We start from the raw sequence: 56,592 nt of genomic DNA on the forward strand, positions 1-56,592 counted from the left end.
CCCCCCCCCCCCCCCCCCCCCCCCCCCCCCCCGACAATCTCAAGCCTTGACCACCGCCTGCAGATTCCCCCACAGCCGCTCCACATCCGCCCGTTCGGTCGGCAGCGCGCCGACCGACAACCGAACCATCCAGCGGCCTTGCAGGGTTGCCGGGGTCACGTAGGCGTCGCCGGAAGCATTGAGCCGATCTGCCCAGCCACGGGTGTGATCATCCAGCGCCTCACCCTCCAGCCCCTCGGGTTCATGCCGAATGCACAGGGTCTGCAACTGCACCGGCGCCAGCAGTTTCCAGCCCGGCGCAGCCTCGACCTGCTCGGCCAGCCAGCGGGCATTTTCCAGGTCTCGGCGCAGGCGCTGCTGCAAGGCCTCGACCCCTTCGCTGCGCAGCATGAACCACAGTTTCAGCGCACGGAACCGCCGCCCCAGCGGTATGCCCCAGTCGCGCAGGTTCTTCACCTCGCCATCCACCGACGACTGCAGGTAGCTGGGGTTGGTACTCATCACCCGGATCAGGTGCTGCGGGTCGCGCACGTAATAGATCGAACAGTCGAAGGCCACGCCCAGCCACTTGTGCGCATTGACTACCACCGAGTCAGCCAGCTCGATACCGTCCCACATCCAGCGACATTCCGGGAGGATCATCGCCGAGCCTGCCATCGCCGAATCGACATGCAGCCACAACCCCGCCGCCTGGGCGATCTCACCGACCGGGCGCAACGGGTCCAGCGCCGTGGTAGCGGTGGTGCCGGTAGTAGCGACCACCGCACAGGGCTGGTTGCCTGCCGCCAGGTCCTGCTCGATGGCCGCCTGCAGCGCTTCGGGAATCATGGCGAAGCGCTCGTCGGTGGGGATCTGGCGAATGTTGTCGCGACCAAACCCGGCCAGCAGCGCAGCTTTGTCCACCGAGCTGTGGGCATGGGCACTGACGTAGACGATCAGCGGCTTGTCCTGGGCCTGCAGGCCGCCGCGAGCCAGGGCATAGTCGGTGCTGCGCTCACGTGCGCTGATCAGCGCGACCAGGGTGCTGGTGGAGGCCGTGTCCTGGATCACCCCGCTCCACTGCGCCGACAGCCCCAGCAGTTGGCGCAGCCAGTCGAGGGTGGTTTCCTCCAGCTCGCTCAGGGCCGGGCTGGACTGCCAGGACAGGCCGAGCACGCCAAGCCCTGTGCTGAGGAAGTCGCCGAGCACCGACGACAGCGTGCCGTTGGAGGGGAAGTAGCCGTAGAAGTCCGGATGCTGCCAGTGCGACAGGCCGGGCATCACCAGGCTGGAGACATCATCGAGGATGGCGGCGAACGGCTCGCCCTGCTGCGGCGCAGCCTCGGGCAGCGCGGCCTTGAGGTAGCCGGGCTCGACCTGGGCCATCACCGGGCGCTCGCCGACGGTCTGGCGGTAGTCGGCGATCAGGTCGATGAGCTGGTGGCCGTACTGGCGGAATTGTTCGGGGGTCACTGGGCGGGCTCCTGGGCGAAGGGATGAGGTGTCAGCACCGACACCCCGCAATCAGCCCAGTCTAGGCAACCCGTCCCCGCGCAATAACCCCGTTTCGCGCATAGCTGCTATCGCAACCGCGCATCTGCGCCCTGCACGCCGAACGACGACTGGCGCCACAGCTCGAATACCCGGTTACGCAACCAGCGGTGCTCGGCCGAGGCCTGCAAGCGCTGATGCCAGACCACCCAGTAGCGCTGACTGTGCTCGATGAAACCCAGCGGCCGCCAGGCCAGGCCATGCAAACGGCAAAGCTGGCGGGCGATATGCTCCGGCACCGTGGCCAACGCCTGGCCATTGCCGATCACCCGCACCATGGCACTGAAGAACGGCACCTGGAGCTGCATGCGCCGCTGCAGCCCCTGGGCACGCAGGTGACGGTCGATGAAGCTGTCCTTGTCGCCGCCGCCGGAAACCCGCACATGGCGATAGGCAAGGTAGTCGTCCTGGCTGATCGTGGCACAGGCAGTCAGCGGATGCTCGCCCGCCATCAGGCACACGGCCCGGTCTTCACCGAGCAGCCGGCCATGCAGGTTCGGCGGGGACTCATCGAACAGCGTGGTAGCCAGATCGACCTCACCACTGGCCAGCGAGGCGTATTGGCCAGCCTGCCAGGTGCGGTACTCGAGGGACACTCCAGGCGCCTCATGCTCCAGTGCCGTCACCAGGTCCGGAAGGATGTGCTCGGCCACATAGTCGGAGGCGGCGATGCAGAAACGCCGCTCGCAACGTGCCGGGTCGAAGGCGGCAGGCTGGCGCAGGGCGCTGAGCTCATCGAGCACCTGGCGCAAGGGTTCGACCAAGGTTTCGGCATGTTCGCTGAGCACATAGCCGCGGCCCTGGCGGACCAGCAGCGGGTCGCCGAAGGCATCGCGCAGATGGGCAAGCTGACGGCTCAAGGCCGACTGGCTGCAACCCAGGCGCTCGGCGGCGTGGCTGAGGTTCTTCAATTGCAGGAGGCAATCGAGGGTGCGCAGGTGGGCCAGGCTCAGTGAGGCGAAAGTGGGGGTCATGGGGTGACCTGCGCGGGTGAGGTGGAGGGCCCCATGAAGGGGCCCATCGGGCCGCGAGGCAGCCCGGCAGGAAGTCAGTCCGTCAGACCGACATAGACGTTCTGCACGTCTTCGTTCTCGTCGATCGCCTCGAGGAAGGCTTCGACCTCGGCCAGGGCTTCAGCACTCAGGCTGGCGGCGCTCACTGGGTTTTTCGGGGTGTAGCCGATTTTCGCCGAGGTGACGGTGAAACCATGCTCGGGCAGGGCCTTCTGCACCGCGTCCAGGTCGGTGGTGTCGGTGATGAACAGGGTCGAGCCCTCTTCCTCGCCGTCTTCGAAATCCTGGGCGCCGGCTTCGATGGCGGCCATTTCCGGGTCGGCATCACCTTCCGGGGTGGCCTCGATCAGGCCGACATGGTTGAAGTCCCAGGCCACCGAGCCGCTTGCGCCAAGCTGGCCCTTGCGGAACAACACCCGGATCTGGGCGACGGTACGGTTCACGTTGTCGGTCAGGCATTCGACGATCAGCGGCACCTGGTGAGGCGCAAAGCCCTCGTAGCTGACGGCATGGTACTGCACAGCCTCGCCATCCAGGCCAGCGCCTTTCTTGATCGCACGCTCGAGGGTTTCGCGAGTCATCGACGCTTTCTTGGCCTGGACGATGGCCAAGCGCAGGCGCGGGTTCATGTCCGGGTCGGCGCCAGACTTGGCAGCGATCTGAATCTCCTTGGCCAACTTGCCCATGATCTTGCCCTTGGCGTTGGCGGCGGTTTCTCTATGCTTGGCTTTCCACTGTGCGCCCATTTCGACTCTCTTTGTCTCAGCGGCCGGTTCAGGAAGCGACCGGCCAAAAGTGGGGAGAGTTTATACGCCCTCGCGGGTGGGATCGACAAGAAATCGCGTGGCAGCCATTCGCCGGCAACCCGCAGCGGCGAACCGCCGCTCCTGCAAGCGGTGGCTACCTGTGGGCGCGGCGGTGCGGCGACCCGACTTGCCCGCGAAAAAGCCCACACCGACTCAACCCTTGTCCGCCTTCCCCGCCGCCGCCGCGAACTTCGCCAGCCGCACATCCAGCCGCCGCGGGCGCTGCCCTCGGTCTTCGGCGCGTTCCTTGCGCCGCACGGCATCGCGCACCATCAGCGACCCCAGGTAGCGGATCGGCTCCGGCGGAAACTGCCCCAGCGGCCCCTTGACCAGGGGCGAGCGCGTCCAGGCGTTGTCCATCCCCAGGGCCAGCGACGAAAGGATCTGCCCACCCATGTGACAAGGCCCTACGCCGCTGCCGGAATAACCGAAGCCATAGAACACGTTGCCCTGCCCGTCCAGGCGGCCGAAGAACGGCAAGCCGGTCACCGAGCGATCCGATGGCCCGTTCCAGCTCGCAGCCAGCGGCACCTCGGCCAACGCCGGGAAGAACTCGCCCAAGGTTCGTTGCAGCAGCGCTCGGTAAGGCGACGGCTGATCGAAGACCGGCAGCATGCGCCCGCCATAGGCAAAGGTGTTGCCGCCCTTGCCGAGCATCAGGCGCCCGTCGGGGGTGTTGTGGTAGTAGTGCACGAAGATGCGCGAATCAAGCACGCTGATGCCGGTCTCCAGGCCCGTCTGGCGCAACAACTCGGGGCACGGCTCGGTGATCACCATGTCGCTGGAGACGATCGCCACGCTGCGCTCGAACTGCGCAAACTGCCGCGCCATCCAGGCATTGAGGCCCAGCACCACCCGGTCGGCACGCACGGTGCCGTGGGCGGTGCGCACCTGCACCGGGGTGCCGTGCTCAAGACTGGTCATCGCCGTGCCTTCGTGGATGCGCACGCCGCGCTGCAAGGCCACCCGACGCAGGCCACGCACCAGCTTGCCCGGCTGCACCGTGGCGGCCGCTGGCGAGAACCAGCCTTCCCGGTGGCGGTCAGAGCCGGCCCGGCGCTGCACTTCATCCAGCGCCAGACGCTGGAACGAGTTGATGCCCTGGCGCTGCAGCGCCGCGATCACCGCATCGGTACTGCCGACCTGCGCGGCATTGGTGGCGGTGTACAAGGTGCCGTCCATGCGGTAGTCGCAGTCGATGTGATGTTCGGCGCAGAACGTGCCGATGGCCGCGATACTGCGCTCCGACTCACGGACCAGGCGCACCGCCTCGGCCACACCGAACAAGCGCTCCAGGGTGAAGTACTTGGCCGACCACGACAGCGCGCAGCCCCCATTGCGCCCGCTGGCACCGGCGCCGCAGATATCCGCCTCGATCAACAGCACATCCAGCGCCGGCACCGCCTCCTTGAGCAGCAGTGCGGTCCACAAGCCGGTGTAGCCGCCTCCGACGATACAGACATCACAGCGCACATCGCCTTGCAGCGGCGGGCACACGGCTTCGTTTTGCGGGTCCAGGGCCTGTTGCAGCCAGAACGGTCTCATCGTTTCACTTTCCTTCAGGTACGTACCGGCTTGATCGCCATGCCGGTATTGGGTGCCACGTCATGTACCGCGTCTGCACTGACCGGGCGGCTGTTCCAGTGCGGCAGCAGCACCAGGGCGGAGAACAGCGCAGTGCCGGCGAACACGATGAACACGGTGACGCTGTCGAAGTAGCCCGGCAGCAGCCCACCCAGCACCGCGCCTACCGAGCCGCAGCCATTGACGAACCCGGCTGCGGTAGCGCCGGCCTTGGCGGTGCCGAAGTCGATGGCGGCCGCGCCGCTGATCATCGAGTCCGGGCCGTACAGGGTCAGGCCCATGACGAACAGCAGCGCCACCACCAGCAGCACGCTGCCGCTGTGCATGGCCGCCATGAAGCCGGCCAGAGTGACGGTCAGCAGCAGCAGACTGATCACGCAGGCAGGCATGCGCCGTGCACCGAACAGCTTGTCCGAGGCCAGGCCGATCAGGATCGGCCCAAGCAACCCGGCCAGCTCGAAGGCCGTGGGAATGATCGCTGCGCCAACCTTGCCCACCGAAGGCATCTGCTCGAAAACGATCACCGGCCCCCAGAGCAGGATCGCGTAACGCGCCGGCTTGAGCATGAAGTAGGCCAGCCCGAGCGTTAGGACCGTGCGGTTGCGCAGGATTTCGCGCAGCGGCGCCCAGACGCTGCACAGGTTCGCGCCTGGCGCCATGCTCTGTGGCTCCGGCTCTACCGCTGGCAGGCCGACGTCTTCGGGCTTGTTGCGCTGAAAGAGGAAGAACAGCAGCGCCACCACCGCCACCACCACGGCACTGGAGAAAAACGCTGCGTGCCAACTGCCGACCAGGGTGTACGCCCACCACCCGGCAAAGGGCGAGGCCACCAGGCCGCCAAAGGCGTAGCACGAACTCCACAGGCCCAGTACCCGGCCACGCTGGGAGGCGGGGAAGAAACTGCCGATGTTCTTGCACAGCCCTGCCCAGCCGGTCGACTGCGCCAGGCCCTGGATCAGCATGCAGGTGGCAAAGATCGGGAAGGTCGCGTAACTGCCCATCACCATCGCTGCTGCGGCCGAGATCAGCAGCCCACCGAGTACCACCACGCGCGGGCCGAAGCGGTCGGCGAGCATGCCCCAGGTGAACTGGCCTACGGCGTAGGCCGCCAGGTAGATCGCATCGAGGTTGGCCATGGCGGCTTTGTCGAGCATGAAACCTGGGTCTTCAGCAATGCCAAGCTTGGCGACCGAGAAGGCTTTGCGGGTGAAGTAGAAGGCGGCGTAGGCCAGCCAGGTGATGGCGAAGATCTGCATGCGCCACCGCTTGATGGCACCGAAAGACTGGTTCATTTGACTCTGACCTCTTGCTGAGTGTGCCGGCAGAATGTGAAGAAACGCCTGTCTTGTTGTTGTGTTGCGCACTGCATGACGGAGGGACGTCATCTGGCTGGACCATGGCCCGGTGCAAGGGCGTGTGAAGCTGCCCCGGGTTGAGCGACATGGAAAGAGCTGGTGACTGATAAATAAAATCGATTTATCGTATTTCACACATAAGCCCAGCTTTTAAAAGAACCTGTTCCGAGGTGCTCCATGTCCGTCTCGCAAGCGCAGCTGAAGGCCTTTCACGCGGTGGCCGAACACGGCAGCTTCACCCGGGCCGCCGAGAAACTCTTCCTCACCCAGCCAGCGGTGTCCGACCAGGTGCGCAAGCTGGAGGAACGCTTCGGCGTGCTGCTGTTCCAGCGCAACAAGCGTTCGGTGCAGCTCACCGACCTGGGCGAGCGCCTGCTGGGCATCAGCCAACGCCTGTTCGCCTGTGAGGCCGAAGCACTGGAGCTGCTGCAGGATTCGCGTGCCCTGCACACCGGCAGCCTGGTGCTGGCAGTGGATGCCCCCGTGCACGTACTGCCGCAGGTTGCGCGCTTCTGTCAGCGCTATCCGGGGATTCAGATCAAGATCGAGACGGGCAACACCGATGAGTCGCTGGCGCGCCTGTTCAGCTACCAGGCTGACCTGGCCCTGCTCGGGCGCGACGTCGATGACGAGCGGCTGTTCTGCGTGCCGATGCGGCGTGACCCGATGGTGGCCTTCGTCTCCCAGGACCACCCCTGGGCCAGCCGCGCCTCGATCAGCCTGGCCGACCTGGACGACACGCCGCTGGTCTTGCGTGAGCCCGGCTCGGTGACACGCCAGACCCTGGAAGAAGAGATGCAGCGCGCGGGCCTGCGCATCCGCCCGGCCATCCAGGTCGAGGGACGCGAAGCGGCGCGTGAAGCGGTGGTGGTGGGGATCGGCGTGGGCGTGGTGTCGGCGGCGGAGTTCGGCGCCGACTCACGGGTGTGCGCACTCCCCATCGTCGATTGCCAACGCCACTTGACCGAGACGCTGGTGTGCCTGAGCGAACAACGCACGCGGCGCGTGGTGGCGACGTTTCTGCAGATGGTGCAAGAAGCGTTGTGAGTTCAGCGGTGCCACCCCGCGACCATGCCGGCCCCCCCGTGATCTGCCCTATGCTGATGACTCGCCCCACAGCGGACCCCGCCCATGCTCTACCGCCTCAGCGCCGACACTCTGGTTCTGCTGCACCTGGCCTTCATCCTGCTGGTGCTGTTCGGCGGCCTGCTGGTGCTGCGCTGGCGCCGCGCCCTGCTCCTGCATCTGCCGGCCCTGGCCTGGGGCCTGGCGGTGGAATGCCTGCACCTGCAGTGCCCTCTGACCGACTGGGAAAACCGCATGCGCCTGGCAGCCGGCCAGGCCGGCTACCAGGGTGGGTTCGTCGAGCACTATGTCTGGCCGCTGATCTACCCGGCCGGGCTGACGCCACAGGTCCAGGTGCTGCTCGGGTTGATCGTGTTGCTGGTCAACCTCGGCATCTACGGCTATGTGCTCTGGCGCGGGAGGCGTGCTAGCGGGTAGCGATCACGAACAACCGGGGGAACGGCAGCAGCACCTTGCCATCGGTGGCTTTCGGGTAATCCTGCTCCATGGCCTGCAGGTAGAGTTGCAGGAAGCTTTCGCGCTCGGCCTCGTCCAGCCGCGCCAGGTACGGCCGCAGGCCCGAGCCCTTGAACCACTCCACCACAGCGCTCGCGCCGCCCTCGAGGACATGGTGATAGGTGGTGCGCCACACATCCACGCGTGTGCACAGTGGGCTGAGCAGGTCGTAGTAGAACGCGCCGCTGTGTCGCGGTGGCAAGGAAAAATCGCTGAACTTGTCTTTCCACGGGCCTTGGCTGGCAATCTCGCGCATGCGCTTGTGGGCAGGCTCATCGAGGTTGTCGGGGGTCTGCACCGCCAGGCTGCCCCCCTCGGAAAGCTGGCGGATCAGATGCGGGTACAGCTCACGGTGGTTCGGCACCCATTGCAACGAGGCGTTGGCGAGGATCAGGTCCTGGGGTTCGGCAGCCTCCCAAGTGGCGATATCGGCTACCTCGCAACGCACCCGCGGCACCTTCAGGCGTGGTCGCTCGCGCGCCTTGTCGATCATGTCCTGGTCGCTGTCCAAGGCCAGCACCTGGGCGTCGCCATGCTGTTGCAGCAGGACCTCGGTGGAGTTGCCAGGGCCGCAGCCAAGGTCCGTGGCGTGGCGTACCGGTCGCGCTGGCACAGCCGCGAGCAGATCGCGCACGGCACGGGTGCGTTCGTTTTCGAAGAGCGAATACTGGGTGGCGGACCAGGCCATGGGCGACTCCTTCGGCAGTTGGAAGCGCTAGCATATGCCTTTTGCCGAACGTTCGGGGTATCGGTCTGACCGATCCGCTTCGCCTGAACGAAAACAGGAACTGACAGCCTATGCTGGAGGTCATCCGCATAACCTCCATACGTCGCTCGCCATGAATGCCTTCCCCTACCCGCGTCTCGCCCTGCCCCTGGCCATCCTTGCGTTGATCGGCGCCTCCATCCTGCTCGCCTCGCCCTGGATGGGTCAGGGCTTCGAGCTGTCCGACCTGTCCACCGACAGCCAGAACCGCCTGACCCGGCAACTGGAGGACGGTAGCCTGCTGACCCTGGACAGCGGGTCGGCCGTGGACCTGGCGTTCGACAGGACTCAGCGACGGATCGACCTGCTCAAGGGCCAGTTGCTGCTGGAAGTGGCCCGGGGCGATACCCGCCCGCTGTTCATCGTCACCCCACAGGGCAGCCTGCGTCCGCTGGACGCGAAACTGATCGTCGAGCGGCTGCAGGACAGCAGCGAAGTCACCGTGCTGGAGGGGCGGGTCGAACTGTCTGTCAACGGTCGCCAACTGTCGCTCAACCGCGGCCAGCAGTTGCGCTTCGATGGCATCACGCCCGCAACCCTGACCCAGGTCGATACCGGCGATACCCAGGCAGCCTGGTACCTGGAGCGCCTGCCAGGCGACGGTCAACCGCTGAACGAAACGCTCGAGCGTCTGGCCCGACACCACCGCGGCCTGCTGTTGTTCGATACCCCGTCGCTGGCCGACCTGAAGGTCGCCGACGACCTGGCCCTGGACGACACCGACCAGGCCCTCGATGACCTGCAGGCCAGCTTGCCGATCAAGATTGCCCACTACACCGACTGGCTGACCGTGGTGCGCCGCAAATGAAAACGCGGCCGGTCCCCTGGGGAACCGGCCGCGTTTTCCGTACAGCCCGGCAGCGGTCAGTGACGCTTGGCGCTGCGGATCTGGTGTACCACACCCATGGCCACCACGATGGCCGCGGCGATACCGGTGGAGATCACCAGAATCTGGTAGTCAGGCATGAAGGCCATGGTCACCAGTGCGGCAACGATGAAGGCGATCACCAGGTAGGTCAGCCAGGGGAACAGCCACATTTTCAGGCGCACCTCGCGGCCCTCGGCGATCAGCTTGCGGCGCATGCGCAGTTGCGAGAAGGCAATCACCAGGTACACCAGCAGGGCGATCATGCCAGTGGTGTTCATCAGGGTTTCCAGCACGTCCTTCGGGCGCAGGGTCTCGCTGAAGTTGATCAGCGCGCAGACCACCGCCACGGCGCACGAGCCGAGGATTGCGTACACCGGGACACCGGTGCCGGCGCGGGTGATCTTGAAGAACGACGGCGCATCGCCCCGCTGGGACAGCGAGAACAGCATGCGCGAAGCGGTGTAGTGGCCGGAGATCAGGCAACTGCTCACCGAGGTCAACACCACGAAGTTCATCAGCAGCTCGGCATACGGCACACCCAGCAGTTCCAGGGTGCGGCGGTAGGCGCCATAACCGGAAACGCCCAGGTGCGGATCGTTCCACGGCACCAGGCAGACGATCAGGAAGATCGAGCCGACGTAGAACAGGCACACACGCCACACCACCGAGTTGGTGGCCTTGACGATCTGGGTAGCCGGGTCCTTCGCTTCCGAAGCCGCGATGGTCACGATTTCGGCACCGAGGAAGGCGAACATCACCCCGAGCAAGGCGCCGATCACCGTGGTGATGCCGTTGGGCATGAAGCCTTCGGCGGTCAGGTGGGTGATGCCGCGCACCTCACCGAACTGCCAGACGTTCATCACGGCGGCGGTACACACCACCAGGAAGCAGACGATCGCCACCACCTTGATCAAGGCGAACCAGAACTCGAACTCGCCGTAGTGCTTGACGTTGAAGAAGTTCACGGTGATCAGCAGCAAGGTGGTCGCCAGCACGAACACGTTGACGCTGACGTCGGGGAAGAAGCCATGCAGGATCTTGCCCGCCACGTAGGCTTCCCAGGCCATGAGGATGACCCAGTACCACCAGTACAGCCAACCGATGGTGAAACCCGCCCAGCGCCCGATGGCGCGGTCGGCGTAGGTGGAGAACGAGCCGGTGTCCGGCGAGGAGGTCGCCATCTCGCCGAGCATGCGCATGATCAGCACCACCAGGATGCCGCCGGCGAGGTACGCCAGGACAGCCGCTGGGCCGGCGCTGTGGATCACGCTGCCAGAGCCGACGAACAAGGCGCCGCCAATGACCCCGGCGATCGACATCATCGTCAGGTGGCGCGACTTGAGCGAGGCACTGAGCTTGCTCTCGTGCCCGCCTTCCGCGGAGGTGGTGGATGTGGATGTTGCGTCCATCAGTTGTGTACCCCGTGCTTCTTTTTATCCAAGGAAAAACTGTGAAACCCCGATGGTTATCGGCCTCACCTGTACATCAGCGCTATTGCGGGCAGGAGGTGTGAGGAACACACGCAGACCTTCCATGGCGGCCTGCTGACGCGCCCGAGGGTTGCCGCTCGGGCGAACTGAACGTGTTGCATCTGGCGATATCTGACACCTAATGTAAAAATGTCCGCCACATAGAGCCATGCACAGTGGCATGAAACTCGCACTGCACTGTACAGGCCGCCAATGCAATACACCCGCGACACCCTGCAGGCGCTTGGCGTTACGCACACCTGAAGGCACCCCATGCTGCGACTACATCCGGACTCCCCTACCCCGCTGGTCAACCAGATCATTGACGGGTTGCGCGAGCTCATCGACAACCAGACCCTCAAGCCCGGCGCCAAGGTGCCGTCTATCCGCGCGTTCGCCTCGACCTACTCGGTGAGTACCTTCACCGTGGTCGAAGCCTACGACCGCCTGGTGGCCCAGGGGCTGCTGGTCAGTCGCGGCAATGCGGGTTTCTTCGTCAGCCGCTCGGCGGGCGAGTTGCTCGACACGCACACCCCGCAAGCTGACACAACCCGACCATCGTTCAACTCCGAGTGGTACCTGCAACAGATCTTCGAGACCCGCCAACTGCCATTCAAACCCGGCTGCGGCTGGCTGCCCAACGACTGGATGTACGAAGACGGCTTGCGTCGCGGCATGCGCCAGGTGGCCGGCAGCCCGCTGGAGCTGTCTGGCTATGGTGACCCGATGGGCCTGCCCGAACTGCGCGCGCTGACCGCGCAGAACCTGCAGCAGGAGCTGTCGATCGTCGCCAGCCCTGCGCAACTGATGCTCACCCATGGCGCCAGCCAGGCGCTGGACCTGGCGGTGCGCACCCTGGTGCGACCGGGTGACGTGGTGCTGGTGGACGACCCAGGCTATCCCAACCTGATGAGCATCCTGCGCTTTCAGGGCGCGACCCTGGTCGGCGTGCCGCGCACACCGGTGGGCTACGACCTCGACCAGTTGGAGCGCTTGCTCGCCCACCATCGCCCGACAGTGTTCTTCACCCAGCCACACCTGCACAGCCCGACCTGTTCGCGCACGCCGCTGGCGCAGTTGCACCGCCTGCTGCAACTGGCGTCGCAGCATGGCTTGCGCCTGGTGGAGAACAACCTCTACGCCGACATGATCGCCGAGCCGCAGCCGTGCCTTGCCAGCCTCGACCATCTGCAGCAGGTGGTATACGTGGGCAGCTACTCCAAGAGCATCTCGCCCAACGTGCGGGTGGGCTACCTGGTGGCTGAAGCCGAGGTGATGCAGCAGCTGTTGCAGTTGAAGATGCGTTCAGGGCTGACCACCTCGCAGGTGATGGAGCGCGTGGTGTACGCCGCAGTGATCGACGGTCGCTGGCGCAAGCACCTCAAGCGCCTGCGCCAGCGCCTGGCCGAAGCGCATCAGGAAGTGGGTCGACACCTGCATCGGCTGGGCTTCGAGCTGTTCATCGAATCGGATGAAGGCATGTACATCTGGACCCGCCACCCGGCCATCCCCGACAGTGCGGCATTGCTGGACGATGCGCTGGAACAGGGGATCATGCTTGGGCCTGGGCAGTTGTTCATGGTCGATGCGCAGGCCACGGGGTGGATGCGGTTCAATGTGGCGTTCAGCACGGATCCCGGGATGTGGGAGTTGCTGGAGAAGGTGTTGGTGCGGCATGTCAGGCGAGGGTGAGGAAGGCTAATGAAAATCCCGACTCCTCACATCCAGCCCCCGCAATAACCCACTGACATCCTCCAACCGCCGCGCGATCAAGTGTCTGACACCATTTTCCTGCTCCAGCCGACCACTGACCTTGAGCAGTTGCGAGCCCACCAGGGCTCGCCGCTGTCGCTCGGCCAGATCCCGCCACACCACCACATTGAGCATGCCGAACTCGTCCTCCAGGGTGACGAAGGTCACGCCGCTGGCCGTCTGGGGGCGCTGGCGACCTACGACGATGCCGGCCACGGCGACACTGTCGCCATGGCTCAAGCCATCCAGCTCACGGGAGCTGCGGCAACCCAGCGCGCGCAGGCGTGAACGCAGCAGCGTCAAGGGATGCGGGCCAAGTGTGGTGCCAAGGGTCGCGTAGTCGGCGAACAGGTCTTCGGCCACACTCGGCGCCGGCAAGCTCACTTCGCTCTCAGGCGCAGACTCGACCCCAGCGAACAACGGCAGTTGCGCCTGCACGGCAGCGACCTGCCAGCGCGCCTGATGGCGATCGCGAGCCAGGGCACGCAAGGCACCGGCATCGGCCAGGCGCGCGCGGGCGCGGCTGTCGAGGGACGCACGCAGGCACAGATCCTCGACATCCCGCCATGGCTGCTGCGCCCGCGCCTGCTCCAGGCGCCGGGCGTCGTCTTCGCCGAAACCGCGGACCTGCCGCAGCCCCAGGCGAATCGCCAGGGCGCCATCGCCCTGCGGTTCCAGAGTACAGTCCCAGACGCTGTGAACGACATCCACCGGTCGCACTTCGATGCCCTGCCGACGCGCCTGCTGCAAAAGCTGGTCAGGGCTGTAGAAGCCCATGGGCCAGCTGTTGATCAACGCGCAGGTGAAGATCGCCGGCTCGTGGCACTTGAGCCAACTGCTGGCATAGCACAGCAAGGCGAAGCTGGCGGCGTGGGACTCGGGAAAACCATAGCTGCCGAAGCCCTTGATCTGCTCGAAGATGCGCTCGGCAAAGGCCAGCTCGTAACCGTTGCGCAACATGCCCTCGAGCAAACGCACGCGATGCGGCTCCAGCCCGCCATGACGCTTCCACGCCGCCATGCTGCGGCGCAACTGGTCGGCTTCGCCCGGGGTGTAGTCGGCTGCAACCATGGCCAGCTCCATCACCTGCTCCTGGAACAAGGGCACGCCGAGGGTGCGCTCGAAAACCGCCTTGAGCTTTTCCGAAGGATAGGTGACCGGCTCTTGCTTCAGACGCCGCCGCAGATACGGATGCACCATGTCCCCCTGGATCGGCCCGGGTCGCACGATCGCCACTTCGATGACCAGGTCGTAGAAGGTGCGCGGCTGAAGACGCGGCAGCATGGCCATCTGTGCCCGCGACTCGATCTGGAACACACCCATGGTCTCGGCGCGGCTGATCATCGCGTAGGTGGCCGGGTCTTCCTGGGGGATGCTGGCCAGGGTCAGCTCGCGGCCACGGTGCAGCCGGAGCAGATCGAAGCAACGGCGCAGGGCGCTGAGCATGCCCAGGGCGAGCACATCGACCTTGAGCAGGCCGACCATGTCCAGGTCGTCCTTGTCCCATTGGATCACCGTGCGCTCGGGCATGGCGGCGTTCTCCACCGGCACCAGCTGGTCCAATGGCTGTTCGGAAATCACGAAGCCGCCAGGGTGCTGCGACAGGTGCCGAGGGAAACCGATCAGCTCCCCGGCCAGCACCAGGATGCGTCGCAACGACGGGCTCTGCGCCTCGAAGCCGGCCTCGGCCAGGCGCTGCGCATCGGGAATGCGATCGCTCCAGCGCCCGCAGCATTTGGCCAGGGCATCCACCTGGTCGCTCGGCAGGCCCAGCACCCGAGCCACGTCACGCACGGCGCCGGCGGCGTGATAAGTGCTGACCACCGCCGTAAGTGCCGCGCGGTGCCGGCCATAGCGCCTGAACACGTACTGAATCACCTCTTCGCGGCGGTCGTGTTCGAAATCCACGTCGATGTCAGGCGGCTCGTTGCGTTCGCGTGAGAGGAAACGCTCGAACAGCAGGCGGTGGGTCATCGGGTCGAGCTCGGTGATCCCCAGCACGAAACACACCACCGAATTGGCGGCAGATCCCCGCCCCTGGCAGAGAATGTTTTGCCGACGGGCGAAATCGACGATGTCATGGACGGTGAGGAAGTAACTCTCGTACCCCAACTCTTCGATCAGCGCCAGCTCGCCTTCGAGGGTCTGGTACACCTCGGCGCTCGCGCCTTGCGGCCAGCGTATCGCCAGGCGCTGCTCGCACAACCGACGCAACCAGCTCGCCGGGCTGTGGCCTTCGGGGACCAGCTCACGGGGGTACTGGTACTTCAGCTCGCTCAGCTCGAAGCGGCAGCGCTCGGCGATGACCAGGGTTTCGGCCAGCAGGTCGCCGGGGTGCAGTTCGGCCAGTTGTTCGCGGCTGCGCAGGTGACGTTCGCCATTGGGGTAGAGGTAGCCACCGGCTTCGGCCACCGTGCAGTGCTGGCGGATCGCGGTCATGCAATCCTGCAAGGCGCGACGGCCACGCACATGCATGTGCACGTCACCACAGGCCACGGCGCGAATCGCCAGTTGCCCGGCCAGGACACGCAAACGCTGCAAGCGCGATGCGTCGTCGCTGCCACGGTGCAGGTGCACCGCCAGCCACAGGCGGTCGGGGAACAGTGTCTGCAACCAGCGACCGGGTTCGGGGTCGCCAGGGTCGTCAGCGATCCACAGCGCCAGCAAGCCTGCGCAATGTGCCTGCAGGTCTTCGGCCAGTAATCGATACTCGCCCTTCTCTGCCCGGCGCCGCGCGCGGGTGATGAGCGCGCAGAGGCTCTGGTAGCCGGTCAGGTTCTCCACCAGCAGCACCAGGCGCGGCCCGTCCTGCACCTGCACTTCGCTGCCGACGATCAACCTTACGCCATGCTCACGGGCTGCCTGCCAGGCACGGACAATACCGGCCAGGGTGCATTCGTCGGTGATTGCCAGGGCCTGATAGCCCTGCTCATGGGCTCGACGAAACAGCTCGTCGGCGCTGGAGGCGCCGCGCTGGAAACTGAAATTCGACAGGCAATGCAGCTCGGCATACTCAGGCAGGCTCATGCGAACCAGCCCTGCAGCCATAGGGGGCCGGGTTGGGCGAGGTCGCGGTAGGCCCAACCGCGCAGCCCTTCGCGGGTTTCGATGCGGTAGTAGTCACGGCGCACATCGCCGCCATCCCACCAGCCCGACTCGATGCGCTCGGCCTGGCCAAGCCATTGCAGGCCGCCCTCGGGCAAGGCCAGGGCCTGGGCCAGCAACCAGCCAGGACGGCTACCGGGCGCGACCGCCAGGCTGCCCGCCGCGCCCTGCTCGCTGGCCTGCCAGGCGTGCTCGGGACGGTGATCGGCTTCGGCGCGCAGGCCCTTGACCGCCTCGTCCCCCAACCGCGCCCGCAGGCGCTCGCGCAACTGTTCCCAGGGCTGGGCCTGCTGCGCGCGCGGGTCGAACAACGCACGATGCTGAGGCACGAAGGGGGGCAGGTCGTCGGCCAGCAGGCGCAGGTTGCGCACCGGTGCCGGAATGCGCAGCGGTTCCAGCCGGCCACGGGCCAGTTCGAAGAGCATCGCCGCTTCGCGCTCGGCCGCCAGCAAGCCGACCTTGAGCACGGTATCCGGCCCTTCGGCGTGCTCCAGATGCAGGTCGAAGCGCTGCACGCCGCAGTCACGCCCGGCAAGAAAGGCGGCCAGATCGTTGATCAACCGGCGCAGGGGAAACAACAACGCCTGGTGCGATTCCACATCGAAATTCAGCTCCAGCCTGGACTCGAAGCGGTCTGGCGGCTGATAGAAATCCAGCCCCAGCGCACGCTGGCCGAAGAGTTGGTCCAGATGCAACTGCACAGGCGCAGCAAAACGCTTGGCCAGGGCAGCGCGCGGCAAGGCCATGACCTCCCCCAGCCGACGCAAGCCCATGCGCGAGAAGGCTTGGGCGGCATCGGCAGGCAAGCCCACCCGGTCCAGAGGCATGTTCGCCAATGCCGCGCGCGTCTGCTCGGCGCAGGTCAGCGCCAAGCCATCGTGCCCGTTGGCCAGCATGCGTGCCGCCACCGGGTTGCTCGCCAGCACAATACGATGGCGCAGGCCGAGCCCCTGCAGCTCTGTACGCAGGCGCGCCTCGAAACTCGACCACGGACCGAACAGTTGCAGGCTCGACCCCACCTCCAGCAACAACGCACGTGGATAGTGCAGGCTGACCTGGGCGCTGAACCGATAGGCCCAGGCCGCCAACAGTTGCTGTACCTCATCGATACGCGCCGGATCGGCCTCGACACAGGTGAAGCCGTCAGCCAGGGCCCGGGCGGCAGCCAACGTCTGCCCGGCGCGCAGGCCCAGGTCGGCGGCCGCCGCATTGACCGCCTGCAACACGCGCCGTTGAGTTGGGCCGCCCAGCAGTACCAGTGGTGAATCGGCGTCGTCCCGTCCGCGCTGGACAGTGTCCAGCGCCAGTTGCGGCAGCAGGATGCAGGCCCAGAGCATGGCGCATCAGCCTCGTCCGGGAGCAGCGATGGGCGTGGCCGGCACCAGGCCGCCACGGCACTTGAGCACGCGCCACTGTGCCGGACGCGTATCGATGGCGATACGCAAAGCCGCAGGCGACGGGTTGTGTGCCGCCTGCTGGGATCGACAGGCGAAGGCCAGCGCATCGCCGGTTTCAGCGGCCACCTGCAGGCGGCGCAACGCTCGGTCGTCGGCGCGTTCCGGCCAGCACAGCACCGCGGCACAACTGCCAGAGCGCAGGCACTGCTCGGCAGCCCACAGGGCATCGTCCGGCTCAGCCGCGACCTGCGCCAGCCAGCGCAGATCGACGCCTGCCGCCTGCCAGGCCGGTGCGTAGGGAATGAATGGCGGCGCCACCAGCACCACCCGCCCACCCTCGCCACTCAGCCGGGCGAGTGTCGGCCAGAGCAACTGCAGCTCACCGCAACCGGGGCTGGCCAGCAGCAACTCGCTGAGCGCCGCCGACGGCCAGCCCCCCTCAGGCAGACGCTCGTCCAGCACGGCATGACCGGTGGGCTGCAGGCCGAGCGGGCGCGCCTGAACCTGCCGCCCACGCCAGATTCGGCGCTGGTCGAGCAGCCCCTCGAGATCGACCACCGCGCCCATCAGTCACGCCTCAGCAGGCCGCAGAACACGCCTTCGATGCAGAAGTCGTGCTCGGGGCCCACGTCGATGGGGGCATAGGCCGGGTTGCGCGGCAACAGCCGATAGCCGCCAACCACCCGTTGCAGGCGCTTGATGGTGACCTCGCCATCGAGCCGCGCGACGACGATCTGCCCGTCACGGGCATCGGCCTGCTGGAGAATGCCAACCAGATCGCCGTCGAGGATGCCGTCGCCGATCATCGAATCGCCCCGCACCTTGAGCAGGTAGTCGGGCGTGCGGCGGAACAGGCTGGGGTCGATCAGCAGTTGTTCGTGGATGCCCAGGTCCGGGCCGATCGGTGCACCGGCGGCGACCCGGCCAAGCACCGGAATCTCGAGGATCTCCGGGCGGCGCAGCGGTTCGGCCAGGCGAATGCCTCGCGCCTGGTTAGGCGTGACCTCGATGTAGCCGCCCTCATGCAGGGCGGTGATGTGCTTGCGCGCCACGCTGCGCGAGGCAAAACCGAAGCGCTCGGCGATATCGGCCAGGCTCGGCGGCTGGCCGTGGTCGGCGATGCGCTCGCGGATGAATTCGAGAATGGCGCGGCGTTTGGGGGATAATTTGTCCATGGAGCACATTTGTACTCTTTTCCAGGAACACTGAACAGCCCCCTTCGTCGCCGCACCTCGGGTCTTTGCCCAGACCGACGCCCTCGAACAGCGCCCCTGTGGCGCGCAACCGACATCGAACGCACCACTTCAGATTCCATTCAGATTCGATACCGATAATCCACCCCGTCAAGCCCAATTGGGGGGAGTTTCATGACCGAATCTCAATGGAGCAGCCTGCTCCCACTCGCTATCGGCAATCACCCGGATCATCGCGCGCACCTGTCGCTTCATCGAGCGGATGACCCCACGCGCAAGGACTTGGAGCACTTTATCCACCAATGTTTTGCCACCGTGCACCAGGCCGATGTGCAGCATTACCTGCCAGAGCTGCTGGCATTGCAGGACAGTCACGGCCAACTGATCGCAGCTGCAGGCGTGCGCCCCGCCTGCGAGGGTCCGCTTTTCCTCGAAAAGTATCTGGACATGCCCTTGGAGGCCGCCGTTTCCCAGCTCACAGGCACTTCGCCAAGCCGCGCCTGCATGGTCGAGGTAGGCAACCTGGCTTCGCTCAGCGCCGGCAGCGCCCGCATCATTATCATTGCCATCACCTGGCTGCTTGCCATCCGTGGCCTTGAGTGGGTCGCATTCACCGGCGCCGCGACCTTGATCAACAGCTTTCGGCGGCTAGGACTGACACCCACCGTGCTGGCGTCGGCCGACCCAAACCGCTTACCAGGCCAGGTAGACCAATGGGGGACCTATTATGACCAACGCCCCCAGGTGTTCGTCGGGCGCATCGGCGATGGCTTCGACGCGTTGACCCGATCCGGCGTATTCCAACGACTGGGCTTTCCCGCGATTGCCAGGGAGGCCGGTCATGCTGCGTGAACTGGAGCGTTTCCGCGAGCAACTGATGTCGTTCGCACGTGATCATGCAGGTGCCGTGGCGGTCAAGGGTGCGACTGACCGTTACACCTATCGGCAATTGCTCGCAGAGGTGGAGCTGCGCGCTCAGGTGCTGCATCGACAACCTGCGGGTACATTGGTACTGGCCCTGGATAACGGCCCTGAGCTGTTGTTCTGGGATCTGGCGGCCTTGTTCGCAGAGCGCCCCTGCGTGATCGTGCCGTCGTTCTTCAGTGCGGCGCAGTTCGATCACTGCATTGTCCAAAGCGGTGCATCAGCCGTGTTGTGCACGACGCAGTGGACGCCGCATCTGCTAGACAAGGGATTTGTCCAGAATGGTGAGTTCTGGGTACGCGAAAACGCGACCTGCGCGCAATTGCCTGATGGCACAACCAAGATCACCTACACCTCTGGCAGCACCGGCAACCCCAAAGGTGTCTGCCTCAGCGCCGAAGCCATACTGCGTGTAGCGCGCGAGCTGGAAGCTGCCAGCCGACCAGCCGAAACACTGCACTATCTGGCAGTGCTGCCAGTGGGTGTGCTGCTGGAGAATATTGGTGTCTACGCCGCACTGATGGCGGGCGCCTGCGTACAGCTATATCCGCAGCAGCAGTTGGGCATGAACGGGGCGAGCCAAGTCGACTTCAAGCGGCTGCTGGGCGTCATTGCGCTCAGCGGTGCGCAGAGCCTGATACTCGTACCGCAATTGCTGATGGGGCTGGTCATGGCCATCGAGCGCGGACTGATGCGCGTTGGCCCACTGCGTTTAGTCGCGGTGGGCGGTGCACGGGTATCGCCAAGCCTGCTGGCACGGGCCGAAGCGGTCGGGCTACCGGTGTTCGAAGGGTATGGTCTGTCGGAATGCGCGTCTGTGGTTGCGCTGAACCGTCCGGGGGCCATTCGCCCTGGCAGCGTCGGCAAGCCATTGCCCCACGTGCAGGTGCGCATTGCCGAGGACGGCGAGGTGCTGGTGGCCGGCTCGACCTTGCTTGGCTACCTGGAGGACGCCCCGGTTACCCAGTCATGGTGGGCGACCGGCGATCTCGGCCATCTCGACGACGAGGGCTACCTGTACCTGAACGGGCGCAAGAAACACCAGTTCATCACCAGCTTCGGGCGCAACGTCAACCCAGAGTGGGTTGAAGCCGAGCTGACCCAGAGCGGCGTCATCGCCCAGGCATTCGTACATGGCGAAGCCTTGCCGCACAACCTGGCACTGCTGTGGCCACTGGACCCCACCGCCAGCGATGAAGCCATCGAGCAGGCCGTGCAGCACTGCAACGCGCAACTTCCCGATTACGCCCGAGTGTCTGCATGGCGCCGTTTGCCGAGCCCACTGAGCATCCATGACGAGACCCTGACTGCCAATGGCCGTCCTCGGCGCGAGGCGATCCTGAAGCGTTACCACACGTTGTTATCCGACATTACTTTGTGAGGTCTACCATGTCCTTTTTCGACACCCTGCAAACACAGACAGCCCAACAACGCCAGGCATTGTTCGCTGTGCCGGTGATCCGTGAAGCCTTGGCCGGCCAGGTCAGCCTGGACAGCTATGTCGCCTTCCTGACCCAGGCCTACCACCATGTTCGTCACACCGTTCCACTGATGATGGCCTGTGGCGCACGCTTGCCGTCGCGGCTGGAGTGGCTGCGCGGCGCGGTGTGCGAATACATCGAGGAGGAGTACGGCCACGAGCAGTGGATTCTCAACGACATCAAGGCGTGCGGCGGTGACTGGGAAGCGGTACGTGATGGTCGACCGGCACTGTCGATAGAGCTGATGGTCGCCTACCTCTACGACCTGATTGCTCGCGGCAACCCGGTCGGCCTGTTCGGCATGGTCAACGTGCTCGAAGGCACCAGCATCGCCCTGGCCACCCAGGCGGCGGGCACCATCCAAAGCACCCTGGGCCTGCCCAACCAAGCGTTCAGCTACCTCAGCTCCCATGGTGCGCTCGACCAGGGCCACATGCAGACCTACAAACAGTTGATGGACCGTCTCGACGATGCTGCGGATCAACAGGCCGTCATCCACGCAGCGAAAGTCGTCTATCGCCTGTACACCGAGATGTTCCAAGGCTTGCCACGCGCTGGGCAGCATGAGGTGAATCATGCGTTTGCCTGAATCTGTCGTGATCCTTACCGGCGCCAGTGGCGGCATTGGCCTGGAGCTGGCCGAGCAGTTGTGCGCTGCCGGTGCCCAGGTGCTGGCCGTCAGCCGACATATGGGCAAGCTGGCCAGCCTGATGAACCGATACCCGGACCGTCTGTACTGGCAAGCCGCCGACCTGCGCACACGAGAGGGGCGAGAACAGGTGGTCGCCCGCGCCCGCGAGAGGGGCCACGTCAACGTGCTGATCAACGCCGCTGGCGTGAACAGCTTCGCCCTGCTCGATCAGCTGGACGAGCAGGCGCTCGACGAACTGCTGGACATCAATCTGACGGCGCCGCTGCAACTGACACGTGCCTGCCTGCCACTGCTGCGTGCTCAGCCCAAGGCGCTGGTGGTCAACGTCGGCTCAACCTATGGATCGATCGGCTATCCGGGCTACGCCACCTACTGCGCCAGCAAGTTCGCCTTGCGCGGGTTCTCGGAGGCGTTACGCCGTGAGCTGGCCGACACCACGGTCAACGTCCTGTACGCCGCCCCACGGGCAACTCATACCGCCATGAACAGCAGCGCCGCGACCGCGCTCAACCAGGCGCTGAAGGTCGGCATGGACGACCCGGCAGATGTCGCGCGCGCTGTGCTCGAGGCCGTGGAGTCCGAGCGCAGCGAGGTATACCTGGGCTGGCCGGAAAAACTCTTCGTGCGAATCAACAGCATGCTGCCAGGCATCGTCGATCGCGCGCTACGCAAGCAACTGCCCGTCATTCGCCGCTATATCGGTAACCACTCCAAGGAGTCAATCAAATGAAGCGCCTGTTCGTCGCCAGCTTGCTGGCATTCACACCTTTGACCTGGGCATTGGACCAAGCCGGCTCCGAACACCTGAGCAGCCTGCAGCAGCGCTGGGCGCAGATCCAGTATCAACTGCCCAAGGAAAAACGCGCCGACGCGCTTGAAAAGCTGGCTGGCGATGCCGCCACGTTCGTGCATCAGTACCCCGGCACCCCTGAACCCTTGATCTGGCAAGGCATCATCAACAGCAGCTGGGCCGGGGCTACAGGTGGCCTTGGCGCATTGAGCAAGGTCAAGGCGGCGAAGGCCAGCCTGGAACAAGCCATGAAACTGGACCCCAACGCCTTGCAGGGTTCGGCCTACACCAGTCTCGGCACGCTATACGACCAAGTGCCTGGCTGGCCGATCGGGTTCGGCGATTCCGACAAGGCAGACGCCTTGCTGCGCCAAGCCCTGCAGATCAACCCCAACGGGATCGACAGCAACTACTTCTGGGCCGATCACCTCTACCGGCAGAAGCGTTATCCTGAAGCCACTCAAGCCCTGCACAAAGCCTTGCAAGCCCCACCGCGACCAGGACGTGAGTTGGCTGACCAAGGTCGGCGCGGCGATATCGATGCTTTAATGAAAATGATCAAGGACAAACAGGACTGAGCATGCGGCTGCTGCTGGTTGAAGACGAAATTGCACTGGGTGAAGGGATCTGTGACGGTTTGCGCCAGGAGGGCTACACCCTGGACTGGCTTCGTGACGGTGTCAGTGGCTTGCATGCGCTGCAACATGAGAGCTTCGACCTGGTGATTCTGGATCTTGGTCTGCCTCGCATGGATGGCCTGGAACTGTTGCGACGGGTACGCGCCGGTGGCGAAAGCCTGCCGGTGCTAATCCTCACGGCACGGGATGCACTGGACGACCGTATCTCCGGCCTCGATGCCGGCGCTGACGATTACCTGGTCAAGCCTTTCGACCTCAACGAGCTCAAGGCGCGCTTGCGCGCCTTGCTGCGGCGCAGCGCCGGGCGCGCCAAGCTGTTGATCGAGCATGCAGGCGTCAGCCTTGATCCGGCCACCCAGCAAGTGCACTACAAAGGTAACGAGGTGGTGCTGACCCCCAAGGAATACCTGCTGCTGCACGAACTGTTGGCGCAACCGGGCAGGGTCTTCACCCGTGAACGCCTGACCCAGCTACTGTATGGCTGGGACGAAGAGCCCGAGAGCAATACCCTGGAGGTCAATATCTACCACCTGCGCAAGAAGCTGTTCAACGGTCTGATTCGGACGGTGCGCGGGATCGGCTACCTGGTCGAGGCGAAGGCATGACTTCGCTACGCCAACGCACACTCTGGCGGGTGATGCTATTGCTGCTACTGGGCACCGGCCTGCTGGCGCTCTACAACTATCACGACAGCCGCCGCGAGATTAACGAAGTCTATGACGCCCACCTCGCCCAGAATGCTCGCCTGCTACAGGGCGTCATGAACATGCCGGTGCAGGAAGGCTCACGGGAAGTGCTGTATCAGGCCTTCAACGAGGCTCTGAGCAAGGCAGGACGGCATCAGGTCGGGCACCCGTATGAAAGCAAACTGGCTTTCCAGGTGTGGCAGGAGGGGGCAGGCCTGCTGGTGCATACCCCCAGCGCACCGACCATGCCTCCTCCAACTGCGGCGGGCTTCTACGATTTCACCTCCGCTGGCGAACAGTGGCGTGGTTTCGTGTTACCGGTGCCGGAGAAACACTGGGTGATCTGGGTAGGCGAGCGTGACGACGTACGTTACGACCTGATCGACCGCATCGTGCGTCACACGCTGCTGCCTTTTTTACTCGGCAGCCTGGCATTGGCATTGCTGGTCTGGGCCGCCATTGGCTGGGGGCTTGGACCGCTCCAGAACATGGCCAATGTCATACGCGGGCGTCACGCCGACTCGCTGGAGCCCCTGCAACTGGTGCCCCTGCCCTCGGAGCTTGAGCCCATGCAGGCCGCCATCAACCGCTTGCTGGCCCAGATCAAGGACCTGCTACGGCGCGAGCATCGGTTCATCGCCGATGCCGCCCACGAAATGCGCACGCCGTTGGCGGTCCTGCGCCTGCATGCACAGAATGCCTTGGCTGCCAGTAACGATAGCGAGCGGCAAAAAGCGCTGGGCTTTCTCATGGGCGGTGTCGATCGGTTGACGCGAGTGGTCAATCAGCTGCTGACACTGGCCCGCGTCGAACCCCGGCTGGGTCAGCGTGCGACTACCCGCGTAGACCTGGCCGAAGTGGTCGCCGACACACTGGCCGATCTGACCCCATGGATACTGGACCGGGGGCTGGAGCCCTCCCTGGAGATCGACGAAGGCGACCATCACTTGGTGATCGATGCTGGCGCGCTGGGCATCGCCCTGCAGAACCTGGTGTCCAACGCGGTAGAGCATTCACCGCCGGCAGGCCGCATCATCGTGTCACTCAAGCGCCTGGACAACGCCTTCGAATTAGTGGTCGAGGATGAAGGCCCGGGTATCGATGAAGCGAGTCTTTCCCGTGTATTCGAACGGTTCTACAGTCGTAACACCACGAACGGTGCAGGTCTGGGTCTTTCGATAGTGGCGACTATCATCGATCGCCTTGGGGGCCAGGTGCGACTGAAAAATCGACCGCACAAAGGGCTGGCAGCCACCTTGCGACTGCCCATGGCGTGATGTCGAGGCCCTTGACCGGTCATCGATCAATACAGGTATGATGGCTGCTGCTGAATTGTTTCTTCACTGCCAGGATGCCCGATGCTGACCGCCCTGCTGTTCGACCTCGATGGGACCCTCACCGACACCGACACCCTCCACCTGCAGGCATTTCGCAAGCTGCTGCACGAGTACGACGGCCGCGAACTGACCCAGGAGCAATTCAACGCCCAGGTCAGCGGGCGTTCCAACGGTTTGCTGTTCAAGGAGCTGTTCCCCCAGGCCGATGCAGCTGAGTGCAAGGCTCTGGCCGACCGCAAGGAGGCGTTGTTCCGCGACATGTCGCCCACGCTCGAGCCGATGCCGGGCCTGCTGCGCCTGCTGGACCACGCCGAGCGCCACGGCATCGGCATGTGCGTGGTGACCAATGCCCCACGGCTGAATGCCGAGCACATGCTAGGGGCCATGGGCCTGGGCAAGCGCTTCGAGCATGTGCTGGTGGCCGACGAGCTGGCCCGGCCCAAGCCCGACCCCTTGCCCTACCTCACCGGCCTCCAGCGCCTGGAAGCCAAGGCCGAGCAGGCACTGGCCTTCGAGGACTCACTGCCCGGCGTGAAAGCGGCGGTCGACGCCGGGATCTTCACCGTGGCCCTGGCCACCACCCAACCAGCCGAGCGCCTGCTGCAGGCCGGCGCGCAACTGGTGATCGAGGATTACAACGACCCACGGCTGTGGGCGTTGATCAAAGAGATGCAGGCGTAACCTGCTCCTCGACAGGAGGGGCGGTTCGCCGCTGCGACTTGGCCCGCGCCTACCGAAGGGTGGTTCAAGCCCGTCGCGCAACCATCAGGAAGATCACCAGCGCCAGCCCCGGCAATACCGCGCCCACCAGCGCCACGCCATTCCAGCCATAACCCGCATACAAGGCACTGGCCACCGCCGACCCCAGCGCACCGCCGATGAAGATACTGGTCATGTACACGGCATTGAGCCGCCCACGGCTGGCCGGGTCCAGCGCGTACACCTCACGCTGGCCGATCACCATGTTCATCTGCACGGCGAAGTCCAGCAACACCCCGGTCAACCCCAGGCCGATCACGCTGTAGCCCGGCGCACTCAATCCGAACAGCAGCGACACTGGCGCCAGCACCAAGGCCAGCAACGACGCCTGGCGCGCATGCCCGGCATCGGCAAGGCGACCGGCAATCGGTGCAGCAATCGCGCCCACCGCGCCCACCAGCGCGAACAACGCGATCTGGCTCTGCGACAGGCCATGTTCGGTCGCCAGCGCCAAGGGCACGGCGGTCCAGTACAGGCTGAACGTCGCGAACATCAGGCCCTGATACAGCGAACGCTGGCGCAGCAACGGGTAGCGCCGAAGCAGCCCGCCCAGCGAGGCCATCAACTCGACGTAGCTGGCCTTGTGCTCCGGCACACGCCGCGGCAGGGTCACGGCCAGCAGCACGACGATAGCCGCCATCAGCACCGCCGCCCCCAGGAACACGGCACGCCAGCCGAAGTGATCGGCCACCAGGCTCGACAAGGGCCGTGCCAGCAGGATGCCCAATAGCAGGCCACCCATGATGTTGCCCACCACCCGGCCACGCTGTTGCTCCGGCGACAGATGCGCAGCCAGTGGGATCAGCATCTGCACCGCCACCGAACTGAAGCCGATCAGCAAGGCATAACCGAGAAACAGCTCACCTTGGCCATGCCCGCTGCTGCCCGCCAGGAGCAGGCTGGCGCAAGACAGCACAGCCGTGGCGATCATCAGCCGACGGTTCTCCACCAGGTCGGCCAACGGCACCAGCAACAGCAGGCCCAGGGCGTAACCCAGCTGGGTAAGCGAGACGATCAGGCTGGCACGCTCGGTGGACAGCCCAAGGTCAGGCGCAATCAGGCCGACGATGGGTTGGGCGTAGTAGATGTTGGCAACGATGGCACCACAGCAGAACGCCAGCAGCGTCACCAGGCCTCGGCTCAGTGATGTGCCGGATGTAGAGGATGTCGCTAAAGAAGCAGTCATTTCAGATTCTTCACACATGGCAAGACATGCCACGCACCTTAGCGGCCAGGGCCTGCCGAGGGAATCGGGCCACAGCGCAAAGCGCCGTTGCGCCAGGCGCAACGCCACCACGCTCAAGGCCTGAGCAACGACTCGCAGAACTCGATGAAAGCCGTTACCCGCCGCGACCAACGATGGTTGGGCAGATACAAGGCGTTGATATTGCCACTGGCAGCGATCGGATTGGCCTGCCAGCCCGGGAACAACCGCACCAGACGCCCGGCAGTGACATCGTCCCGTACCAACCAGTCAGCCAGCAGGCTGACACCACTGCCCGCCACCGCCGCCTCGCGCAGTAAATCGGAGTTGGCGCAGCGCAAGGGCCCGGTCACATCCACCTCGATCAGCTCATCACCTTGGCGCAGTTGCCACGGTCGCCCCAGGCCGCCATAGCGAAAGCGCAAGCAGGCATGCTCGCTCAGTTGCGCGGGGTGCTCGAGCGCAGGATGGCTGGCCAGGTAGTCCGGGCTGGCCACCAGCCAGCGCTCGAAAGTGCCCAGGGTACGGCTGACCAGCTCGTCGCTCGGCGCCGGATCACCCAGGCGAATGGACAGGTCATAGCGTCCGTCGAGCAAATCGTCGAAGCGATCGCTCAGGTCGATATCCAGCTCCAGCGCGGGGTAGCGGGCCATGAAGCGCCCCAGGTGTGGCGCGATCATCCGCCGCCCGAACTCCACAGGCAGGCACAGGCGGAGCACGCCCACCGGTTCCTGTCCACGATCGGCGACGCTGGCATCGGCCTCGGCCAGGGCCGCGACGATAGCGCGGGCGCGCTGATAGTAGCCGACGCCCGCCTCGGTCAGGCTGACCTGCCGGGTCGAGCGGTTGAGCAGGCTGGTACCCAGCTCGCTTTCCAACGCATCGACCAGGCGCGTCACCGACGAGGTCGCGACCCCGAGCCTTCGGCCGGCAGCGGAAAAGCCCTGAGCCTCAACAGTCGCCATGAACATCTTGATGGCTAGCAGCTTGTCCATTGGCGTGGTTCCGTGCAGAAAATCCCGGAACCTTCCTACAATCACAGTCCGGAATCAAGAAAGGCAAACGTCCATGCCCGACAACCTGTTCAGCCCCCTGCCCCCGCTCGACCCTGCAACAGCCGAGCAATTCGACGAGCTGCTGCGCCGCCCGGGACTGCGCATCGAGCGCATCGTCTCCAGCGGCCAATGCAGCCCGCCCGGTTTCTGGTACGACCAGGCCGAAGGCGAGTGGGTGGTGGTACTCAGCGGCAGCGCCGGGTTACGCCTGGAGCACGAGAGCGAAATACGCATACTAAAGGCGGGCGACCACCTGGATATCCCGCCACATTGCAGGCACCGCGTAGAGTGGACGCAAGCCGATGCGACGACAGTCTGGCTGGCAGTGTTTTACGGGAGCGCCACAGACTAGAGCTGCTTGAGCGCGATTTCCGCCGCCCCACCCTTGCCATCGCGCCGCTCGCTCATCCAGTCGTTGACCTTCTGCCCGAACTCGGCCGGCGCCTTGCGCCCGAAACGCCGCGCCAGGTCGAGGATGGTCTGCTGGGCCAGTGCCTCTTCCATGCGTTTCTGCGCGCTGAGCATCACCGCATGGATGGCACAGGTGCCCTCGGTTGCCCATCCTGGCGCCGTGCCGTCGAACAGCGAGCAGCGCTCGCGGATCTCGCGGCAATCGAAGATCTTCTTCGGCCCATCGATGGCATTGACGATATCCAGCACGGTGATTTCATCCGAAGGCCGGGCCAGGCGAAAACCGCCGCGCACGCCTTCGGTGGCCGCCACCAGCCCGGCACGCGCCAACTTGGTGAAGACCTTGGCCAGGTATTCCTGCGGCACCCCTTGCAGTTCGGCGAGATCGCGCACGCTGGACTCGCGGCTGTCGCCGCGCTCGTCGATGAGAAACAGCAGGCAGTGAATGCCGTACTCGACGCCCGCGCTGTATAACGACATATCAATCTCCGACCAAATTTGTCGCAAATAGTACGCCCTTCTCCAGAAACTGGCAAAGCCGTCGGCCACCACCGGTCGCCCGCCTATTTTTTTCAATCGCCCATAACCCCTGATTTATCGCTGCTTTACCTGCAAAGCGAGGGCCGCCTGCGACTGCCCGTTAAAAAAAAACTTGTCGTTTTAAACTACGACCAATAGAGTCGTAGTTACTCGACAAGCGCAGCAGCGCACGCCGAACCTCGACCCAAAACCCTTCGACCCTCTCGCGGAGCCTGTCCATGAATCCACACATCCTGATCATCGGTGCCGGTTTTGCCGGCGTCTGGAGCGCCCTGAGTGCCGCCCGCCTGCTCGACCTCGCCAAGCGTGGCGACATCCACATCAGCGTGCTCGCACCGCAGGCCGAGCTGCGCATCCGCCCGCGCTTCTACGAGGCCGATGTGCACTCGATGAAAGCGCCGCTTGGCGAGCTGTTCGAGGCTGTAGGGGTGAATTTCATCCAGGGCCATGCCCAATCCATCGATGCCGACGCACGCTCGGTCACCTATATCGACGCCAATGGCCAGACCCGCCACCTGGGTTATGACCGCCTGGTGCTGGCCGCCGGCAGCCAGGTCGCCCGCCCCGCCTTACCGGGCCTGGACCAGCACAGCTTCGATGTCGACCAGATGGAGTCGGCGATCAAGCTGGAGCAGCACCTGACCGACCTCGCCAGCCTGCCGGCCTCCCCGGCCCGCGACACCGTGGTGGTGTGCGGCGGCGGTTTCACCGGTATCGAGACCGCCACCGAAATGCCTGCCCGCTTGCGCGCAGTACTCGGCGAGCAGGCCAATATCCGCGTGATCGTGATTGATCGCGGCGCACAGGTCGGCGCAGCCCTCGGTGCAGGCATCACCCCAGCCATCGTTGCCGCCTCACAGCACGCCGGCGTGCAATGGCTCACCAATGCTTCGGTGATCGCGGTGGATACCGGTGGCGTGACCCTGGATAACGGCGAGTACATCGCCAGCAAGACGGTGATCTGGACCGCAGGCGTCAAGGCCAGCCCGCTGACCGCGCAGATCGCCGGCGAGCGCGATGCCCAGGGCCGCCTGCGCGTCGACGAGCACCTCAAGGTCATCGGTCAGCAGTACATCTACGCCACCGGCGACGTGGCCTGGGCCGCAGTCGATGACCTGGGCAACCACGCGCTGATGACCTGCCAGCATGCCATCCCCATGGGCCGTCACTCGGGCAACAATGCCATGGCCGACCTGCTCGGCGAGGCGCCGGTGGTGTATCGCCAGCCCAAGTACGTCACCTGCCTCGACCTGGGCGACTGGGGCGCGGCGTTCAGCGAAGGTTGGGAACGTGAACTGAAGCTGCAGGGTGACGAAGGCAAGCAGCTCAAGCGCCAGATCAACTCGGTGTGGATCTACCCGCCAGAGGCTGATCGCAGCAAGGCCCTGGCCGCTGCCGATCCAATGATCGCCATCGTTTAAGCGAATAAACCTGACAGATCCGTCAAAAAATGACGGATCTGTTTGTACCTGTAGTTACATTGAATGACTGGTCAATAATAGTGGCACCGTGGCATTATTGACGTCAAAAAACCCACTAAATTTAAGGATATTGTACTTTCCCGCAGCGCACCGAGACGCCTGGCCCTTTCGCCGGTTCCGGCCCCGCGCCCCAGCGCTTGAAGCCTGCACGCCACATTCAAGGAGTAGCTCCATGCAGTTAAGGAATATGAAGATCGGTATCCGGGCAGCCAGCGTATTTACGCTGCTGGGCGTCCTGGTACTGGTCATGGGCTTGATATCGCTGTACGAAACCCGGCGCATGGACAGCGCCACCGATGAGATCCGTGTCACCTGGATTCCGGCGATCATTTATCTGAACGAGGTCAGCACCAATCTCGGTCGCGCCCGCGCCATGACTCTGCGCAGCGTGATCGAGGAAGACCCCGCCGTCCGCCAGGCAACTCTCGGCCGCATCGGCGAGATCAATGCTTCGCTCGAGGTAGGCATCAAATCCTACGAATCGACCATCATCGAAAAGGACGACCGCGCCCTGTTCGATAACTTCGTCTCCCTCGCCCAGCGCTACCACGGCCTGCAGAAGTCGATCCGCGATGCCGCGGCCAATGGCGACATTGTCGAGGCTAAACGCCTGGTCAACGGCCCGCTGGCCGAATACGCCGACTCGATGATGAAAGCGCTCGGCACCCTGATCCAGTACAACTCCGACGGCGCCGACAAAGCCTCGCAGCGCAGCAGTGACGCCTATGACGAAGCCTTTGCCCTGATCGTGCTGTCGTTGGTGGTGATCATCCTCGCGCTGGTGGCCATCGCCGTGCTGCTGACTCGCAGCATCGTCGTACCGCTGGCCGAAGCCGTGAGCGTCGCCGAGCGCGTGGCCACCGGCGACCTGACACAGGAAATCCGCATCGTCGGTCGTGACGAGCCGGCGCTGCTGCTGCGGGCCTTGAGCCGCATGCAGGAAAGCCTGCGCGACACCATCCGCAAGATCGCCGCCTCGTCCGACCAACTGGCCTCGGCGTCCGAAGAGCTGCACACCGTCACCGAAGACACCAGCCGCGGCCTGCACCAGCAAAGTGCCGAGATCGACCAGGCCGCCACGGCCGTCAACCAGATGACCGCTGCCGTCGAGGAAGTGGCCAACAACGCGGTCAGCACCGCCGACGCCTCCCAGGGCGCCGACCAGACCACCCGCGATGGCCGCGACCAGGTCAACCAGGCACTGAGCTCGATCCAGCAACTGGTCGAGGACGTCACCGGCACCTCCAGCGAGATCGAACAGCTGGCCAACAGCGCCAACGAAATCAGCCGCGTGCTCGATGTGATCGGCTCGATCGCCGGGCAGACCAACCTGCTGGCGCTCAACGCCGCCATCGAAGCCGCACGGGCCGGTGAGGCCGGGCGTGGTTTTGCCGTGGTCGCCGATGAAGTGCGGGCACTGGCGCACCGGACCCAGCAGTCCACCGCAGAAATCGAACAGATGATCGGGGGTATCCAGACCGGCACCGAGCGCGCCGTGGGCTCGATGCACAGCAGCCAGGGCCGTGCCAGCGGCACCCTGGAGATTGCCCAGGCGGCGGGCCAGGCCCTGGAACTGATTGCCGAGGCGATCGCCGCGATCAACCAGCGCAACCTGGTGATCGCCAGCGCATCCGAAGAGCAGGCCCAGGTGGCACGTGAGGTGGACCGCAACCTGGTGAACATCCGCGACCTGGCGATGCAGACCTCGGCGGGCGCCAACCAGACCAGCGCTGCGGCGCAGGATCTGTCGCGCCTGGCGGTGGAATTGAACGGGATGGTGGCGCAGTTCAAGGTGTGAACTGAAACACCGGGGGCCGCTTTGCGGCCCTCTTGCCAACCAACTAGTCGCTCACACCTACTGCACGTCCCGCCTTCACCGCCGTGCCGCGAGTCGCCAGGCAATAATAGAGCGGCACCGTCACCAGCAACCCGAACAGCCACGACAGGTCGGCACCCTCGACGATGTTCGAATACGGCCCCACATACAACGCCGTATTGGCGAACGGCAGTTGCACCAGAATCCCGCACACATAGGCGACGATGGCGTGGTGGTTGAAGCGACCATAGATCCCGCCATCGGCGCGGAAGAACGAAGCGATGTCGTATTCGCCCTTCTTGATCAGGTAGAAGTCCACCAGGTTGATCGACGCCCAGGGCACCAGCACCAGCAGCAGTGCCAGGATCAGGCCGATGAACTGGCCGATGAACCCCGCCGAGGCATTCAGCGCCACCAGCCCGCACCCGAGCAGGATCACCGACGCCAGCACTACCCGCACCCGCACGCTCGGCGTCCAGTGAGCGACGAACGTCTGGATCGCGGTGACGATCGACAGCACCGCACCATACAGGTTGAGCGCGTTGTGGCTGATGATATTGAGCAGGAACAGCACCATCAGGATCGGCCCCAGCCAGCCGGTGGCCTGCTTCACCGCATCCATCGCATCAGTACCTTCCGGCACGCACAGCACCGCCACTGCCCCGAAGCTGAAACACAGGATGGTGCCCAGGGTCGCGCCGAAATAGGTCGCCCAGAACGGCTTGGCGATACCGATCTCACGCGGCAGGTAACGCGAATAATCCGAGGTGTAGGGCGAGAAGCTGATCTGCCAGATGGTGCCCAGCGACACCGTGGCGATGAAGCCCGACAGGTTGAAGGCGCCGCGGCTGAAGAAGTCTGCCGGCAGTTCCTGGGCGAACATCATGATGAAGCCGGCCAGCAACGCCGAGCCCATCACCCAGGTACCGATGCGGTTCAGGCTATGAATGAAGCGATAGCCGATCACACCGATGGCCGTAGCGCTCAGGGCACCAATGACGATGGCCGTGGGCATCGGCACGCTCGGGGCGATACCGTGGATCGACTTGCCCGCCAGGACGATGTTGGAAATGAAGAAGCCGACATAGATCAGCGCAGTGAAGAACACGATCAGCAAGGCGCCGTAGCGCCCGAACTGGCCGCGGCTCTGCACCATCTGCGGAATGCCCAGCTGCGGTCCCTGCGCAGAGGCCAGGGCGATGACGATCCCGCCCAGCAGATGCCCCATCACGATGGCGACCAGGCCCCACAGCAGGTTCAGGTGGAACACCTGGACCACCATAGCGCCGGTGACGATCGGCAGTGGCGCGATATTGGTGCTGAACCAGAGGGTGAAGAGGTCGCGCGCCTTCCCGTGGCGCTCGGAGGGGGGAACATGATCGACCGTATGATTCTCGACAAACTGGTGTTGCGACGACGGTTGGGACATAGGATTTCAGCTCGAAAGGATCATTTTTATCGTTGTATGGAAACCGCTCGAGGCGGCCTCTCAGCTGAAGACCATATTATGGTATTCCAAACTTTTGACAACACTGCGCCGCGTTTTTTCAGCGCATCTGATCTGCGTTGTGCGCCACTGTGGCGCAGGGCTCTAGTCGTCAAGACCAATGAATACGGGGCCTTTACCGTTCATCGTGTGTTCCGGTGCGTGGAAAATTCTGCTTGCAATATAGGTATTACGGTATACCATCAGACACATCAACGATAAAAAACGCGGACCACCGCACGCCCCTTAGAGGTACACGCCATGATCGACGCAACCGTCTACAAGCACGTCCTGGGTTCCTTCCCGTCCGGCGTCACGGTCATCACCACCCTGGACGACGACGGCTCGGTCGTCGGCCTCACTGCCAGCGCCTTTTCTTCCCTGTCCATGGATCCGCCGCTGGTGCTGTTCTGCCCCAACTACAGCTCCGACTCCTATCCTGTACTGATCAAGCAAAAGCGCTTCGCCATTCATCTGCTGTCCGGCGAACAGCAGGCCGAAGCCTATGCATTCGCCAAAAAAGGCAAGGACAAGGCCAGCGGCATCCAGTGGACCCTGAGCGAGCTGGGCAACCCGCTGCTGGCCGGGGCCACCGCGATCATCGAGTGCGAGTTGTGGCGCGAATACGAAGGCGGCGATCACGCCATCATGGTCGGCAAGGTACACAACCTGATCGTGCCTGAGGACGCCCCACGACCGATGGTCTACTGCCGCGGCAAGATGGCAAGCCTGCCCGCCTTCGCCTGATACCTGCAGTTCGACGCAAGACTCTGTGGGAGCGGGCTCGTCCCGCGATCACCGGCAAAGCCGGTGTCATTCCGGACGCGGCTTGTTTCCCTGTGCCGCGCCGTCCCCACATCGACCACAACAAGCTCCGAGGAAAGCCCCATGAAATTTTCGCTGTTCGTACACATGGAACGTTGGGATGACCAGGTCAGCCACCGCCAGCTGTTCGAAGACCTGACCGAACTGACCCTGATGGCCGAGCACGGCGGTTTCAGCACCGTATGGATCGGCGAACACCACGCCATGGAATACACCATCTCGCCCAGCCCCATGCCGCTGCTGGCCTACCTGGCTGCCCGTACCGAGACCATTCGCCTGGGCGCCGGCACCATCATCGCGCCGTTCTGGAATCCGATCCGCGTGGCGGGCGAATGCGCCCTGCTCGATGTGATCAGCAACGGCCGCATGGAAGTGGGCCTGGCCCGCGGCGCCTACCAGTTCGAGTTCGACCGCATGGCCGGTGGCATGCCCGCCACCGACGGTGGCAAGGCCCTGCGCGAGATGGTCCCGGCGGTTCGCGCCCTGTGGCAGGGCGACTACGCCCATGAAGGCGAGGTGTACAACTTCCCCACCTCTACCAGCGTGCCCAAGCCAGTGCAGCACGGCATGCCACCGATGTGGATCGCCGCCCGTGACCCGGACTCGCACAACTTCGCGGTCAAGCATGGCTGCAATGTCATGGTCACCCCGCTGATGAAGGGTGACGAAGAGGTGCTGGACCTGAAGAACAAGTTCCAGGCCGCCCTGGACAACAACCCAGACGTGCCGCGCCCGCAACTGATGGTGCTGCGCCACACCCACGTGCACAGCCCGGCCGAGCCTGATGGCTGGAAGATCGGCGCCCAGGCGATCTCGCGCTTCTATCGCACCTTCGATGCCTGGTTCGGTAACAAGACCACCCCGGTCAACGGATTCCTGGAGCCCAGCCCCGAGTCCAAGTTCGCCGAGGTGCCGGCGTTCGCGCTGGAGAACATCCGCAAGAACACCATGATCGGCACCCCCGAAGAGATCATCGCGCGGATCAAGTACTACCAGGAGCTTGGCGTCGACGAGTTCAGCTTCTGGTGTGACAACAGCCTGCCGCACGAAGAGAAACGCAAATCGCTGGAGCTGTTCATCAAGGAAGTGGTGCCTGCGTTCAGCTGAATGCCTTTTGTCTGATTGATTGCGGGAACGGCCCGCTCCTGCGTGCGGGGGTGGGCATTTTTTTGCCTGTAGCAGCCCTCTCGCGCCCTGCAGGAGCGGGCTTGCCCGCGATAGGGCCCTAACCGGCAACCGTACAAGAGAAATTCAGCATTCCTCTTGCACATCCAATATTATGGTATACCATCAGACAACAAAGCCTGATAACCCAAAAATCCAGGAGCCCCCCATGAGTTTCGAAATCCGCAAGATCGTCACCTACTCCGAAGAAACACGCATCGAAGGCGGCAAGGCCACCGACAAACCCGTGACCATGGTCGGCCTGGCCGTGGTGATCAAGAACCCATGGGCTGGCCGTGGTTTCGTCGAAGACCTCAAGCCGGAAATCCGCGCCAACTGCTCCGAACTGGGTGCGCTGATGGTCGAGCGCCTGACCGCCGCCATCGGCGGAGCCGACAAGATCGAGGCATACGGCAAGGCGGCCGTGGTCGGTGCCGAGGGTGAGATCGAGCACGCGTCGGCGGTGATCCACACCCTGCGCTTTGGCAACCACTACCGTGAAGCGGTCCAGGCCAAGAGCTACCTGAGCTTCACCAACAAGCGCGGAGGCCCGGGCACCTCGATCCAGATCCCGATGATGCAGAAGGACGACGAAGGCCTGCGCTCGCACTACATCACCCTGGAAATGCAGATCGAAGACGCCCCGCGCGCCGACGAGATCGTCGTGGTCCTGGGCGCCTCCGACGGCGGCCGCCTGCACCCGCGCATCGGCAACCGCTACATCGACCTGGAAGAACTGGCTGCCGAGAAAGCCAACGCTCAATAACAATAAGCAGACAGGCCGGAGCCAAGCGTCACGGCACCGGCCTTTCAAGGAGCGCCATCCATGATTCAGCCTGTCGCTGAACGTACACCTGCCGGGACCAGCTACCTGAGCCTCGGCCAGGGCCAACCCGTGGTGCTGATCCACGGCGTGGGCCTGAACAAGGAAATGTGGGGTGGCCAGTTCGTCGGCCTGTCCACCGACTACCGGGTCATCGCCTACGACATGCTCGGCCATGGCCAGAGCGCGCTGCCCGCGCCGGACACCGACCTGCAAGGCTACGCCACCCAGCTCGCCGAACTGCTCGACCACCTGCAGATCCCCCAGGCCACCGTCATCGGCTTCTCCATGGGCGGACTGGTCGCGCGCGCCTTCGCCCTGCACTACCCGCAGCGGCTGTCGGCACTGGTCGTGCTCAACAGCGTGTTCAACCGCAGCCCCGAGCAGAGCGCCGGTGTCATCGCCCGCGCCGCGCAGGCTGCCGAGCTTGGTCCGGACGCCAACGTCGACGCGGCGCTGGACCGTTGGTTCAGCCGCGAGTACAAGGCGGCCAACCCGGCCCAGGTCGCGGCCATCCGCCAGGTGCTGGCCAGCAACGACCCCCAGGGCTACCACACCACCTATTCGCTGTTCGCCACCCAGGACATGTACCGCGAAGCGGACTTGGGCAGCATCCAGGTGCCAACGCTGATCGCCACCGGCGAACTCGATTCCGGCTCCACCCCGGCCATGACCCGCCAGCTCGCCGCGCGCATTCCCGGCGCCCGCAGCGTGGTCCTGCCCGAACAACGGCATATGATGCCCGTTGAGGCTCCGCGCGAAGTCAACCGCATGCTGCTGGACTTCCTGAGCCAAGCCCGCACCCTCACCGAATCCGCCAAGGGGATAGTTGCATGACCCTCGTTCGTTTCCAGATGTGCATCGACGGCCAGTGGCGCGATGCCCAGAGCGGCAAGACCTTCGACAGCCTCGACCCGGCCACCGCCCAGCCCTGGGCACAATTGCCCGACGCCGGCGAGCAGGACGTCGAGCTGGCGGTACAGGCCGCCCAGCGTGCCTTCGACAGCAAGGCCTGGCGCGGGCTCACCGCCACCGCACGGGGCAAGCTGCTGCGCCGCCTGGGTGACCTGATCGCCGAGAACAAGGAGCACCTGGCCCAGCTCGAAAGCCGCGACAACGGCAAGCTGATCCGCGAGACCCGCGGCCAGGTCGGCTACCTGCCGGAGTTCTTCCACTACACCGCAGGCCTTGCCGACAAGCTCGAAGGCGGCACCCTGCCGCTGGACAAGCCCGACCTGTTCGCCTACACCGTGCACGAGCCCATCGGCGTGGTGGCGGGCATCATTCCGTGGAACAGCCCGCTGTACCTCACCGCGATCAAGCTCGCCCCGGCCCTGGCTGCGGGCAACACCATCGTACTCAAACCCTCCGAGCATGCGTCAGCCACTATCCTGGAGCTGGCCCGCCTGGCGCTGGAAGCCGGCTTCCCGGCGGGCGTGGTCAACGTGGTCACCGGCTACGGCCCAAGCACCGGTGCTGCGCTCACCCGTCATCCGCTGGTACGCAAGATCGCCTTCACCGGCGGCGCCGCCACAGCCCGCCATGTGGTGCGCAGCAGCGCCGAGAACTTCGCCAAGCTGTCGCTGGAGCTGGGCGGCAAGTCGCCGAACATCATCTTCGCCGACGCCGACCTGGACAGCGCCATCAATGGCGCAGTGGCCGGCATCTATGCCGCCTCCGGGCAAAGCTGCGTGGCCGGCTCGCGCCTGCTGGTGCAGGACGAGATCTTCGACGAGTTCGTCGAGCGCCTGATCGAGCGGGCCAAGCGCATCCGCATCGGCAACCCGCAGGACGATGCCAGTGAGATGGGCCCGATGGCCACCGCCCAGCAACTGGCCGTGGTCGAAGGTCTGGTCGCTGCGGCCAAGGCCGAGGGCGCCAAGCTGCGCCTGGGTGGCAAGCGCGCCGAGGTCGAAGGCGACGGCTGGTTCTACGAGCCGACCCTGTTCGAGTGCGACAGCAACTCGATGACCATCATGCAGGAAGAAGTATTCGGCCCGGTCGCCGCGGTGATCCGCTTCAAGACCGAGGAAGAAGCGCTGGCCATGGCCAACGACTCGCAGTTCGGCCTGGCCGCCGGCATCTGGACCCGCGACCTGGGCCGCGCCCATCGCCTGGCGCGCGACGTGCGCTCGGGGATCATCTGGGTCAACACCTACCGCGCGGTCTCGGCCATGGCGCCGATCGGTGGTTTCAAGAACAGCGGCTACGGCCGCGAGAGCGGCATCGATTCGGTGCTGGCCTATACCGAGCTGAAGACCGTGTGGATCAACCTGTCCACGGCGCCGATGCCCGATCCGTTTGTGATGCGTTGAGAAGGAGCACGAGATGATCGAACCTGGCATCTACAAAGACGTGATGGGCTCCTTCCCATCCGGCGTGACCGTGGTCACCACGCTCGATGGCGATGGCGGCATCGTCGGCATCACCGCCAGCGCCTTCAGCGCGCTGTCGATCGAGCCGGCGCTGGTGCTGTTCTGCCCCAACTACGCCTCCGACACCTACCCGATACTGCGCGACAGCAAGCAGTTCGCCATTCACCTGCTGTCGGCCGACCAGACCGCCGAGGCCTACGCCTTTGCAGGTAAAGGCAAGGACAAGGCCAAAGGCATCGACTGGCACCTGAGCGAGCTGGGCAACCCGCTGCTGGCCAAGGCCACGGCGATCATCGAGTGCGAGTTGTGGCGCGAGTACGACGGCGGCGATCACGCGATCATCGTCGGTGCGGTGAAAAACCTGGTGCTGCCGGCCGAGCCGGTGACGCCGATGGTCTATCACAAGGGCAAGCTGGGTGCCCTGCCCTCGCTGGGCTGATAGACCGCGCGGGCTGCTTCGCGGGTAAACCCGCTCCCACAGGGACTGCACAGGGTTCAGAATTTGTGCGATCCCTGTAGAAGCGGGTTTACCCGCGAAGAAGCCCACGCCGATGACCCTGTTTCTTGGGGCCGCGCTAATCGTCTCACCCTCGGTTGCGGCCCCTGTTTTCATTCGGAGCACTGCAATGAGCAATGAAAAGTACGAGAAGGGCCTGCAGATCCGCACCCAGGTATTGGGCGAGGACTACGTCAACCGCTCCATCCAGAACGCCGACGACTTCACCAAGCCACTCCAGGAGCTGGTCACCGAGTATTGCTGGGGCCATGTCTGGGGCCGCGACGGCTTATCGCTCAAAGAGCGCAGCATGATAAACTTGGCGATGATTTCCGCCCTCAACCGGCCCCACGAGCTCAAGCTGCATATCCGCGGCGCCTTGCGCAATGGCCTGAGCCGTGAACAGATTCGCGAAATCCTGCTCCAGGTCGGCATTTATTGCGGCGTGCCCGCGGCGGTGGACAGCTTCCGCCTGGCCCGCGAAGCGTTCGCCGAAGCCGATGCGGAGCCAACCCGTTAACAGCGGGCTGTTCGAACCACTGCAAGGAGCGCCTGGGTTCGGGGCACTCCGACGTTGGCGCAACAGCCTCATAAAGAGCGCACCTGATGAAACGCCAGCCACTCGACGACAGCTTCAAGGTCAACCGCAACCCCGTCACGCTCCGCGAAATCGTGCTCGACAAGCTGCGCGGGGCGATCATGAACTTCCACCTGCTGCCGGGCGACCGCCTGGTCGAGCGCGACCTGTGCGACCGTCTCGGCGTCAGCCGCACCTCGGTGCGTGAAGCCCTGCGCCACCTCGAGTCCGAGGGCCTGGTGGAGTTCGCCGACGCCAAGGGCCCGCGCGTGGCCATCATCACCCTGGAAGACGCCCGCGACATCTACGAGCTGCGCTGCGTGCTCGAAGGCCTGATCGTCCAGCTGTTCACCCTCAACGCCAAAGCCAAGGACATCCGCGCCCTGGAGCGCGCCCTGGACGTGAACCGCGAAGCGCTGGAGGAAGGCGAACTGCAGCAGGTGCTCGATTCGGTACAGGGCTTCTACGATGTGCTGCTCGAAGGCTCCGGCAACCACGTCGCCGCCACCCAGCTGCGTCAGTTGCAGGCCCGTATCAGCTATCTGCGCGCCACCTCGGTCTCGCAGGAAAACCGCCGCGGCGCCAGCAACCGTGAAATGGAGAAGATGGTCGAGGCCATCAAGAGCGGCGATCCGCTGGCCGCTCACCAGGCGTCGGTCGACCATGTACGCGCCGCCGCCAAGGTCGCGCTGGACTACCTGCGCCAGAAGCAGGACGACAATGCCAAGGTCCGCGACATGGTCGAGCCCCTGGCGCTGAAGGATCCACGCATTTAACCCCCACACAGGCCACCGATCATGCCCAACGCCCCGCGCTACTGCCCGCACTGCACCACGGCACTGGACCGGGGCGTTCCCAGCGGCGACACCCACGAGCGCCTGCACTGCCCCGCCTGCGGCTATATCCACTACATCAATCCGAAGATCATCGCCGGCTGCATCATCGAACGCGACGGCAAGTACCTGCTGTGCCAACGTGCCATCCCGCCACGCCCCGGGACCTGGACCCTGCCTGCAGGCTTCATGGAGGCCGGCGAAACCACCGAGCAAGCGGCGCTGCGCGAAGTCTGGGAAGAAACCGGCGTACGCGCCGACATCGTCTCGCCCTACTCGATCTTCAGCGTGCCGCAGATCAGCGAGGTGTACATCATCTTCCGCGCCATCGCCAGCGAAGAGACGGGCCAGTTCGGCGCCGAGACCCTCGATTATCGTTTCTTCGCGCCCGAGGACATTCCCTGGGACGCAATCTACTACCCGGCGATCCGCCAGATCCTCGAACGCTACATCCTCGAACGCCAGGCCGGGGTGTATGGCATCTACATGGGCAATGACGACACCGGCAAAGTGCACTTCATGCGCTGAGCAGGCCCGCGCCTATCGCGCAACGGCCCGGCACCCAAACAACCCCACAAATTTCTCGCCAGCCCGACATTCTCGGTGCAACCTATCCCTTCCATGCAAACGAAGCGGCAAACCTCATGGCGAAATGGCTGGAAGGCGGCGGGCTCATGGCCGAACGCATCCGCAATCACGACTGGGCAAAAACGCCCCTGGGCCCACTGGATGCCTGGCCCGACGTGCTCAAGACTACCGTGGCCTTGTGCCTGGCCTCGCGCTTCCCGCAAGCAGTGCTGTGGGGCAATGACCTGATCACCCTGCACAACGACGCCTTCAGCGAAATCCTCGGCGGCAAGCCCCCAGCCCTCGGTCGGCCCTTCAGCCACGTCTGGCATGAAGCCTGGAACGATATCGGCGCCATGGCCCGCCGCGCCCTGGGCGGCGAGGCGGTATACATCGAAGACTTCCCGCTGGTCATCGACCGCCACAACGGGCCGGAGCGTGCCTACTTCACGTTCTGCTACAGCCCGATCCGCGACCAGGACGGCCAGATCGTCGGCATGCTCGACACTGTCACCGAAACCACGGCCAGCGTGGTCGCCAACCACCGCCTGAACTTCCTCGACGACCTCGGCCGCGCCGTGGCCAACGCCACCGACCCGGACCGGATCCTGGCCATCACCACCCGCAAGCTGGGCGAACACCTGCGTCTGTCGAGCTGCGCCTACGCCGTGATGGAGCCCGATCAGGACGGCTTCACCATCTGCGGCGACTGGGTCACGCCCGGCTCGCCACGCCTGCTCGGCCAGTACCATCTCGCCGACTTCGGCCGCCTCGCCGTGCAGCGCCTGCGCGCGGGGCTGACGCTGGTGATCAACGACAACCTAAGCGAGCTCGAACCGCAGGAGGCCGCGACCTTCCAGGCCATCGGCATCACGGCGACCATCTGCATGCCGCTGATCAAGGATGGGCGCCTGACGGCGTTGATGGCCATCCATGACAAGCAGCCGCGTGTCTGGACCGGCTACGAACAGGCGCTGATCAGCGAAGTCACCGAACGCAGTTGGGCGCACATCCAGCGGGTTCAGGCACACGCCGAAGTACACGAAGCGGTGCAGGCGCTCGAGTCGCTCAACGTTACCCTTGAGCAGCGTGTCGAAGAACGTACCGCACAGTTGCTGCACACCGAGGCCGTGCTGCGTCAGGCCCAGAAGCTCGAAGCCATCGGCCAGCTCACCGGGGGCGTCGCCCACGACTTCAACAACCTGCTGACCATCATCCGCTCGTCGCTGCATTTCCTGCAGCGCCCGGACCTCGACGACAGCCGCCGCCAGCGCTACCTCAAGACCGTCTCAGACACCGTCGATCGCGGCGCCAAGCTCACTGGCCAACTGCTCGCTTTCGCGCGGCGCCAGGCCCTGAGCCCGCAAGTGTTCGAAGTCGGGCCGCAGTTGGCGGCGATGGCCGAAATGCTCGACACCGCTACCGGCGCACGGATCCAGGTCAAACTTGAGCTGCCCGACACGCCCTGCCATATCCGCGCCGACCTCGGCCAGTTGGAAACGGCGGTGATCAACCTGATGATCAACGGCCGCGACGCCATGAGCGGCGAAGGCACGCTGCGCCTGCACCTGCAGCCTGACCAGGTGATGCCGGGGCAACGTGGGCAAGCGGGGCAGCCGGGCGTGTTCGCGGCGATCTCGGTGATCGACAGCGGCGTCGGGATCGCCCACGAACTGCTGGAGCGCATCTTCGACCCATTCTTCACCACCAAGCCCTCGGGCCACGGCACGGGCCTGGGCCTTTCGCAGGTGTTCGGCTTCGTCAAGCAGTCCGGCGGCGATGTGCAGGTCACCAGCGTGCCAGGCCAGGGCACCACCTTCACCCTGTACCTGCCTCAGGTCCCGACACCGGAAGCTGAACAAAGCCTCGCCAGCGCGGCAAACGCATCGATCGACAGCCGGCCACGGCGCATCCTGGTGGTGGAGGATAACCGCGACGTCGGCAGCTTTACCGCGCAGATTCTCAAGGACCATGGCTACCAGATCAGCTGGGCGACCAGTGCCGAGGATGCACTGGCGCAGTTGCACATGACACCACGGGGCTTCGATGTGGTGTTTTCCGACGTGGTAATGCCCGGCATGGGAGGCCTGGCTCTGGCCCGGGAACTGCGCCGCACCAGGCCGCAACTGCCGGTGATCCTCACCTCCGGCTACAGTGATGCCATTGCCGAAGGCGGCCACCAGGGCTTCGCCTTCCTGGCCAAGCCATATTCGGCCGAGCAGGTGTGCCAGTTGCTGGACAAAGTGCTGACACAACACCTGTAACGGCCTTGCACCCTGTCCGTTGGATCTGTGAGAGCTGGATCTGTAGGAGCGGGCTTGCCCGCGAAAAGGGCACCGCTTTGTATGGCACGGGCTGCGCCCGTATTCGCGGGCAAGTCGGGGCGCCGAACCGCCGCCCCCACAAAAAATGCCCACGCTCAGCAAAACCAGCGTCAGCGCTCGGCTTGCGCGCAAACCAGCGGCAGTAACCGCGCCAGGCTCTGCGCCAGCTCCGCCTGCCGGAACGGCTTGCGCAACACCTCGAAACCACAGAGCTCACTGGGCGTAAGGTTGGCAAAGCCGGTGATGATCAACACCGGCAGCCCTGGCATACGCCGCCGCAGCCCCTGGGCGAACTCGGCGCCGGTACGCTCGGGCATCATCTGGTCGGTCACCAGCACTTCCACGGCAAACCCCTGCTCCAGCACCTGCTCGGCCTCGGCCGCGCTCATGACCGCTTTCACTTCATACCCCAGGTCACGCAACTGCATTGCCGTGGCCTGAAGCACGATGGCTTCATCGTCCACCAGCAGTACCCTGACCGGGCGCGTCGGCCTGGACACTTCATCCGCAGTTTCATCCCGACACAACGTATCGGCATCGGTAATCGGCAGCCACAGTGTCGCTGTCGTGCCTTGCCCCGGCTGCGAACGAATGGCGAATCCGCCGCCAGACTGCATCGCAAGCCCCTGCACCATCGGCAGGCCAAGCCCGGTGCCCTTGCACGTGCCCTTGGTGGAATAGAAGGGCTCGCAGCAGCGTGCCAGCACCTCATCGCTCATGCCGCAGCCGTTATCGGCCACCTCCAGCCGCACCATCGCCCCTCGCTCCGGCCCCGCCGGCCGACCTGCCCGCGCGGTGTCCAGCCCCGCACTGATCCTCAGCCTGCCACCGTCCGGCATCGCATCGTGCGCGTTGATCACCAGGTTGAGCAGCGCCAGCTCCAGTTGATGCGGGTCCACGACGGCCGCCGGCAGCGCCGGGTCGATATCGACCTGCACCTCGATGGTCGGCCCCAGCGAACGCGTGATCAATTCGTGCATGTCACCGACCCGTGCCGCGAGGGAAACAGGCTGGGGCTTGAGCGTCTGGCGCCGAGCGAAGCTGAGCAGGCGGCCGACCAGGCTGCGTGCCCGCTCCGCCGCCTGCAGCGCGCCTTCGATCAGACGCGTCGAACGCGCCGCGTCGTCCGGGCGTCGGGCGATCAGCTCCAGCGAGGCGATGATCGGGGTGAGCATGTTGTTGAAATCATGGGCAATGCCGCCGGTCAGTTGACCAACGGCCTCCATCTTGCGCGCCTCATGCAGTTGCATGAGATCGGACTCACGCTCGGCCAGCATGCTGGCAACCCGTTCCTCCAGCGTGGCATTGAGCGTCATCAGTTCGGCCAGCGTGGCCTCCAGGTGTGCGGAGCTGGCGCGCAATGCCCGCTCGGCGCGGGCGTGGATGATCGCCGACCAGGTCTGCTTGGCCGCCTCTTCCACCAGCCGGCACTCATCGTCGGCGAATACATGGGGGCGATTGAAGTAGACGCACAGCATGGCCTCGAGCACGCCGCCGCGCAGCAGCGGCACCTTCAGGCTGGCGCACAGGTCCCTGGAGGCGCCAGCCGGGTAGTCGCCATGCACCTCATGACCCGCCTGCAATTGCTCACGCAACAAGCCGACATGTTGGCGCCAGAAGTGCTCCCCCGTTTGCGACGGCACCCCATCGACCCAGTCACGGGCGACGACATAGCGTTCGTCATCGCCCAGGTCCTCGGCGAAGAACACCCGGGAGGCGCCCAGCTCCTCACCAAGCAGGCGCGTGGCATAGGTCTCGATCGCCTCGGGTTCGTCCATCTCCGGCAGCGCTCGGCCCAACGCCAGCAGGAACGACTGACGCCGCTCGAACTGCACGCGCTCGGTGGTCTCGGTGACGATGCACAGCACCCCACCCACGCTACCATCGGCCTCGCGTACCGCCGAATAGGAGACATCGAAATAGGCGGTCTCGCCCAGGCCCCGGCGCTCGATGTAGAACGGCCGGTCGCGCGCCGAGAAGGTCTCGCCGGTTTCACGCACATTGCGCAGCAACGGTTCGAGGTCGTCCCACAATTCGCTCCAGTGCTCGCGGGCCGGCCGCCCCAGTGCACGCGGGTGCTTGGCACCGATGGTCGGGGCGTAGGCATCGTTGTAGAGCGCCACGTACTCGGGCCCCCAGAACAGCACGATCTGAGCCTTGGCCGGGAGGATGGTGGCCATCAGCGTCTGCAGGCCGGTTGACCAGCTGCCTGGGGCGCCAAGCGGCGATTCGGTCCATTCCAGGCTCTGCAGCAGCGAGCCGACCGTGCCGCCGTTGATCAGAAAGCCGGGCTCCGGGCGCCGAGCGTGTTCGGTATCACGGTCCTGTAGTGATTTCATGTCATGCAGACCATCAGTGTTTCCAGGCACTGTATTGAGTATCTGAGGATATGAAACCCGCGCGGCGCAGATGTTCCATCCGCCTGTGCATCAGCGCGTTCAGCGACGCCCTTCAGCCAGCATGCGCACCGCCAGCGCGGCCAATACCGTGCCCATCAACCAGCGCTGTGCCTGTTGCCACAGCGGGCGCCCAGCAAGAAACACGGCGATGGAACCGGCCATCAGGGCGATGATCGCATTGACCGTGACGCTGATGATGATCTGCGTGGAGCCCAGAACCAGCGATTGCAGCAGCACGCTGCCGTGGCCCGGCTCGATGAACTGCGGCATCAGCGACAGGTACATGACCGCGATCTTGGGGTTCAGCAGGTTGGTCAGAAAGCCCATCATGAACAACCGCCGCGGGCTGTCGGCCGGCAGGTCGCGGACCTGGAACGGCGAGCGTCCTCCGGGCTTGAGCGCCTGCCAGGCCAGGTACAGCAAGTACAGCGCGCCGCCGATGCGCAATGCGTCATAGGCATAGGGCACGGCCATCACCAACGCAGTGATACCGAGCGCCGCGCAGAGCATGTAGAACACGAAGCCCAGGGCGACACCGCCCAGGGAAATCAGCCCGGCAACCCGCCCCTGGCAGATCGAACGGGAAATCAGGTAGACCATGTTCGGTCCGGGGGTCAGGACCATGCCCAGTGCGATCAGGGCAAAGGCCAGCAGGTGGGAGGACTCGGGCATCGGGCGCATCCTTGGCGTGCGGAGAGAGCGCAGAGTGTATCCGCAGTGGGGCCGACCTTGGAACGCCCGTCAGTGCAAGGTGCTGCGCTCAACCAAGCTGCCCGAGCATCAAGCCCAGCGCAATCGCGATCATCACCGCGCCGGAGACCCGCCCGACGATCTTCGCTGCCTGCGGCCGTGTGCCCAGCACAGCCTTGGCGCCGTAGCCCACCATCAGGTAGATCACCAGCGAACTGCACAGGTGCACCAGGCCCAACAGGAGGATCTGCAGCGGCAACGGCCAGCTTGAGGTCGGGTCGGTGAATTGCGGCAACAAGGCCAGGAACAGCAGGAACACCTTCGGGTTGAGCCCGCTCACGCAGAACCCGCGCAGCGCCCAGCGCGAACCGGTCTCCCCTGCCAGCTCCAGCCCCGCCTGTGGCGCCGCCGGCTTGAGCAACAGGTTGCCGCCCAGCCAGAGCAGGTACAGGCAACCGGCGAGTGTCAGCAGCATCAGCGCCAGTGGGTGCCCGGCAATCAGGCTGCCGACCCCGGCCGCCACCACCAGGGTGGCCATGAAATGCCCCGACAGCATTCCGGCCACCGCCGGCATCACCCAACGCCCGCGCATGCCTGCCGAGATCGCGTAAGCCCAGTCGGCGCCGGGGGTGATGACGAACAGCAACGACACGGCCCAGAACGCGGCCAATACACTGAGGGTCATTTCGGGTGTTCCTTTCAGGGGTCTGGTTGAAAGGAAGATTACGGATTCCGCCCGGGGATTATCTTCCGTATATTGCTGACAATCTTGAACACCTTGGAAGATTCTCCCCCGTGGATCGCACTGATCGAAAAATCCTTGCCGAACTGCAAAAAGACGGTCGCCTGTCGGTCACCGAGCTGGCCGATCGTGTCGGCCTGAGCCTTTCACCCTGCCATCGCCGGCTCAAGGCGCTGGAAGCGTCTGGGGCGATCCTCGGTTACCACGCACGCCTGGCGCCGTCGGCGGTGGGCCTGAACTTTGCGGCGCTGGTGTTCGTCACCTTGCGCGAGGTGACCCGCCAGCCAGTGGCCGACTTCGAGGCCGCGGTGACCGAGGTGCCGCAGATCGTCGAGGCACAGCGCCTGTTCGGCGACCCGGACTACCTGCTGCATGTGGTGGCCAAGGACCTGCCGGCGTTCCAGAAGCTGTATGACGAGGTGCTGACCAGCATTCCCAATGTGAAACGGCTGAGCTCGACGCTGGTGATGAAGGAAGTGATCCAGGATCGGTTGTTGCCCATGTGAGTGAGCACCCTGAAATGTATCTGGAGATGGCCCCGCCTTGAAACGCTTCCCTCGGACCGGTAACCTCTGCGCGCTGCTGTAAGTCCAGCAGTCGGGTTTGGTAGCCCGCGATCAATCAAGGCGCACAAGCGCCCGCTCTAACTTTCAGTTGGTTTTTGTACCTGCTGTTGCGTTCGACGGTGGCTGTGCGCAGGGCGCCTTCGTGCGCGCCGGTTTCCTTGATTCCCGGTCTACCAACCTGCGTACAGCCGCCACCCTTTCGTTTGGTAGCGAACGGTGGCGACTCCATTGAATCAAGGAGCGACACAATGACGAAAGGCTTGCCCGATCCCCCTACACCCACCACCGCGCCTGCGCATTTCGGTAGCTGCGACGGTAGCCATCGTGCACTGTTTGCGGTCTGTGCCGGTGTCGCGGCCGAAGACGCGCTGGTGCACTTGTCCACCCTGCTCAAAGGCGCTTCAGCGGCAAACCAGACCGCCATGGAACTGGCCACCGGCATCTGTCGGGATCTGCTGCTGAGCAATGATCATGGGCTCGATGCCTGCAAGGCGCTGGTCGAATCCTTGCTGGATGGGGTCGAGCAGCACGTTCAAGGCTGAGATCGCCAGGGCCGCAGTGCGGCCCATCGCGGGCAAGTCGGGGCGCCGAACCGCCGCGCCCACAAAAGCCCCCGCAAGTCTCGAGTTGCGGCGCACTGTCAGCCATCAATCCCCGCGAAAGAACCCATCTCCGGCATTTCTCAGCAATTCCACCATCGCCCCCGCCGCCGGCGGCAGATACCCTTCGGCACGTACAGTCACCCCAACCGTGCGGCGCATGGTGGTGGCCTCCAGCGGCACTTCGCGCAACCATGCCATGCCCAGCCCGTGCTCCAGCGTCTCGCGCGCGGCAAAGCTCAGCAGGCGGGTCTTGGCGATCAGCCGGGGCAGCAGCGAAATCGAGTTGGTCTCGATCTGCACCTCGGGCAGCGGCAACTGATGGCTGCTGAACACATTGTCGATCCAGCGCCGCGCCGTCACCGTCGGTGCCGCCAGCACCCAGCGGTAGGTGCACAGGTCCTTCAACTGCACCTCACCCGAGAACACCGGATGATCGGCGCTGGCCACCACCACCGCTTCGTCCTGCAGGATGGGGTAGGAACGGAACTGCGGATCGTCGACGATCAGGCCGCAGATGATCGCGTCCAGCCGGCCTGAGCGCAGCGAGTCCTTGAGCATGTCGTCCTGGCCGATCGACAGCTTCAAGGTCAGCTCCGGCGCCCGCTCCAGTAGCGAAGCGGTCAGTTGCGGCAGCAGGTGCTCGGCCATGCTCGCCGCGCAGCCCAGGCGGATATTGCCCACCAGGCCGCTGGCGAAGTCGCGTACTTCACGCTCGGTCTCGGCGATGCTCACCTGCAACTGCTTGCCACGCGCCAGCAACAAAGCGCCGGCATCGGTCAGCTTGATGCGCCTTCCGTCGCGCTGGAACAGCCGCGCGCCCAGGGACTCTTCAAGGCGCTGGATGCTTTTGCTCAGCGCCGGCTGGCTGCGGTTGAGTTGCTGTGCGGCGCGCCCCAGGTGGCCGAGTTCGGCGATGGTGGCGAAATAGGTCAGGTCACGTAGGTCCATGATCGATGAATTTCAGTTATGGATTCATAGAAAGTAGAAAATAGACTTGATCAATCCACAGGTCGATAATTTTCTCTGTCAGCCATCTCTGGCTCTCGCCGTAAAGGGAGATCGACTTGCCCCCCGCCCTACCCCCCCAAGCAGCAAAGAACCCGTCCCCAACCCTGATCCTGCAATGGCTCGCGCTGATCCTTTGTGCCGGCGCCGCCGGGCAGATCCTGCACGCCCTCACCGTGCCGGCCGGGCTGTTTCTCGGCCCCATGCTGGTGGCCATCGTCTTCGGTGTATCCGGCGCGCAACTAAGCCTGCATCGCCAGGTGTTCCGTTTCGGCCAAGGCTGTGTCGGGCTGCTGGTGGCCCACTCGGTGACCTGGCCGGTGCTCGCCTCGCTGGCCGACGCCTGGCCACTGATGCTGTTCGCCACCTTCGCCACCGTCGCGCTCAGCGCGCTGGTCGGCCTGGGTACCGTGCGCTTCGGCGACATCCCCGGCAGCACGGCGGCCTGGGGCACCGCACCCGGCGCGGCCTCGGCGATGGTGTCGATGGCCGAGGACAACGGCGCCGATGGGCGCGTGGTGGCGACCATGCAATACGTGCGCGTGGTGTGCGTGGTGATGATCGGCTCGCTGGTCAGCCATCTGCTCGGCGCCACCAGTGTTGCCAGCGACGTGGCCCAGGTGCCGGTGGCCGCCGACAGCGTGCAACTGGGCAACCTGCTGCTCGGCCTGGGCGTGGTGCTGGTGGGCGTAGCCGTCGGCGCGAAGATGCCCGCCGGTGCCCTGCTGATGCCGCTGATGCTTGGCGCAGTGCTGCAACTGACGGGCCTGCTGCACGTCAGCCTGCCCAGCGAAGTGCTGGCCATCGCCTACGGTGCCATCGGCTGCTACATCGGCCTGCGCTTCGACCGCCAGACCGTGCGCTATGTGTGGAAGCGTCTGCCGACCATGATCGCCGGCGCCGTGGTGCTGATCCTGCTCTGCGCAGGCTGTGCCTGGCTGTTGGCGCGGGTCGCCGGCACCGACTTCCTGTCCATGTACCTGGCCACCAGCCCCGGCGGCCTGGATGCGATGGCGATCATCGCGGTGGAAACCCACGCCGATGTCGGCATGGTGCTGGCGATGCAGACACTGCGCCTGTTCGGGGTGATCCTGACCGGTGCGTATCTGGCCCGGCAGATCATTCGCCTCACACAGAACGCCCACTGAAGGGTGCACCAGGCCGAGGGGTAGCTATCCTTCCCCGCACAACAACGACAAGTGCCTGGTAGTCCGCCCCATGAACATCCTGTACGACGAGCGCCTGGACGGCGCCCTGCCCACGGTCGACAAGGCCGCGCTGCTGGACACCCTGCGCAGTGCCCTGCCCGACCTCGACATCCTGCACTCCGCACAAGACCTGCGCCCCTACGAGTGCGACGGCCTCAGCGCCTACCGCGTGGTGCCACTGCTGGTGGTGCTGCCCCAACGCCTGGAACAGGTCCAGGCGCTGCTGAAGATCTGCCACGCGCACCAGGTGCCGGTGGTGGCCCGGGGCGCCGGGACCGGCCTTTCGGGCGGCGCCCTGCCGCTGGAACAGGGCATCCTGCTGGTGATGGCACGCTTCAACCGCATCCTTGAGATCAATCCCGCAGGCCGCTTCGCCCGGGTTCAGCCTGGCGTGCGCAACCTGGCCATCTCCCAGGCCGCAGCACCGCACGGGCTGTACTACGCCCCAGACCCGTCCTCGCAGATCGCCTGCTCGATCGGCGGCAATGTCGCGGAAAACGCCGGGGGCGTGCATTGCCTGAAGTACGGCCTGACCGTGCACAACCTGCTCAAGGTCGAAATCCTCACCATCGAGGGCGAATACCTGACGCTGGGCAGCGATGCCCTGGATGCCCCAGGGTTCGACCTGCTGGCGCTGTTCACCGGCTCCGAAGGCTTGCTGGGCATCGTCACCGAGGTCACCGTCAAACTGTTGCCCAAGCCACAGGTGGCGCGGGTATTGCTGGCCAGTTTCGACAGCGTGGAAAAGGCCGGTCGTGCGGTGGCCGACATCATCGGCGCAGGCATCATTCCCGCGGGCCTGGAGATGATGGACAACCTGTCGCTACAGGCCGCCGAAGACTTCATCCACGCAGGCTACCCGGTCGAGGCCGCCGCCATCTTGCTGTGCGAACTCGACGGCGTGGAGGCTGACGTGCAGGACGACTGCCTGCGCGTCGAGGCCGTGCTCAAGGCAGCCGGCGCCAGCGAGGTGCGCCTGGCGCGCGACGAGGCTGAGCGCGTGCGCTTCTGGGCCGGGCGCAAGAACGCCTTTCCTGCGGTCGGGCGCATTTCCCCCGACTACTACTGCATGGACGGCACTATTCCGCGCCGGGCGCTGCCGGGGGTGCTGCACGGCATCGGCGAGCTGTCGCGCGAGTACGGCCTGCGCGTGGCCAACGTGTTCCATGCCGGCGACGGCAACATGCACCCCTTGATCCTGTTCGACGCCAACCAGCCCGGCGAGCTGGAGCGTGCCGAGGCCCTCGGCGGCAAGATCCTGGAGCTGTGCGTGGCAGTGGGTGGCAGCATCACCGGCGAGCACGGCGTCGGGCGCGAGAAGATCAACCAGATGTGCGCGCAATTCAACGCCGACGAGCTGACGCTGTTCCATGCGGTCAAGCACGCCTTCGATCCGCTGGGTTTGCTCAATCCTGGCAAGAACATCCCGACACTGCAGCGCTGCGCCGAATTCGGCGCGATGCATGTGCACCACGGCCAGTTGCCCTTCCCCGACCTGGAGCGTTTCTGATGGATCAGGATCACGACGACAGCTCGGCCCTGCTGGAGCAGGTGCGCCAGGCACTGGTCGACTGCACGCCACTGCGCATCCAGGGCAGCGACAGCAAGGCGATGCTCGGGCGCCCGGTCAACGGCCGGCCCCTCGACACCCGCAGCCATCGCGGCATCGTCAGCTACGACCCCACCGAGCTGGTGATCACGGCACGCGCGGGCACGCCGCTGCGCGAGATCGAGGCTGCACTGCACAGCGCCGGGCAAATGCTGCCCTTCGAACCACCGCACCTGGGCGACGGCGCCACACTGGGCGGTATGGTCGCCGCCGGGCTGGCAGGGCCGCGCCGGCCTTGGGCGGGCTCGGTACGCGACCATGTGCTGGGCACCCGCGTCATCACCGGGCACGGCAAGCTGCTGCGCTTTGGCGGCGAGGTGATGAAGAACGTCGCGGGCTACGACCTGTCGCGCCTGCTGGCCGGCAGTTTCGGCTGCCTGGGGGTATTGACCGAGGTATCGCTGAAAGTCCTGCCGCGACCGCGCAGCTGCCAGAGCCTGTGCCTGACGATGGGCCTTCGGCAAGCCCTGGATGAGCTGGCGGCCTGGGGTCAGCAAGCCCTGCCGATCACGGCTGCCTGCCATGACGGCGAAGTCCTGCACCTGCGCCTGGAGGGCGGTGAAGGCTCCGTGGCCTCTGCCGCCGAGCGCCTGGGCGGTACGCTGCTGGATAACCGCTATTGGCACGACCTGCGCGAACAGCGCCTGGCCTTCTTTGCCGGTGACGAGCCCTTGTGGCGCCTGTCGCTGCCGCACAACAGCCCATCGCTCAGCCTGCCCGGCCGACAGTTGCTCGACTGGGGCGGCGCCCAGCGTTGGCTGAAGTCCGCCGCTTCGCCTGCGTTAATCCGTGAGGCGGTCGCGCACCTCGGCGGCCATGCCACCCTGCATGCCTGCCACAGCGCCAGCTTTCATCCGCTGGCCGAGCCACTGCTACGTTACCAGCGCAACCTCAAGCAGCAGCTCGACCCGAGCGGTATCTTCAACCCAGGTCGCCTGTATGCCGACCTGTGAGGGCCAAACATGCAGACCAACCTGAGCGAACAGGCCAAGCGCCTGCCACGGGCCGATGAGGCCGAGCGTATCCTGCGCAGTTGCGTGCACTGTGGCTTCTGCACTGCCACCTGTCCGACCTATCAGTTGCTGGGCGATGAGCTGGACGGGCCGCGTGGGCGCATCTACCAGATCAAGCTGCTACTCGAGGGCCAACCGGCCACAGCCAGCACCCAGACCCACCTGGACCGTTGCCTGAGCTGCCGCAACTGCGAAACCACCTGCCCTTCCGGGGTGGACTATCACAACCTTCTGGACATCGGTCGTGCCGTGGTCGACGCGCAGGTGCAGCGGTCTCTGGGCGAGCGTCTGGCACGCCAAGGATTGCGCCTGTTCGTCCCAAGGCCTGCGTTGTTCAAGGCCCTGACCCGCACAGCCAGGGCTTTTCGGCCACTGTTGCCCAAGCCGATGCAGGCCAAGCTGCCGCGCCAGGCGCGTGCCCCCAAACCACGTCCCGTCGTACAACATGCACGTCGGGTGCTGATGCTCGAAGGGTGCGTGCAACCGGCACTGTCGCCCAACACCAACGCGGCAGCCGCGCGGGTGCTGGATCGCCTGGGGATTTCGGTGATCGCAGCCCGTGAAGCGGGATGTTGTGGCGCCGTGGACTACCACCTCGACGCGCAGGCCGTCGGCCTTGACCGCGCTCGGCGTAACATCGACGCCTGGTGGCCGGCCCTCGAGAACGGCGCAGAAGCGATCGTTCAGACCGCCAGCGGCTGCGGCGCCTTCGTGCGCGACTACAGGCACCTGCTGGCGACGGACCCGGCCTACGCTGCCAAGGCCGCGCGGGTCAGCGCACTGGCATGCGACCTGGTGGAGGTGTTGCGCGATGCGCCGCTGGAGCACCTGGATATCAAAGCCGAGCAGCGTCTGGCCGTCCATTGCCCATGCACGTTGCAGCATGCACAGAAGCTCGGGGGAGCCGTGGAGGGAGTGCTCGAACGCCTGGGGTTCAACCTGACCCCGGTGCCCGACGGCCATCTGTGCTGCGGCTCGGCGGGCACCTATTCACTGACCCAACCCGCATTGGCGCAGCAGCTGCGCGACAACCGCCTGAATGCGCTGGAAAGCGGTAATCCCGAGGTGATCGTCACCGCCAACATCGGTTGTCAGTCCCACCTCGACAGTGCCGGGCGAACGCCGGTGCGGCACTGGATCGAACTGGTGGACGAGGCACTCCCCGATATCAGCAGTTGCGCAGCCGGCGCAAACGACGGCGCTGACGCAGGATGACCCAGGTCAGCCCCAGCACCAGGGTGCCCAGCGCCACTACAAGGCCGATCAGCACTTGCCCATAACGGGCCATCAGCGCCTGGAAACCGCTGACCTGGCGTATCACCTGGATATCCGCCGGGCCCTCGGCATGCACGATGCTAATGCCGCCCTGGGTGATCTGCGGGAAGTCGGCATCGAAGTACACCCACACCCGGCACACCCCGCCGGCCTCGATGGACGGGATTTCGATGATGTTGGTGGCGTTCTCGGGAATGCTGTCGTCCCCGGCGTCATCGCGCACCTGTACCAGGCCTTTGGCCGGCAGGCGGATATGCACTTGCTTGAGCGGCGTGTCGCGGGTGTTGCGCAAGGTGATGAACAGCCCGGTGCGATGGTCCACCAGCCCCGCCTCGAAGGGCTTGGCGAACAACTGCATGTAGGGCGTCTGCGCCTGGGCCACCAAGGCCTCGACCTGGTCACGACTCAACGCCCCCTTGGCCAGCGCCTCGACACCGGCGAACAGGCGTTCGTACTTGAGTTGCTCACGGGCCTGGCCGATGCGCTCGTTGAACTGGCTGGGATAGGTCAGGGCCTCGTAGGCGACATAGGCCTTCAGGCCTCGATCATCCTTGAGCGACGCATACAACACGACGACAGCGACGACGATGACCATCAGGCCCGCAAGGGCTTTCCCGACTTTTTCCCAACTCACCTTGGCGGTTCCTTGTATCGCGGCGTGTGCGGTTGAAGACCGGGGCCAAGCGTGCCAAGTAAAGCGCCCATAGGCAAGCGTTCAGCGCCCCAGCAACACCGGCACCGACGCCACCAGCATGGCTATCCCCGACAAGGTCAACAGCCCCAGCACCAGCCGGCGAAACGCCGCCTCGCTGATACCCAGGTAGACCCGCGCGCCCAGTACCGTGGGGTCAGCATGTCCAGGACCACCACGCCGAACCTGGGCAGCATCGCCGACGTCACCACACCGGTGCCCAGATAGGTGAGCATGGTCACCGCCAGCATCGACACGAGCAGAACAACGCAGCGCGACGGACGCCTGACCAACGTGCAATTGGCCGAGGAAGTCGGCCTGTCGCCCTCCCCTTGCCTGCGCCGCGTACGTCTGCTGGAGGAAGCCGGAATCATTCGTGGCTATCAGGCACAGATCGACCGCGATGGCGTGGGGCTGGGGTTGACAGTATTCGTTGGCGTGAAGGTGGAGCGGCACACCGAAGCATCGTCTGTCGCCTTTCGCCAGGCGGTCTCGGCGTTGAGCGAAGTGGTGTCGTGCCACCTGGTGTCGGGGGAGTCGGATTTTCTGTTGCAGGTGGTGGTGCCGGATCTGCGGGCCTATGAGCGGTTCCTGATGGAGGCGCTGCTCAAGGTGCCGGGGGTGACGGATATCCGCAGCAACTTTGCGATCACCACGGTGAAGGAGCAGACTGGCCTGCCGCTCGGGCACCTGCCGCAGGCGGTGGGTGAACAGTGATGTGTGGGGGCAAACAAACCGTTGCCCCCACGCAGCGCTTCAGGCGAATCGCTCGATCTGTGCCGGGGTACGGCGCATCAACACCTTGCCGCCCCGTACCGAAACCAGCGCATGGCCCTGGCTGCGAATCATCTCGTAGTCATCCGGCGCCGACAGCACCAGCAGATTCGCCGGGCGCCCCACTTCAATGCCGTAGCGCTCGCCCAGGTTCAGGGTACGCGCGCTGTTGTCGGTGATCAGGTCCAGCGCCCGCTGCAAGTCTTCATAGCCGAGCATGTGGCAGATGTGCAGGCCCGCTTCGAGAATGCGCAGGATGTTGCCGTTACCCAGCGGGTACCACGGATCGACGATCGAGTCCTGGCCGAAGCACACGTTCATGCCTGCACGATCGAGCTCTGCCACCCGGGTCACG

Annotated in this window: 53 protein-coding genes (1 of these 53 only partly in view); 32 read left to right on the top strand and 21 right to left on the bottom strand. The window is 64.9% G+C overall.

Translation table 11 applies throughout. From position 1 onward, the window contains the following. Positions 1-39: 39 nt before the first annotated feature. From HU748_RS14090 to HU748_RS14110, 5 genes are all read right to left on the bottom strand, one after another. Positions 40-1,452, bottom strand: a complete 1,413-nt coding sequence (locus HU748_RS14090; protein WP_186720759.1) for a DOPA decarboxylase — start codon at positions 1,450-1,452, stop codon at positions 40-42. Between the two features lie 107 nt (positions 1,453-1,559). Next, positions 1,560-2,504 (bottom strand): LysR family transcriptional regulator, encoded by a 945-nt coding sequence (locus tag HU748_RS14095; protein ID WP_186663914.1) that lies wholly within the window; start codon positions 2,502-2,504, stop codon positions 1,560-1,562. 74 nt (positions 2,505-2,578) lie between these two features. Then, on the bottom strand, positions 2,579-3,289 hold the full coding sequence (locus HU748_RS14100; protein WP_023631852.1) for a YebC/PmpR family DNA-binding transcriptional regulator: 711 nt from the start codon (positions 3,287-3,289) through the stop codon (positions 2,579-2,581). Between the two features lie 213 nt (positions 3,290-3,502). Beyond that, positions 3,503-4,894, bottom strand: coding sequence for an FAD-dependent oxidoreductase (locus tag HU748_RS14105; protein WP_186663913.1), 1,392 nt, complete (start codon positions 4,892-4,894; stop codon positions 3,503-3,505). Between the two features lie 14 nt (positions 4,895-4,908). After that, positions 4,909-6,225 (bottom strand): MFS transporter, encoded by a 1,317-nt coding sequence (locus HU748_RS14110; protein WP_186720761.1) that lies wholly within the window; start codon positions 6,223-6,225, stop codon positions 4,909-4,911. Between the two features lie 240 nt (positions 6,226-6,465). On the opposite strand from HU748_RS14110, the gene HU748_RS14115 reads away from it, so the two are divergent. After that, entirely contained in the window at positions 6,466-7,335 is an 870-nt protein-coding gene (locus HU748_RS14115; protein ID WP_186720763.1) for a LysR substrate-binding domain-containing protein, read from the top strand. A gap of 84 nt (positions 7,336-7,419) precedes the next feature. After that, the gene (locus tag HU748_RS14120; RefSeq protein WP_186707877.1) at positions 7,420-7,791 is read left to right on the top strand and encodes a DUF2784 domain-containing protein; all 372 of its coding nucleotides are present in this window, start codon (positions 7,420-7,422) and stop codon (positions 7,789-7,791) included. Here the strand turns inward: HU748_RS14120 and tam are convergent. Further along, positions 7,781-8,557, bottom strand: coding sequence for a trans-aconitate 2-methyltransferase (tam, locus tag HU748_RS14125; RefSeq protein WP_186720765.1), 777 nt, complete (start codon positions 8,555-8,557; stop codon positions 7,781-7,783). The genes HU748_RS14120 and tam overlap by 11 nt on opposite strands. A gap of 151 nt (positions 8,558-8,708) precedes the next feature. On the opposite strand from tam, the gene HU748_RS14130 reads away from it, so the two are divergent. Then, complete coding sequence (locus HU748_RS14130) at positions 8,709-9,443, top strand: FecR domain-containing protein (protein WP_186720766.1); 735 nt, start codon at positions 8,709-8,711, stop codon at positions 9,441-9,443. A 56-nt stretch (positions 9,444-9,499) separates the two neighbouring features. Here the strand turns inward: HU748_RS14130 and HU748_RS14135 are convergent, their stop codons facing one another. Beyond that, complete coding sequence (locus tag HU748_RS14135) at positions 9,500-10,912, bottom strand: amino acid permease (RefSeq protein WP_186663902.1); 1,413 nt, start codon at positions 10,910-10,912, stop codon at positions 9,500-9,502. Positions 10,913-11,245: 333 nt separating this feature from the next. Between HU748_RS14135 and HU748_RS14140 the strand changes: the two genes are divergently transcribed. Beyond that, positions 11,246-12,664, top strand: a complete 1,419-nt coding sequence (locus HU748_RS14140) for a PLP-dependent aminotransferase family protein (protein WP_054891567.1) — start codon at positions 11,246-11,248, stop codon at positions 12,662-12,664. Between the two features lie 6 nt (positions 12,665-12,670). Here the strand turns inward: HU748_RS14140 and HU748_RS14145 are convergent, their stop codons facing one another. Genes HU748_RS14145 through lexA form a run of 4 tightly spaced genes read right to left on the bottom strand, consistent with a single transcriptional unit; the run spans position 12,671 to position 18,410 of the window. Continuing rightward, on the bottom strand, positions 12,671-15,772 hold the full coding sequence (locus tag HU748_RS14145; RefSeq protein WP_202885228.1) for an error-prone DNA polymerase: 3,102 nt from the start codon (positions 15,770-15,772) through the stop codon (positions 12,671-12,673). Then, positions 15,748-17,166, bottom strand: a complete 1,419-nt coding sequence (locus tag HU748_RS14150) for a DNA polymerase Y family protein (protein WP_186663896.1) — start codon at positions 17,164-17,166, stop codon at positions 15,748-15,750. Before HU748_RS14150 ends, HU748_RS14145 begins: the two co-directional genes overlap by 25 nt. Before the next feature lie 6 nt (positions 17,167-17,172). Further along, positions 17,173-17,793, bottom strand: a complete 621-nt coding sequence (gene imuA, locus HU748_RS14155) for a translesion DNA synthesis-associated protein ImuA (RefSeq protein ID WP_186663894.1) — start codon at positions 17,791-17,793, stop codon at positions 17,173-17,175. Further along, positions 17,793-18,410 (bottom strand): transcriptional repressor LexA, encoded by a 618-nt coding sequence (lexA, locus tag HU748_RS14160; RefSeq protein WP_186711258.1) that lies wholly within the window; start codon positions 18,408-18,410, stop codon positions 17,793-17,795. Before lexA ends, imuA begins: the two co-directional genes overlap by 1 nt. A 183-nt stretch (positions 18,411-18,593) precedes the next feature. On the opposite strand from lexA, the gene HU748_RS14165 reads away from it, so the two are divergent. The 8 genes from HU748_RS14165 (at position 18,594) to HU748_RS14200 (ending at position 25,608) form a co-directional block, all read left to right on the top strand. Further along, positions 18,594-19,271: a thermostable hemolysin gene (locus HU748_RS14165; RefSeq protein ID WP_186720768.1), complete on the top strand. Its 678-nt coding sequence runs from the start codon at positions 18,594-18,596 to the stop codon at positions 19,269-19,271. Then, a complete protein-coding gene (locus tag HU748_RS14170; RefSeq protein ID WP_186720769.1) occupies positions 19,261-20,724 on the top strand; it encodes an AMP-binding protein in 1,464 nt (487 codons plus the stop codon). The genes HU748_RS14165 and HU748_RS14170 overlap by 11 nt, the downstream gene beginning before the upstream one ends. A gap of 8 nt (positions 20,725-20,732) precedes the next feature. After that, positions 20,733-21,413, top strand: coding sequence for an iron-containing redox enzyme family protein (locus HU748_RS14175; RefSeq protein ID WP_186663886.1), 681 nt, complete (start codon positions 20,733-20,735; stop codon positions 21,411-21,413). Beyond that, complete coding sequence (locus HU748_RS14180; protein ID WP_186720770.1) at positions 21,400-22,206, top strand: SDR family oxidoreductase; 807 nt, start codon at positions 21,400-21,402, stop codon at positions 22,204-22,206. Before HU748_RS14175 ends, HU748_RS14180 begins: the two co-directional genes overlap by 14 nt. Further along, positions 22,203-22,844: a hypothetical protein gene (locus tag HU748_RS14185; protein WP_186663882.1), complete on the top strand. Its 642-nt coding sequence runs from the start codon at positions 22,203-22,205 to the stop codon at positions 22,842-22,844. The genes HU748_RS14180 and HU748_RS14185 overlap by 4 nt, the downstream gene beginning before the upstream one ends. A gap of 2 nt (positions 22,845-22,846) precedes the next feature. Then, positions 22,847-23,509 (top strand): response regulator, encoded by a 663-nt coding sequence (locus HU748_RS14190; protein ID WP_186663880.1) that lies wholly within the window; start codon positions 22,847-22,849, stop codon positions 23,507-23,509. Next, the gene (locus tag HU748_RS14195) at positions 23,506-24,867 is read left to right on the top strand and encodes an ATP-binding protein (RefSeq protein WP_186663878.1); all 1,362 of its coding nucleotides are present in this window, start codon (positions 23,506-23,508) and stop codon (positions 24,865-24,867) included. The genes HU748_RS14190 and HU748_RS14195 overlap by 4 nt, the downstream gene beginning before the upstream one ends. Positions 24,868-24,948: 81 nt before the next feature. After that, positions 24,949-25,608, top strand: a complete 660-nt coding sequence (locus HU748_RS14200; protein ID WP_186711255.1) for an HAD-IA family hydrolase — start codon at positions 24,949-24,951, stop codon at positions 25,606-25,608. Between the two features lie 64 nt (positions 25,609-25,672). Here HU748_RS14200 and HU748_RS14205 read toward each other — a convergent pair whose 3' ends face one another. Beyond that, positions 25,673-26,872 carry an MFS transporter gene (locus HU748_RS14205; protein WP_186711254.1) on the bottom strand — a complete coding sequence of 400 codons (1,200 nt, stop codon included), beginning with the start codon at positions 26,870-26,872 and terminating at the stop codon, positions 25,673-25,675. Positions 26,873-26,985: 113 nt separating this feature from the next. After that, the gene (locus tag HU748_RS14210; protein WP_186711253.1) at positions 26,986-27,885 is read right to left on the bottom strand and encodes a LysR family transcriptional regulator; all 900 of its coding nucleotides are present in this window, start codon (positions 27,883-27,885) and stop codon (positions 26,986-26,988) included. A gap of 73 nt (positions 27,886-27,958) precedes the next feature. Between HU748_RS14210 and HU748_RS14215 the strand changes: the two genes are divergently transcribed. Then, a complete protein-coding gene (locus HU748_RS14215; protein ID WP_186720772.1) occupies positions 27,959-28,297 on the top strand; it encodes a cupin domain-containing protein in 339 nt (112 codons plus the stop codon). On the opposite strand, the gene HU748_RS14220 is transcribed toward HU748_RS14215, so the two are convergent. Beyond that, entirely contained in the window at positions 28,294-28,836 is a 543-nt protein-coding gene (locus tag HU748_RS14220) for an Rrf2 family transcriptional regulator (protein WP_186663871.1), read from the bottom strand. The genes HU748_RS14215 and HU748_RS14220 overlap by 4 nt on opposite strands. A gap of 278 nt (positions 28,837-29,114) precedes the next feature. On the opposite strand from HU748_RS14220, the gene HU748_RS14225 reads away from it, so the two are divergent. Both HU748_RS14225 and HU748_RS14230 read left to right on the top strand, forming a co-directional pair. Further along, complete coding sequence (locus tag HU748_RS14225) at positions 29,115-30,317, top strand: NAD(P)/FAD-dependent oxidoreductase (protein WP_186669150.1); 1,203 nt, start codon at positions 29,115-29,117, stop codon at positions 30,315-30,317. 232 nt (positions 30,318-30,549) lie between these two features. Beyond that, on the top strand, positions 30,550-32,175 hold the full coding sequence (locus HU748_RS14230; protein ID WP_186669148.1) for a methyl-accepting chemotaxis protein: 1,626 nt from the start codon (positions 30,550-30,552) through the stop codon (positions 32,173-32,175). 43 nt (positions 32,176-32,218) lie between these two features. On the opposite strand, the gene HU748_RS14235 is transcribed toward HU748_RS14230, so the two are convergent. Further along, positions 32,219-33,622 carry a cytosine permease gene (locus tag HU748_RS14235; protein ID WP_186669146.1) on the bottom strand — a complete coding sequence of 468 codons (1,404 nt, stop codon included), beginning with the start codon at positions 33,620-33,622 and terminating at the stop codon, positions 32,219-32,221. 318 nt (positions 33,623-33,940) lie between these two features. Between HU748_RS14235 and HU748_RS14240 the strand changes: the two genes are divergently transcribed. From HU748_RS14240 to HU748_RS14285, 10 genes are all read left to right on the top strand, one after another. Beyond that, positions 33,941-34,426: a flavin reductase family protein gene (locus HU748_RS14240; protein ID WP_186669144.1), complete on the top strand. Its 486-nt coding sequence runs from the start codon at positions 33,941-33,943 to the stop codon at positions 34,424-34,426. 141 nt (positions 34,427-34,567) lie between these two features. Further along, complete coding sequence (locus tag HU748_RS14245; protein WP_186669143.1) at positions 34,568-35,611, top strand: LLM class flavin-dependent oxidoreductase; 1,044 nt, start codon at positions 34,568-34,570, stop codon at positions 35,609-35,611. Positions 35,612-35,837: 226 nt separating this feature from the next. Then, complete coding sequence (locus HU748_RS14250) at positions 35,838-36,434, top strand: amino acid synthesis family protein (RefSeq protein WP_054892016.1); 597 nt, start codon at positions 35,838-35,840, stop codon at positions 36,432-36,434. Between the two features lie 60 nt (positions 36,435-36,494). After that, positions 36,495-37,328, top strand: coding sequence for an alpha/beta fold hydrolase (locus tag HU748_RS14255; RefSeq protein ID WP_153772754.1), 834 nt, complete (start codon positions 36,495-36,497; stop codon positions 37,326-37,328). Next, complete coding sequence (locus HU748_RS14260) at positions 37,325-38,806, top strand: aldehyde dehydrogenase (RefSeq protein WP_186669142.1); 1,482 nt, start codon at positions 37,325-37,327, stop codon at positions 38,804-38,806. The genes HU748_RS14255 and HU748_RS14260 overlap by 4 nt, the downstream gene beginning before the upstream one ends. A 13-nt stretch (positions 38,807-38,819) precedes the next feature. Beyond that, complete coding sequence (locus HU748_RS14265; protein WP_065862551.1) at positions 38,820-39,305, top strand: flavin reductase family protein; 486 nt, start codon at positions 38,820-38,822, stop codon at positions 39,303-39,305. Between the two features lie 187 nt (positions 39,306-39,492). Then, positions 39,493-39,882 carry a carboxymuconolactone decarboxylase family protein gene (locus HU748_RS14270; RefSeq protein ID WP_054892020.1) on the top strand — a complete coding sequence of 130 codons (390 nt, stop codon included), beginning with the start codon at positions 39,493-39,495 and terminating at the stop codon, positions 39,880-39,882. An 86-nt stretch (positions 39,883-39,968) separates the two neighbouring features. Then, complete coding sequence (locus HU748_RS14275; RefSeq protein WP_054892021.1) at positions 39,969-40,715, top strand: GntR family transcriptional regulator; 747 nt, start codon at positions 39,969-39,971, stop codon at positions 40,713-40,715. 21 nt (positions 40,716-40,736) lie between these two features. Beyond that, positions 40,737-41,300, top strand: a complete 564-nt coding sequence (locus HU748_RS14280; protein WP_186669141.1) for an NUDIX hydrolase — start codon at positions 40,737-40,739, stop codon at positions 41,298-41,300. Positions 41,301-41,416: 116 nt separating this feature from the next. After that, the gene (locus tag HU748_RS14285) at positions 41,417-43,603 is read left to right on the top strand and encodes an ATP-binding protein (protein ID WP_186711507.1); all 2,187 of its coding nucleotides are present in this window, start codon (positions 41,417-41,419) and stop codon (positions 43,601-43,603) included. 170 nt (positions 43,604-43,773) lie between these two features. On the opposite strand, the gene HU748_RS14290 is transcribed toward HU748_RS14285, so the two are convergent. From HU748_RS14290 to HU748_RS14300, 3 genes are all read right to left on the bottom strand, one after another. Continuing rightward, positions 43,774-46,002, bottom strand: a complete 2,229-nt coding sequence (locus HU748_RS14290) for an ATP-binding protein (RefSeq protein ID WP_186669139.1) — start codon at positions 46,000-46,002, stop codon at positions 43,774-43,776. Between the two features lie 99 nt (positions 46,003-46,101). Next, positions 46,102-46,734: a LysE family translocator gene (locus HU748_RS14295; RefSeq protein WP_186669138.1), complete on the bottom strand. Its 633-nt coding sequence runs from the start codon at positions 46,732-46,734 to the stop codon at positions 46,102-46,104. Between the two features lie 88 nt (positions 46,735-46,822). After that, entirely contained in the window at positions 46,823-47,437 is a 615-nt protein-coding gene (locus HU748_RS14300) for a LysE family translocator (RefSeq protein ID WP_186669137.1), read from the bottom strand. 110 nt (positions 47,438-47,547) lie between these two features. Between HU748_RS14300 and HU748_RS14305 the strand changes: the two genes are divergently transcribed. Beyond that, positions 47,548-48,000, top strand: coding sequence for an Lrp/AsnC family transcriptional regulator (locus HU748_RS14305; RefSeq protein WP_186711385.1), 453 nt, complete (start codon positions 47,548-47,550; stop codon positions 47,998-48,000). A gap of 308 nt (positions 48,001-48,308) precedes the next feature. Beyond that, complete coding sequence (locus HU748_RS14310) at positions 48,309-48,602, top strand: DUF3077 domain-containing protein (RefSeq protein WP_238343359.1); 294 nt, start codon at positions 48,309-48,311, stop codon at positions 48,600-48,602. Between the two features lie 105 nt (positions 48,603-48,707). On the opposite strand, the gene HU748_RS14315 is transcribed toward HU748_RS14310, so the two are convergent. Further along, positions 48,708-49,610: a LysR substrate-binding domain-containing protein gene (locus HU748_RS14315; RefSeq protein WP_186669135.1), complete on the bottom strand. Its 903-nt coding sequence runs from the start codon at positions 49,608-49,610 to the stop codon at positions 48,708-48,710. 116 nt (positions 49,611-49,726) lie between these two features. On the opposite strand from HU748_RS14315, the gene HU748_RS14320 reads away from it, so the two are divergent. The 4 genes from HU748_RS14320 to glcF all read left to right on the top strand — a co-directional run bounded on the left by HU748_RS14320 (position 49,727) and on the right by glcF (position 54,712). After that, on the top strand, positions 49,727-50,815 hold the full coding sequence (locus HU748_RS14320) for an AbrB family transcriptional regulator (protein WP_238343360.1): 1,089 nt from the start codon (positions 49,727-49,729) through the stop codon (positions 50,813-50,815). A gap of 70 nt (positions 50,816-50,885) precedes the next feature. Continuing rightward, a complete protein-coding gene (gene glcD / locus HU748_RS14325; RefSeq protein WP_186669134.1) occupies positions 50,886-52,385 on the top strand; it encodes a glycolate oxidase subunit GlcD in 1,500 nt (499 codons plus the stop codon). After that, positions 52,385-53,437 (top strand): glycolate oxidase subunit GlcE, encoded by a 1,053-nt coding sequence (gene glcE / locus HU748_RS14330; protein ID WP_186720773.1) that lies wholly within the window; start codon positions 52,385-52,387, stop codon positions 53,435-53,437. Before glcD ends, glcE begins: the two co-directional genes overlap by 1 nt. Positions 53,438-53,446: 9 nt before the next feature. Next, positions 53,447-54,712: a glycolate oxidase subunit GlcF gene (gene glcF, locus HU748_RS14335; RefSeq protein WP_186720774.1), complete on the top strand. Its 1,266-nt coding sequence runs from the start codon at positions 53,447-53,449 to the stop codon at positions 54,710-54,712. On the opposite strand, the gene HU748_RS14340 is transcribed toward glcF, so the two are convergent. Further along, positions 54,666-55,406 carry a hypothetical protein gene (locus HU748_RS14340; protein WP_186720775.1) on the bottom strand — a complete coding sequence of 247 codons (741 nt, stop codon included), beginning with the start codon at positions 55,404-55,406 and terminating at the stop codon, positions 54,666-54,668. The genes glcF and HU748_RS14340 overlap by 47 nt on opposite strands. 291 nt (positions 55,407-55,697) lie before the next feature. On the opposite strand from HU748_RS14340, the gene HU748_RS14345 reads away from it, so the two are divergent. Further along, positions 55,698-56,180: an Lrp/AsnC family transcriptional regulator gene (locus tag HU748_RS14345; protein ID WP_186721003.1), complete on the top strand. Its 483-nt coding sequence runs from the start codon at positions 55,698-55,700 to the stop codon at positions 56,178-56,180. Between the two features lie 39 nt (positions 56,181-56,219). On the opposite strand, the gene codA is transcribed toward HU748_RS14345, so the two are convergent. Continuing rightward, positions 56,220-56,592, bottom strand: the end of a protein-coding gene (gene codA / locus HU748_RS14350; protein ID WP_186720776.1) for a cytosine deaminase. Its footprint extends 869 nt past the window's final position; the window shows 373 of its 1,242 coding nt (coding positions 870-1,242); the start codon falls outside the window, past its right edge; its stop codon occupies positions 56,220-56,222.

Source organism: Pseudomonas sp. RW3S2 (assembly GCF_014268955.1).
Lineage (GTDB): Bacteria > Pseudomonadota > Gammaproteobacteria > Pseudomonadales > Pseudomonadaceae > Aquipseudomonas > Aquipseudomonas wayambapalatensis.

Bases quoted from the DNA above. Each gene is read 5' to 3' on its own strand.
- HU748_RS14095 (WP_186663914.1), bottom strand. From the start codon at position 2,504: ATGACCCCCACTTTCGCCTCACTGAGCCTGGCCCACCTGCGCACCCTC.
- HU748_RS14100 (WP_023631852.1), bottom strand. From the start codon at position 3,289: ATGGGCGCACAGTGGAAAGCCAAGCATAGAGAAACCGCCGCCAACGCC.
- HU748_RS14105 (WP_186663913.1), bottom strand. From the start codon at position 4,894: ATGAGACCGTTCTGGCTGCAACAGGCCCTGGACCCGCAAAACGAAGCC.
- HU748_RS14110 (WP_186720761.1), bottom strand. From the start codon at position 6,225: ATGAACCAGTCTTTCGGTGCCATCAAGCGGTGGCGCATGCAGATCTTC.
- HU748_RS14115 (WP_186720763.1), top strand. From the start codon at position 6,466: ATGTCCGTCTCGCAAGCGCAGCTGAAGGCCTTTCACGCGGTGGCCGAA.
- HU748_RS14120 (WP_186707877.1), top strand. From the start codon at position 7,420: ATGCTCTACCGCCTCAGCGCCGACACTCTGGTTCTGCTGCACCTGGCC.
- tam (WP_186720765.1), bottom strand. From the start codon at position 8,557: ATGGCCTGGTCCGCCACCCAGTATTCGCTCTTCGAAAACGAACGCACC.
- HU748_RS14130 (WP_186720766.1), top strand. From the start codon at position 8,709: ATGAATGCCTTCCCCTACCCGCGTCTCGCCCTGCCCCTGGCCATCCTT.
- HU748_RS14135 (WP_186663902.1), bottom strand. From the start codon at position 10,912: ATGGACGCAACATCCACATCCACCACCTCCGCGGAAGGCGGGCACGAG.
- HU748_RS14140 (WP_054891567.1), top strand. From the start codon at position 11,246: ATGCTGCGACTACATCCGGACTCCCCTACCCCGCTGGTCAACCAGATC.
- HU748_RS14145 (WP_202885228.1), bottom strand. From the start codon at position 15,772: ATGGCTGCAGGGCTGGTTCGCATGAGCCTGCCTGAGTATGCCGAGCTG.
- HU748_RS14150 (WP_186663896.1), bottom strand. From the start codon at position 17,166: ATGCTCTGGGCCTGCATCCTGCTGCCGCAACTGGCGCTGGACACTGTC.
- imuA (WP_186663894.1), bottom strand. From the start codon at position 17,793: ATGGGCGCGGTGGTCGATCTCGAGGGGCTGCTCGACCAGCGCCGAATC.
- lexA (WP_186711258.1), bottom strand. From the start codon at position 18,410: ATGTGCTCCATGGACAAATTATCCCCCAAACGCCGCGCCATTCTCGAA.
- HU748_RS14165 (WP_186720768.1), top strand. From the start codon at position 18,594: ATGACCGAATCTCAATGGAGCAGCCTGCTCCCACTCGCTATCGGCAAT.
- HU748_RS14170 (WP_186720769.1), top strand. From the start codon at position 19,261: ATGCTGCGTGAACTGGAGCGTTTCCGCGAGCAACTGATGTCGTTCGCA.
- HU748_RS14175 (WP_186663886.1), top strand. From the start codon at position 20,733: ATGTCCTTTTTCGACACCCTGCAAACACAGACAGCCCAACAACGCCAG.
- HU748_RS14180 (WP_186720770.1), top strand. From the start codon at position 21,400: ATGCGTTTGCCTGAATCTGTCGTGATCCTTACCGGCGCCAGTGGCGGC.
- HU748_RS14185 (WP_186663882.1), top strand. From the start codon at position 22,203: ATGAAGCGCCTGTTCGTCGCCAGCTTGCTGGCATTCACACCTTTGACC.
- HU748_RS14190 (WP_186663880.1), top strand. From the start codon at position 22,847: ATGCGGCTGCTGCTGGTTGAAGACGAAATTGCACTGGGTGAAGGGATC.
- HU748_RS14195 (WP_186663878.1), top strand. From the start codon at position 23,506: ATGACTTCGCTACGCCAACGCACACTCTGGCGGGTGATGCTATTGCTG.
- HU748_RS14200 (WP_186711255.1), top strand. From the start codon at position 24,949: ATGCTGACCGCCCTGCTGTTCGACCTCGATGGGACCCTCACCGACACC.
- HU748_RS14205 (WP_186711254.1), bottom strand. From the start codon at position 26,872: ATGACTGCTTCTTTAGCGACATCCTCTACATCCGGCACATCACTGAGC.
- HU748_RS14210 (WP_186711253.1), bottom strand. From the start codon at position 27,885: ATGGACAAGCTGCTAGCCATCAAGATGTTCATGGCGACTGTTGAGGCT.
- HU748_RS14215 (WP_186720772.1), top strand. From the start codon at position 27,959: ATGCCCGACAACCTGTTCAGCCCCCTGCCCCCGCTCGACCCTGCAACA.
- HU748_RS14220 (WP_186663871.1), bottom strand. From the start codon at position 28,836: ATGTCGTTATACAGCGCGGGCGTCGAGTACGGCATTCACTGCCTGCTG.
- HU748_RS14225 (WP_186669150.1), top strand. From the start codon at position 29,115: ATGAATCCACACATCCTGATCATCGGTGCCGGTTTTGCCGGCGTCTGG.
- HU748_RS14230 (WP_186669148.1), top strand. From the start codon at position 30,550: ATGCAGTTAAGGAATATGAAGATCGGTATCCGGGCAGCCAGCGTATTT.
- HU748_RS14235 (WP_186669146.1), bottom strand. From the start codon at position 33,622: ATGTCCCAACCGTCGTCGCAACACCAGTTTGTCGAGAATCATACGGTC.
- HU748_RS14240 (WP_186669144.1), top strand. From the start codon at position 33,941: ATGATCGACGCAACCGTCTACAAGCACGTCCTGGGTTCCTTCCCGTCC.
- HU748_RS14245 (WP_186669143.1), top strand. From the start codon at position 34,568: ATGAAATTTTCGCTGTTCGTACACATGGAACGTTGGGATGACCAGGTC.
- HU748_RS14250 (WP_054892016.1), top strand. From the start codon at position 35,838: ATGAGTTTCGAAATCCGCAAGATCGTCACCTACTCCGAAGAAACACGC.
- HU748_RS14255 (WP_153772754.1), top strand. From the start codon at position 36,495: ATGATTCAGCCTGTCGCTGAACGTACACCTGCCGGGACCAGCTACCTG.
- HU748_RS14260 (WP_186669142.1), top strand. From the start codon at position 37,325: ATGACCCTCGTTCGTTTCCAGATGTGCATCGACGGCCAGTGGCGCGAT.
- HU748_RS14265 (WP_065862551.1), top strand. From the start codon at position 38,820: ATGATCGAACCTGGCATCTACAAAGACGTGATGGGCTCCTTCCCATCC.
- HU748_RS14270 (WP_054892020.1), top strand. From the start codon at position 39,493: ATGAGCAATGAAAAGTACGAGAAGGGCCTGCAGATCCGCACCCAGGTA.
- HU748_RS14275 (WP_054892021.1), top strand. From the start codon at position 39,969: ATGAAACGCCAGCCACTCGACGACAGCTTCAAGGTCAACCGCAACCCC.
- HU748_RS14280 (WP_186669141.1), top strand. From the start codon at position 40,737: ATGCCCAACGCCCCGCGCTACTGCCCGCACTGCACCACGGCACTGGAC.
- HU748_RS14285 (WP_186711507.1), top strand. From the start codon at position 41,417: ATGGCGAAATGGCTGGAAGGCGGCGGGCTCATGGCCGAACGCATCCGC.
- HU748_RS14290 (WP_186669139.1), bottom strand. From the start codon at position 46,002: ATGAAATCACTACAGGACCGTGATACCGAACACGCTCGGCGCCCGGAG.
- HU748_RS14295 (WP_186669138.1), bottom strand. From the start codon at position 46,734: ATGCCCGAGTCCTCCCACCTGCTGGCCTTTGCCCTGATCGCACTGGGC.
- HU748_RS14300 (WP_186669137.1), bottom strand. From the start codon at position 47,437: ATGACCCTCAGTGTATTGGCCGCGTTCTGGGCCGTGTCGTTGCTGTTC.
- HU748_RS14310 (WP_238343359.1), top strand. From the start codon at position 48,309: ATGACGAAAGGCTTGCCCGATCCCCCTACACCCACCACCGCGCCTGCG.
- HU748_RS14315 (WP_186669135.1), bottom strand. From the start codon at position 49,610: ATGGACCTACGTGACCTGACCTATTTCGCCACCATCGCCGAACTCGGC.
- glcD (WP_186669134.1), top strand. From the start codon at position 50,886: ATGAACATCCTGTACGACGAGCGCCTGGACGGCGCCCTGCCCACGGTC.
- glcE (WP_186720773.1), top strand. From the start codon at position 52,385: ATGGATCAGGATCACGACGACAGCTCGGCCCTGCTGGAGCAGGTGCGC.
- glcF (WP_186720774.1), top strand. From the start codon at position 53,447: ATGCAGACCAACCTGAGCGAACAGGCCAAGCGCCTGCCACGGGCCGAT.
- HU748_RS14345 (WP_186721003.1), top strand. From the start codon at position 55,698: ATGGTCACCGCCAGCATCGACACGAGCAGAACAACGCAGCGCGACGGA.